Raw genomic sequence first — 57671 nt, forward strand, 5'->3', positions numbered from 1 at the left:
GCGGATAAGCGAAGCGCATCCGCCACAGGCCACAACGGCGGATGCGCTTCGCTTATCCGCCCTACAGTGTTCACCTTGTTTTGGACGCGTTCCTTATTGGCCAGGCGGTCCGTTCGATCAGCGCGTCCCAAGCGATGCGAAGATCGCCACAAAGAGAGGGTGCATGCCGGCGCGACGTTTGACTGATGGTCGAACGTCGCCCCGGCATTGCGAAGGGCCTGTCGGGGCCAGGTGACCTGGCCTGTGAGGTTGCCCGTCGTGTCTTGCAGGGACCATCGGGCTTGTTATGTGTTGTGCACTGTCATTCGGCCTGGGCGTGCCAGAAATCAGTGTCGTCTGGGCGCTGGTTGTTTCAGATCTGTGTCTGTCGATTGTCGTTCTGTTCCCGTGGCCTGTATGCAGATCGGCTTTGCCGGTGGGCTGCCGTGATGCTGCAGTTCGGTGCCCAGTCCCGTGTGCAGTCTTGTGCACCAAGGGCGTAGTCTGGGCCACGGGTTGCGCCTGTCCTCTCTCGCCTCCTCACCGGCCTGTCCGAACCCCGCGCAGAAGCAGCACGAAAGGTTCTGGCCAATCTGGACTGCAGCTTAGCCTTGCAGGTGCATTCGATCCATATAGCTGATCGAATAGAGGTGATTCGAAATTGGAATATTTGCAGCCATCATCCGAGGGCTGAACACAAAACCACCGGAATTTCGTAGGTAACGGCTCTGGAATCCCGCATGCTAACGCCCGATGTTCGTCTACTGAAGGTCTTCGATGAGGTGTACAAGACGCGCAGCGTGAGCCGGGCGGCGGAGAATCTGTCCCTTGGACAGCCGGCGGTAAGCATCGCGCTGGGCAAGCTGCGGGAGCATTTCGGTGATCCGCTGTTCGTGCGCACCTCTTCGGGCATGGAGCCGACGCCGTTCGGCCAGACGCTGATCAAGCCCATGCGCGCGGCCATTGAGGCCATCGATGTCGCCCTGGGGCAGCACTCTGCCTTCGATCCGGCGCTGTCGCGTCGCGTCTTCACCGTGGCCATGACCGACACCAGCCAGATGGCGCTGTTGCCGGATCTGCTGCATCGCATCCGCGAGGTGGCGCCGAACGTGCAGATCCGGGTGGTGTCGCTGTCGACTGCCACCGGTCGGCGACTGGAGGCGGGCGAGGTGGATCTGGCCATCGGTTTCATGCCGGAGCTGGACGCGGGCTTCTATCAACAGACGCTGTTTCGGCAGCACTACGTCTGCCTGGTGTCCGCGGGGCACCCGCGGGTGCGCGAGCAGCTTGATCTGGCAGCGTTCGAGCGCGAGGAGCACGCCGTGGTGCGCACCTCAGGCAGCGGCCATCAGATCATCGAGCGGGAGATTGCACGGCAGAACATCAAGCGCCGCGTGGCCGTTACCATTCCGGACTTCGTCGGCGCCGCCTTCGTTGCCGAGGCCACGGACCTGGTGGCGACCATTCCGGGCCGCCTGAGCGAGGCCCTGGCCCGGCGCGGCCGGTTCAGGATCTTTCCGGTGCCCTTTCCGATGCCGGAGTACGCCATCAAGCAGCACTGGCACGAGCGTTATCACTACGATCTGGGCAGCCAATGGCTGCGCGGACTCATCCGCGACCTGCTGGGGGGAATGAATGATCCGGTTCGACAATACCTATGTGCGCCTGCCGGCGGTGCTGCACGCACCGGTGACACCGACGCCGGTGCGTGCGCCGCGGCTGATCCGGCTCAACCATGAGTTGGCAACGGAGCTGGGGCTGGATGCGGATGAGTGGGCGTCGTCGGCCGGGGCCGCCGTGCTGGGGGGCAACCGCTTGCCGCCGGGGGCGGAACCCCTGGCCATGGCCTATGCCGGTCACCAGTTCGGCCAGTTCGTGCCGTCGCTGGGCGACGGTCGGGCGGTGCTGCTGGGGGAGCTGGTGGATGTCGCCGGCCAGCGTCGGGATCTGCACCTGAAGGGTGCGGGCCGCACGCCGTTTTCCCGCGGGGGTGACGGTCGGGCGGCGCTTGGGCCGGTGGTGCGTGAATATGTCCTCGGCGAGGCGATGGCGGGTCTGGGAATCCCGACGACCCGGGCGCTGGCGATGGTGGCCACCGGTGAGGCGGTCTATCGGGACCGGCCGGAGCCGGGCGCGGTCCTGGCCCGTGTTGCCGCCGGTCATGTGCGGGTGGGGACCTTCCAGTATGTCGCCAATCTGGGCGATCTGGATGCGGTGCGAGCGCTGGCGGACTATGTGATCGACCGGCATTATCCGGACTGTGCAGCGGCGGGTCAGCGCTATCGGGCGCTGTTCGAGGCGGTGGCACAGGCGCAGGCGGCGTTGATCGCGCGCTGGATGCTGGTGGGTTTCATCCATGGGGTGATGAATACCGACAACATGGCCATCTCCGGCGAGACCATCGACTATGGTCCCTGCGCCTTCATGGACCGGTACCATCCGGCGACGAAGTTCAGTTCCATCGATCACGGCGGGCGCTATGCCTATGACCGCCAGCCGGGCATCGGTTACTGGAATCTGGCGCAGCTGGCCAATTGTCTGTTGCCGCTGCTGGCTGACGATGAGGCGGACGGCGAGGCGGCGCGGCAGTGGGCCCTGGGGGCGCTGGACCGATATGGTGAGGCGGTGGATGCGGCTTATGTTGATGGCTTGTGTGCCAAGATCGGGTTGCAGCGGCCGCGGGCTGGCGATCGGGAGCTGGCGCTGGATCTGCTCGCCCGGATGGCGGAGCAGGGGGCGGATTTCACCAATACCTTCAGGTTGTTGAGCGATCTGTCGGCGGAGGCGTCGGAGCGGGATGCGCCGTTGCGGGCGTTGTTTGATCAGCCGGCGGTGCTGGATGACTGGGTCGGGCGCTGGCGGCGGCGTCTGGCGCAGGAGGAGCGCCCGGATGCGGCGCGTCAGGCGGCGATGCGGTTGGTGAATCCGGCGTTCATTCCGCGCAATCATCTGGTGCAGCGGGTGATCGAGGCGGCGACCGGTGAGACGATGGATCTGGGGCCGCTGGATGCGTTGTTGCGGGTGGTTGCGCGTCCGTACGATGAGGATGCGGGTTCGGCGGAGTATCGGCGTCCGCCGCGGCCGGAGGAGGAGGTTCAGCGGACCTTTTGCGGGACTTGACGGGCGTGCTTTGGGTTTGTGTTCTGTGTCTTGCTCCGTTTCATTTGGTGTTTTTTAGCTGTTGTGTTTGTTTCAGTCCGTCTGCCGTGTTTGGGTTAGCTGGCGTGTTGCGGCGTTCTTTGGTGCCGTGAGCAGGTCGGGTATCGGCGCTCTGGGGACGCCGTGAATACGTCCGTGTAGGCTTCACGATCGCATCCCTGTTCAGATCAAGGGCGATCGAGACCCCAGAGCGCCGACACCCGGCCTGCTCACTCTGTCTGCCACCGTGCTTGCGCCACCTCCCGGCCTGCGCGCCTCGCCGTCATTCCGGCAGGATGCCGGAATCCATTGCCAGGGATGGCAAGCGTTGCTGTCGACCACCGTGCTTGCGCCACCTCCCGGCCTGCGCGCGTCACGCCGGAGCCGCGCTCGGCTTATACTGCGGTTCTGTCATGTCACTGTGGATCCATGCCATGTCTGTTGTCTCTCCGGCGCGCGGCCTCGGGCTTGTTCTGCTTTGCGCGCTGGTCGTGACGGGCTGCGGGCGCATCAAGCAGGACCGCATGGCGGAGTCGCTGTATGCGGCGACCAAGGGCTATGCGGAGTCCGTGCGCTGGGGCTACTTCGAGTCGGCGGTGGGGTTTGTGCATCCGGATGTGCGGGCGGATGTGGATTTCTCGGTGCTGGACAATGTGCGGGTCACGGGTTACGAGGTGGTCCAGCCGGCGCTCATCGGCGCCCAGCAGCAGGCGGTGCAGGTGGTCCGCATCGAGTATGTGCTGGAGGATCGGCAGCGGCTGAAGCAGTTGACCCAGCGGGAGGACTGGCGCTGGGATGATGCGCAATCCACCTGGTGGCTGCACACGCCTTTGCCGGCGTTTGCGGCCACACCCTGAATCTGGCATCCCCAGGGAAACGCTGATTGATTCAGCATTTCCCGTGCGGGGCAGTAGGCCTCGCCATTTTTGGCGGCGCAAGCCGCTGAAAATGAAGCGATTCGGAAACCGCATTTTCGAATCTCGTGCTGGTGTTTGGCCAGGATGGCCAATAAATCAGCGTCTTCCTAGAGTATCGAGCGCGTTATGGAGACACAGGAAGAACCCTTGCTGACGGTGGAGGCGGGTGGTGCGCAGGTCACGCTGCTGGGCACGGCCCATGTGTCGCGCAGCAGCGCGGCCAAGGTGCAGGAACTGTTGCAGCAGGAGGGCGGCGGTTTCGATGCGGTGGCGGTGGAGCTGTGTCCCAGCCGTTATAACGCCATTGTCAATCCGGACAGTCTGAGTCGCATGGATCTGTTCGCGGTGATCCGCGAGGGTCGCGTCTACATGGTGGCGGCCAGTCTGGCGCTGTCGGCTTATCAGCAGCGGCTGGCGGAGCAGTTCGACATCGAGCCGGGTGCGGAGCAGCGGATGGCGATCGAGCAGGCGCGGCAGCATGGGCTGCCGGTGTTGCTGATCGACCGCGAGCTGGGCATCACGCTGAAGCGGGCGGCCCGGAATCTGGGTTGGTGGAGGCGGCTGAATCTGTTCTCGGGCCTGCTGGCGGGCTTGCTGTCGCGCGAGCAGGTGAGCGAGGAGGAGATCGAGCGGCTGAAGCAGGGCGATGTGTTGGAGACGACCTTTGCGGAGTTTGCACAGGATCGGGCGGATCTGTACCGGCCGCTGATCGCGGAGCGTGATCGCTATATGGCGCTGCGTCTGCAGCAGTCGCTCGGCGAGCAGCCGCTGGCGCGGGTGCTGGCGGTGGTGGGCGCAGGTCACATGAAGGGGTTGGCGGAGCAGTTGGTGCGCCCGTCGGCCGCACCGGAGACGGAGATTGCGGCGCTGGAGCAGGTGCCTCCGACTTCGCGGCTGTGGCGTCTGCTGCCTTGGGTGGTGGTGGCGGTGATCCTGGGTGTGTTCGTCTATGGCTTTACCCGAAGCCCGGCGCTGGGCTGGAACCTGGTGCTGGATTGGGTGCTGATCAACGGCTCGCTCTCGGCGCTGGGCACGATCCTGGCGGCGGCGCATCCGCTGACGGTGGTCGGTGCCTTTTTTGCGGCACCGCTGACGTCGCTGAATCCGACCATCGGTGCGGGCATGGTGGCGGGGGGCATCGAGCTGAGCCTGCGCCGCCCCAGTGTCGGTGATTTCGGCCGTCTGCGCAGCGATCTCTCGGGTCTGCGCGGTTGGTGGCGCAATCGTGTGTCGCGGGTGTTGCTGGTCTTCATCTTCAGCAGCCTCGGCTCTGCGCTGGGCACCTATGTGGCGGGCTTCCGGATCGTCGGCCGGCTGGTAGGTGCCTGACGGGGTTCAGGATGCGGCGCCGGATTCAGGGTCGCTGCCGGACAGGGCTGCGCGGATCAAGCGGATGGCGTCGTCCATGTGCTGGAAGGCGTGGTCACCGCCGGGATAGATGTGCACCCGGGCGCAGCGGCGATAGAGCGTGGCGGCGATCTGGTGGTCGATGAGTTCGTCGCCGGCGTCCAGCAGCAGCGTCGTGGGTATGCCGTCGTCGTCACCGTCGCAGGGGCTGTCGACGGCATAGGCGCGGGTGGCTTCGATGAGGTCGGGCGTGAGCAGGTAGTGTTCCCCGGCCGCGGTGGTCATGGGGGTGTCGGCCAGGGTGGGGAGCAGTCGCCAGGGCTGCAGTGCCGGGTTGATCATGAACAGGTGCGTGATCGGAAAGCGCCGGGCGAGGGCCTGTCCGTAGAAGCCGCCCATGGAGCTGCCGACGATGATGGGCGCAGATCCCGTGCCGGCGACTCCCGTGCGGGCGAGTCGTGCGCCGATGGTTTGTGTATCAAAGGCTTGCGTGCTAGTCAGTTGCTCGCCAGTGAGATGTTCGCCAGTGAGCTGGCTGAGCAGCGCCGTCAGCTGTGCCATCGCCTGATGCGGGCGGTGGGCGGGATAGTCCGGGGCCACGACCTCTGCCGGGGTCAAGGCCTCGCGCAGCAACCGCGCCTTCAGTGACTGACCCGAGCTGTTCAGTCCGTGCAGATAGAGGATCATGCGACTATTACGGTGACGGTGTATTGATCTAGTCTGGAATGCTGAGCTTAGGGAAATGCTGATTTATTCGGCATTTCCCGTGCGGGGCAGGAGGCCCCGCCATTTTTAGCGGCGCAAGCCGCTGAAAATGAAGCGATTCGGAAACCGCGTTTTCGAATCGCGTGCTGATTTTTGGCCAGGAGGCCAATAAATCAGCGTCTCCTTAGTGTATCGACCCGCTTAACAAAGGGGCAGTATTCATCAACAGGGATGTCCTGGGTTGGTATATGGATCGATCGCTACGCGAGCTTGGGTTCACGGGTTGGGTGTCGGCGCTCTGAGGACGCCGTGAATACATCCCTGTAGGCTTCACGATCGCATCCCTGCGATCGAGACCCCAGAGCGCCTACACCCAACCCGCTTATGAAGTGACTGGCGATGGTCCAGCACAACACTGGGACCTGTGGACATGGGACAGCGTATAACTTAAATACGGGGACAGTAATTAAAGCCAGGGATGTTCCGGGTTGGTATATGGATCGATCGCTACGCGAGCTTGGGTTCGCGGGTTGGGTGTCGGCGCTGGCCGGCAAGCCGCCGGGGCCGAAGCATGGGCCTCTGGCGTATACTGTGGGCTTTGCAATGCCGACGCTGAGGAGCAAACCGATGGAGGCCGATGTGCAGACGCCGATGGAGCGAGTCGAGCGGCTCTATGCCGACCTGGTGCTCCACTATGGCGAGGGCGACCAGCGCGAGATCCGCGCCGCTGCGAAGATCCTGCTGGTGGCGCTGGCCAAGTTCCGCGAGCATGGCGGTCCGCAGTGGGAATCGCTGCTGGATGAGTATGTGAATGCGCTGAAGCAGGATCCGGCGCGGTTCGAGCGCATGCTGGAGAGCAACCGGGCCACGGCCTCCGATCAGTTGCTGGCCTGAATTGGCGAAAGGTGAATCGGGGAAAGGCTGGATACGTCAGCGTCTTCGGAACTCGGACCACAGGAGCCATCATGGACATCGACCAGGCCAACGAAGAATTCGGCATTCCGGGGAGCGTGCAGATCTGTGCCGGACGCGGCGACCTGCCGCTGATCATCGTCGACAACGCGTTTGCGCGTGCCGAGATCAGTGCCTATGCAGGGCAGGTGCTGTCGTACTGCCCGGAGGACGCCGAGGCGGACCTGCTGTTCGTCAGCCGCGAGGCCCGGTTCCAGCGCGGTCAGGCCATCAAGGGTGGTATCCCGGTCTGCTGGCCCTGGTTCGGACCCGATCCGGAGGTCCTTGGCCGGCCGGACCACGGCTTTGTCCGCACCCGGCAGTGGACGCTGCTGCTCACCGAGGTGATGGCGGACGGCGCGGTCCGGATCCGGCTCGGCATCACTGACGATGCCGCATCGCGAGCGCTATGGCCGCATGCGTTTGCGCTGGAACTCGAGGTCACCATCGGACGCACCCTTGAGGTGGCCCTGGTCAGTCGCAACCCGGGCGATGCGCCGGTGACGCTGACCCAGGCGCTGCATGCCTACTTCCGCATCGGCAACATCCGCCAGGCACAGGTGCTGGGGCTCGCCGGCCACGAGTACATCGACAAGGTTGGTGAAGCGGTGCGCCGTCGGCAGTCCGGTCCGGTGAATTTCGACGGGCCGGTGAACCGTATCTATGTCGACACCCTGGATGGCCTGATCATCGATGATCCGGCGCTGGGGCGGCGCATCCACATCGAGCGCGAGGGCAGCCGCTCGGTGGTGGTCTGGAATCCGTGGATCGGGCAGGCCCAAGCCATGGCGGACTTTGGCGATGACGAATATTCCGCCATGCTCTGCGTGGAGTCCGCCAATGCCGGGGACGACGAGGTGACGTTGGCGCCGGGGGCGAGCCATCGGCTGGCCACGCGCTATGCGATCCGCAGCGATTGAGCCCACGAGCATGCAGGAACACAGCGCCCAGACCCTCGAACACCACTGGCAGGACTGGCTCGACTGGGCCGCCGCCAACGCCGTTGCCGTGCCGGCGGATGCCGATTTCAGCGCCGCCCGGGCCCGGGTCTGGGCGGCGAGCGAATTTGCCGCGCTGACCAGCGCTCGCAGTCCGCAGACCCTGGCGGACCTGATCGCCGAGGGCATCCTGGGGCGCCCGCTGGTGGCCGGCGAAATGGCGGCGGAACTGGTACGGCAGTTGCGCGGGGTCGGCGACGAGGCTGCGCTGCAGCGTGCGCTGCGGCTGTTCCGTCGCCGTCACATGCTGCGCATCGTCTGGCGCGACCTGGCCGGCTTGGCCCCGCTGGACGAGACCCTGGAGGACCTGACCGAACTGGCCGATTGCTGCATCCGCCAGGCGCTGGCGTTGCTGCGCGGCTGGACCGAGGCCGAGATCGGCGTGCCGCAGGATGCCGAGGGGCAGTCGCAGCCGCTGATCGTGCTGGGCATGGGCAAGCTCGGCGCCCGGGAACTGAACTTGTCGTCGGACATCGACCTGATCTTCGCCTTCCCCAGCAGCGGCGAGGTCAGCGGCGGCCCGCGGCCGCTGCGCAACGAGCAGTTCTTCACCCGCCTGTGCCAGCGTCTGGTCAGTGCGCTGGATACGCAGACAGTGGATGGCTTCGTGTTCCGGGTCGATACCCGTCTGCGGCCCTTCGGCAGTGCCGGCCCCCTGGCCATGAGCTTCGACGCCATGGAGGGGTATTACCACTCCCAGGCGCGCGAGTGGGAGCGCTACGCCATGACCAAGGCGCGGGTGGTTGCCGGCGATGCCGAGGCCGCCGCTGAACTGATGGCCATGCTGCGGCCGTTCGTCTACCGGCGCTACCTGGACTTCGGCGCCATCGAGTCGCTGCGTTCGCTCAAGGCCTCCATCAGCCGCGAATTGCGACGCAAGGGCATGGAAGAGAACATCAAGCTCGGTCCCGGCGGTATCCGCGAGATCGAGTTCATCGGCCAGGCGTTCCAGCTGATCCGCGGCGGGCGCGATCCGGATCTGCAGATCCGCCCCATCCAGACGGTGCTGGGGCTGCTGCGCGACAAGGGTCTGCTCGGCGCCGACGTGGTCGAGGGGCTGCTGGCGGCCTATCGCTTCCTGCGCCTGACGGAAAACCGCGTCCAGGCCTGGCAGGACCGCCAGACGCATCTGCTGCCGGCCACGCCCGAGGGCCAGCGGCGCCTGGCGCGCAGCATGGGGTTCGACGACTGGCCGACGTTCAAGCAGGCGCTGGACGGCTACCGGCGCCAGGTGCAGGCCTGTTTCGACGCCGTCTTCGCCGATCCCGGCGGCGATCGCGAGCACGGCCTGGCCGCGCTCTGGGCCCGCCAGCCGGATGCGGCGGAGTGCGAGCGGGTGCTGGCGGAGCATGGCTTTGCCGACGGCGCCGGCGCACGCGCACGCATCGACGACTTTCGCGACACCATCGCGCGGCGTGGCCTGAGCACCCGGGCGGCGGAGCATCTGGAGCTGGTCATGCCGGCGCTGCTGCAGGCGGTGGCGGACAGCGATGCCCCGGATCTGGCGCTGCCGCGGGTGCTTACAGTGCTGGAATCGGTCATCGGGCGTACCGCCTATCTGGCCCTGCTGTCCGAGCATCCGGGCGCCCTGCGCCAGCTGGTGCGGCTCAGCGCCAAGAGCCCCTGGTTTGCCGAGCGCACGGCGCGGCAGCCGCTGCTGCTGGACGAGTTGCTGGACCCGCGCCGCCTGTTCGAGCCCCTGCGCCGCGCCGACCTGGAGCAGGAGCTGGACGCGCTGCTGGCGGGTGTCGAGGCGGACGACCTGGAGCAGCAGATGGAGCGGTTGCGCCAATTCGCCCAGGGCAACATGCTGCGCACCGCAGCCGCGGACATCACCGGCGTGATCCCGCTGATGGTGGTCAGCGACTATCTGACCGAGATCGCCGAGGTGGCCTGTGCCCGGAGCCTGGCCATCGCCTTTCGCGATCTGGCCGTGCGCCATGGCTGCCCGCCGGGCACCGACGTCCTGCAGCCGGGCTTCATCGTGCTGGGCTACGGCAAGCTCGGCGGCATCGAGCTGGGCTACCGCTCAGACCTGGATCTGGTGTTCCTGTACGACGATGCCCTGGCCGGTGCCATGACCGACGGCGAGCGCCCCATCAGCACGGAGCAATTCTACGTGCGACTGGGGCAGCGGCTGATCCACGTGATGACCACGCCCACCTATTCCGGCGTGCTCTACGAGGCCGACATGCGCCTGCGTCCGGACGGCGACACGGGCATGATCGCGCGATCGCTGAAGTCGTTTGCCGACTACCAGGCCAGCGACGCCTGGACCTGGGAGCACCAGGCCCTGGTGCGTGCCCGGCCGGTGGCCGGTGACGGCCGACTGTTCGAGCCGTTTGCGGCGGTGCGCCGGCAGATCCTGTGCCGCGAACGCGAGCCTGAGCAGTTGCGCACCGACGTGCGCGACATGCGTGAAAAGATGCGGACCAACCTGGACAAGACCGGCGCCGGGCTTTTCGATCTCAAGCAGGGTCGCGGTGGTATTGCCGATATCGAGTTTATGGTTCAATACCTGGTCCTGCGCTGGGCGGCGGCCCACCCCGAGCTGGCCGCCTGGACCGACAATGTGCGCCTGCTCGAGACGCTGCAGCGGCTGCAGCTGTTGCCGGGCAGTGGCGCCGATGACCTGACCGCCGCCTACAAGGCCCTGCGGGCGGCCTACCACCGCAATGCGCTGGAGGATACGCCGGGTCTGGTGCCGGACGATCATCTGCAGACCGAGCGCGACCGCGTGGCCGCGTTGTGGGTGGCGCTGATGGAGCCGGCGACCCCGTGACCGCAGGCCCATGCCCTGCGGCTGGGGCGTGGAGAATTGACACGATTTCATCGGCCCTCGGCCTCAGGCCCTCGGCCCTTCCGTTTTCAGGAGCATCAAACATGAGCATGGCGGACCGTGAAGGCCTGATCTGGCACAACAGTCAGATCGTGCAGTGGCGCAATGCACAGACCCATGTGCTGACCCACACCCTGCACTATGGCATGGGGGTGTTCGAGGGGGTTCGCGCCTACAAGACCGAACGCGGGCCGGCCATCTTCCGCCTGCGCGAGCATACCGACCGGCTGTTCAACTCCGCGCACATCCTGGGCATGAAGGTGCCCTACGACCGCGATACCATCGACGAGGCGCAGCGCATCGCCGTTCGCGAGAACCGGCTCGACTCCGCCTACATCCGGCCGATGTTCTACTTCGGCCCGGAGGGCATGGGGCTGCGCGCCGACAACCTGGACGTGCACTGCATCGTCGCCGCCTGGGAATGGGGCTCCTACCTCGGCGAGGAGAACATGAAGAACGGCATCCGCGTGCGGGTGTCGTCGTTCACGCGGCATCATGTCAACGTCACCATGTGTCGGGCCAAGGCCAACGGCAACTACATGAACTCCATGATGGCGCTGCAGGAGGCCATGCGCGACGGTTACGACGAGGCCCTGATGCTCGACGCCCAGGGCTACGTGATGGAAGGCACCGGCGAGAACGTCTTCCTGGTCCGCGGCGGTGTGCTCTACACCCCGGATCTGACATCGGCGCTGGACGGCATCACCCGCAAGACCATCATGACGCTGGCCCGGGAGCTCGGTATCGATGTGGTGGAGAAGCGCATCACCCGCGACGAGGTCTACATCGCCGACGAGGCCTTCTTCACCGGCACCGCCGCCGAGGTGACGCCCATCCGCGAGGTGGACGGGCGTGCCATCGGCAGCGGCACCCGCGGCCCCATCACCGAGCGGCTGCAGCAACTATACTTCGACGTGGTGCACGGCCGCAGCGAGGCGCACCTGGAGTGGCTGACGCTGGTGTGACGGCGACGGCAGTAGCAACAACCACCCGCAAAAACCGACATCTCGTTTGCAGCAGGTTTAACCCCAGGGAGCGACGACGTGACACAAGCAACCACCGACCCCGCACTGGACTTCAGCCAGGTGCAGCCGCCGCCGCATCTGCAGCAGGTGCGCAGTGTCAGCCACAAGGACCTGCCGTTGTGCTGTCCGCTGCCAGAGGATGAGGTCTGGAACATGCATCCGCGCGTGTACCTGCCGATCGAGGACGATCCCGGCGGCGAGGCCACCTGCCCCTATTGCGGTGCCCGGTACCGGCTCGAGGACTAGCCCGTGTCCGATCCCGAAGCGACCGGCGGCTTCGACCATCTGGACCTGACGGAACCGCTGTTGCGCGGTCTGGCCAGGGCCGGCCTCGAGACACCGACGCCGGTGCAGCAGCAGGTGGTGCCGGCCGCCCTGGTCGGGGCGGACCTGCTGGTGTCGGCGGTGACCGGCTCGGGCAAGACCCTGGCCTTCCTGTTGCCGATGCTGCAGCGCCTGATGCAGGAGCCCGGCTCGGCCACCGCCGTACGGGGGCTGATCCTGACCCCGACCCGCGAACTGGCGCGCCAGGTGCATGCGCATTTCATGCGCGTAGGCAGCTACACCCGGCTGACCGCGACGGTGATCATCGGCGGCGAGAAGCGCGCTCTGCAGACGGCGCTGCTGCGGCGCAATCCGGACATCCTGATCGCCACGCCCGGGCGGCTGCTGGAACACCTCGACAGCGGCGAGGCGGATCTGGGCGAGCTGCAATGCCTGGTGCTGGACGAGGCGGACCGCATGCTCGACATGGGCTTTGCCGACGAGGTGGTGTCCATCCTCGCCCGCTGCCCGGCGGAGCGCCAGTCCATGCTGTTCTCGGCCACGCTGCAGCAGCCCGGCCTGGATACCCTGGCGCGGCAGTTGTTGCGCGATCCGCAGACCCTCTGCGTCGACCCCGGCCGCGAGCCACACCCGGACATCCACCACCAGTTGCTGTTCAGCGACGAGCCCGAGCACAAGCGCCGCCAGCTGCAATGGCTGCTGGATAACGAGCCAGCCGACAAGACCCTGGTGTTCGTCAACACCCGTGAGCGGGCCGAACAGATCGGCGACTGGCTGTCGGGACAGGGAGAGCGCTGCGCGGTGCTGCACGGGGATCTGGATCAGCGCGAACGTAACCGGGTCATGGGGCTGTTTCTGCACGGCACCGTCGGCGTGCTGGTGGCCACGGATGTGGCGGCCCGCGGGCTGGACGTGCCCGGTGTCGGGCGCGTGATCAACCTGGACGTGCCGCGCTGCGGCGATGACTACCTGCATCGTACCGGTCGAACCGGGCGAGCCGGCCAGGCGGGCCTGGCCGTGACCCTGGTCAGTGGCCCGGAATGGAACCGCATGCAGGGCATCCAGCGCTTTCTGCGCCTGTCGGTGCAGCCACGCCGCATCCCCGGGCTGGAGGCCAGTTTCAACGGCGCCGCGAAACGGCCCTCCAGGTCCGGCGCCGCGGCCAAGGCCCGGCGGCAGAAGGCGCCATCGAAACCGGCCGGCACAAAGCCGCCAAAGACCAAGGATCGCCTGCGGGACCGCAAGAACATCGGCAAGCGACGCAAGCCGTCGAGCGAAGCCGGCCTGGCACCCCCCAGGCGCAAGGGCTAGGGCATGCTGTACCCACGCAACGCAGGTTGCTTCAGCCACCGGTAAACGCGTCTTCACCTTCCTCACCGGAGACCCCTCATCGATCGCGCCATCCTCGCTTCCGTCCTGGAGATCACCGATCTCTATCTGCTCACTGACGCCGAGGGCGTGATCCTGGACCAGCGCGCCGGGTCGGGGGCGAAATCGTCCCTGCCGCCCGGCCGGACGCTGCATCAGCGGATCGAAGACGCCTTCCCGCCCGGGGTCGGTGTCGGCTTCGGCGAGGCCGTTGCCGCGGCCCTGGAGACCGGGCGGCCGCAGCGCTTCGACTACGATCTCGAGACCGCCGACGGCCGGCGCGACTTCGAGGCGCGGGTCAATGTCCTGCAGGACCGCCGGCACTGCGTCATCATCGTGCGCGACATCACCGCCCGGCGCCAGGCGGAGCGTGCGCTGGAGCAGGAGCGCTTTCTGCTGGGCGAGCGGGTCAAGGAACAGCAGTGCCTGTATGACATCTTCCACCTGACCGACGACCCGACAGCGCCCATCGAGGACATCCTGCTGGCGGTGGTCAACCGGATCCCGGCCGGCCTGCGCTATCCGGAACTGGCCTCCGCGCTGGTGACCTGGGACGAGGCGGTCTACGCCAGCCCCGGCTTTAGCGTCAGCGACTGCGTGCTGAGCGTGGATGACTCCACCGGGCGCGGCGAGATGGTGCGCCTGACCTTCGCCTACGGCGAGATCCCGCCGTCCTGCGAGGGTGGCCCCTTTCTGCCGGAGGAGACCTTTCTGGCCCAGGCCATCGTGCACCGACTCACCGAGATCCTGGATCGTCGCGCAACGGAACAGGCCCTGCTGGAGCAGAAACGGTTGCTGGATGCCTTGCTGAGCCGGACCGGTGACTGATGCGTGGCGGATGGCGTCGCCGGTTGCCGCGACCGTCGCTGGAGGCGCTGCACCTGCGCCTATCGCGGCCGGACACGCTGTTTTGGCCGGCCCTGTTGGGCCTGCTGACCGGGCTCGCCGCCGGCGCCGTGATCGTCGGCTTCCGGCTGGTGGTGGAGGGGGCCCAGGCGTTGATGCTGCCGGGCCACGGGGAGAACTATGAGGCCCTGTCCGCCTGGGTACGACTGCTGTTGCCCATCGGCGGGGCGCTGCTGATCGGCCTGCTGTTCTGGCGCCTTGCCAGGGACAGTCCGGTGCTCGGGGTGGCCCGCGTCCTGGAGCGCATGGAATACCACCAGGGGCACATGCACGCCCGCGGGCTGGTGCTGCAGTTTATCGGTGCCGCCCTGGCCATTGTCAGTGGCCACTCGGTGGGGCGCGAGGGGCCGAACATCCACCTCGGCGCCGCCAGCGGCAGCCTGATCGGCCAGCGCCTGTCGCTGCCCAACAGCAGTATCCGCAACATGGTCGCCTGCGGCACGGCCGCCGGCATCTCCGCCTCCTTCAACACCCCGCTGGCGGGGGTGATCTTCGCGCTCGAGGTGCTGGCGCTGGAATACCGTCCGGCCAGTTTCATCCCCATCATCCTGGCCGCGGTCAGCGCCAATGCCGTCTCGGTGGCGGTGTTCGGCAGTGCGCCCACCCTGCAGATCCCGCCGCTGGCATTGTCGTCCCTGGGGGCACTGGCGCCGGTATTGCTACTCGGCCTGTTCGTCGGCGCCCTGTCCGCGGCCTACATCCTGCTGGTGGAGCGCATCGCCGCCCTGGGCAAGGGCGTGGGGCTGTTGCGGCGCATCCTCATCGCCGGCGCCCTGGCCGGGCTGGCGGGTGCCCTGGTGCCGGAGGTGATGGGGCTGGGCTACGATACCCTGCAGCAACTGCTGCGGCAGCCCCTGGCGTGGGGGTTCCTGGCGGTGTTGCTGCTGGCGAAGCTGCTGGCCACCTCGGTGGGCGTCGGGCTCGGCATTCCCGGCGGCAGCATTGGGCCGGCGCTGTTCATGGGGGCGGTGGCCGGCAACCTGGTGGCGGTGTCCACCGTGGCGGTGACCGGAGCCGAGGGTGTCGATGCGGGCTTCTACGCGCTGCTCGGCATGGGCGCCATGATGGGCGCAAGCCTGCAGGCGCCGCTGGCCGCGCTGACGGCCATCGTGGAACTGACCCACAGCCCGGGGCTGGTCATGCCGGCGATGCTGGCCATCATCCTTGCGGGCCTGACCTGCAAGGAGCTGTTCGGCAAGGACTCGCTGTTTCTGACCGCGCTGCGGGCCAACGGGCTCGACTACCGGGCCCATCCGGTGGTGGATCTGTTGCGTCGCAGCAGTGTCGGCGGCGTGATGAATACCCGCTTCGTGCGCAGCGGACCGCGGCTGAGCCGCGGCGAGGCGGAGCGGCTGCTGGCGGACGAGCCCGAGTGGGTGATCGTGGAGCGGGATGGCGTGCCCGGCGCGCTGATGCCCGGCAAGGCCGTTGCCAGCCATCTGGCCCGCACGCCGGAGGCCGAGCAGCTGGATCTGCTGGAGATCCCCGCCGAGCGCCTTGAACTGGCGCCGGTGCATCTGCAGGCCACCTTGCAGGAGGCCATGGACCGCCTGCAGCAGCAGGGCGCCGAGGCGCTGTATGTGCAGCGCATGACCGCGCCGGGCATCCAGCGCATCTACGGGGTCCTGACCCGGGAGCGCATCGAGTCCGCCTACCGCTACACTGGGCGACGCGGCTAGGCCGACGCGGCTAGGCCGACGCGGCTAGGTTTCGGCGCGTGGCGGAGGCGGCGACTGCCGCTGCGGCAGCGGCTCGATCCGTGCCAGCAGCCGGGCGATGCCGTCGCGCAGGGTCCGCAGCAGCGCCTGCTTGCCGCTGAGGCCGAACTGCTCCGCAACACCGTTCCAGTCGCGCTGCTGCAGGATGCAGGCCAGCAGCAGGTCGGTCTGCTCGGGTGCGGTTCGATCCGCCCCGGAGGCAAGGGGCAATGTCCGGGGCAGCTTGGCGAGGAGCAGTCGGTGCAGTGTCGGCAGGGCCGCGTCGAAGCCCCGCGAGGCATAGGCGAAGGCGTCCAGTTCCCGTTGCTCGTCCGCGCTGGGCGACCAGCGCCGGGTTGGTGCGCCGCGCAGCAGCGCCGTCACCACGGCAGGCTCGACGTCGCGCAGCGGACCCGCCAGCCGCACGCCGAGGTGCGGCACCAGTCGCGCCCGGGCCGATGTGTACAGCGCCCGGCCGTCGGCGCTCAGCGGATGCAACAGCACCGCGGCATGGGCCCCGCTGGCGGCATTGCGGTGGCTGCCCAGGTGCACCGGTGCCAGGCCGCAGCGCTGCCAGAACTGCAGCAGGTCCGACGTTGCGCCGAAGCTGGCGCCGAGCAGATCCTGCCCCTGTCGGCGCGACCGGGCGATCAGCCCTTGCACAAGCTGTCTGCCGAACCCGCGGCGGCGGGCGCGGGGGTGCACGGCGATGCGTACGATGCGGGTGTAGCCCAGCCGCGGGGCGTCGAACAGCCCGGCATGGGCCGACAGGGTCTGCGGCAGCAGATGCCCGCGGGGGCGGCGTTGCCCGTCGAAGATCGGGGCCAGCAAGGGCTGTGGAAGCCGGCCCTCTTCAGCGCTCAGGGCCGTGGCCAGCACCCTGTCCCCCTGGTGCAGCACCGCCACCGCCATGTGCGGGCCGTCCAGCATGTGCAGCAGGTCCGTTGGGCGTGTCTGGTAGTGCCCCAGCACCAGCAGGCCGAAGATCTGGCGCAGCAGCCCCTCGTCCGCCGCCAGCCGGTCGCGGTCGACGGATTCGAACCGCGGGGGCGGGGCCCCGGGGGCGCAGGCGGCGTCGACCTGGTCATCTGCTGCCGGCTCGGCATCGAGCAGCAGGGCGCGGTGGATGAACCGCTCCAGCGGGTCGTCCACGGCCCAGCGGATGGGTGTGCGCAGCCGCAGCAGGCGCCAGTGCGGCGTGACCCGCTCCAGGACAGCGCGAAACCGGATCTCGAAGCCGCGGCCGGTGCCTTCGTAGCCGTGCACGGTGCTGGCGAAGACGATACGGCGATAGCGGCTGAGCATGGCTTCGAGCATCGGGGCCGGGATGCCGGCGGCCTCGTCCACCAGCAGCAGGTCCGCGTCCGGACGGCTGCGCAGCAGCACGTCGGGTGCCAGGAAGTGCAGGTGGTCCGCCGCTGCCGGATGACCCGCCCGGGCATGGGCAAAGACCGCCTCGGCGGCGGCGCGGCGGGGCGCGGTGACCAGTATCCGCGGCGAGCCGTCGGACAACAGCCGGGCGACGGCGATGCCGAGGGCGGCGGACTTGCCGCGACCGCGGTCCGAACTGAGCACCAACGGACGGTTGGCGCGGCCAAGGGCCACCTTGCAGATGGCCTCCACCGCCTGTTGCTGATCCGAGGTGGCGGGAGTCGATGCCGGCGCTGGCATTGGCCCTGTCTTTGGCGCTGCCAGTGCTGCAGGCGCCGGCGCGACCGGCCTTGGTGTCGGGTTGTCGGGCCCGTCGCTATCGTCGGAGCCAGCGGCGCCGCTGCCCGCCGCCGGATGCACGAACCGGACGTACGCCTGTGGCTGGGTGTCGCCGGCGGGCAACGGACAGCGCACCACCGCCGGGGAGCTGAGCAACAACCGGCCAAGCCGGCGAACGAAGCGCCCGGAGACCGCCGCGGACCCCGCCGGGTCGCGTCCCCAGCGGGCCAGCGGCGGGGTCAGCAACAGCAGCAGGCCGCCCCCGCGCAGGGTCCCGGCAGCGGCTCCCAGGGCGTCCGGGTCCAGGCCGTGGTGGGTGTCGATGATCAGCAGGTCACATTCGCCGCCCAGCAGTCGGGCGGCTTGGGCCGAGGACAGGGCATCCGGGTGGGTGTCTCCGCCGATGCGGTGCACGCGCTGGGGCGGCGCGATTTTGGCCGATGTCTGGACCGGGGGCAGGGCCAGCGCCTGCACCAGCGCCTCCGCGGCGGCGCGGCCGGCCTCGGCCGGGCCGTCGAGCAAAACCAGCCGGCGTTGGTTGAGGTCGATGAGCTCCTGTCGGAGCCGATCCAGATCCATAGTTAACGCCGATGAGCGGGATGCAAACAATCGATTTATTTTTCTAAACGAGGATCACTATCATTTACTAAACGTCAAATGCAGCGCACTCGGAGGGGTTCACATGACCAAGACCATCAGCTTCGCAATCATGCATTTCACCGTCGCCTTCGGTGTGACCTATGCGCTCACCGGCGATCTGGTGATCGGTGGCCTCGTGGCCATGGTGGAACCGGCGGTGAATACGGTGGCCTACCATTTCCACGAGCAGATCTGGGAGCGGTTGCGCCGGCGGCCATCGGCGGGCGGACCGGATGCGGCCGCGGATCACCTCATGAATGACCAGGCCGCAATGCCGGCCTGATCGTTCATCCTGCAGACGGGCCGCTGCCCTCCCTAAGGAGACGCTGATTTATTGGCCTCCTGGCCAAAAATCAGCACGCGATTCGAAAACGCGGTTTCCGAATCGCTTCATTTTCAGCGGCTTGCGCCGCTAAAAATGGCGGGGCCTCCTGCCCCGCACGGGAAATGCCGAATAAATCAGCATTTCCCTAACGATGCAGGAAACCCATGAACTCGGCGCGGGTGCGCTGATCGACCTCGAAGGTACCGCGCATGGCGCTGGAGACGGTGGTGCTGTTCTGTTTCTGCACGCCGCGCATCATCATGCAGGTGTGACTGGCCTCCATGACCACGGCCACGCCATGGGCACCCAGATGCTGCATCAGTGCATCCGCCACCTGATTTGTCAGGCGCTCCTGCACCTGTAGCCGGCGGGCGAACACGTCAACCACACGCGCGACCTTGCTCAGGCCCACTACCTTGCCGTTGGGCAGGTAGCCGACGTGGGCATGGCCGAAGAACGGCAGCATGTGGTGTTCGCACATGGAGTAGAACTCGATGTCGCGAACCACGACCATCTCTTTGACGTCTTCCTCGAAGATCGCCTTGCGGATCACCTCTTCGGCGGAGAGTTGGTAACCGCTGGTGAGGAAATCCATGGCCTTGGCCACGCGCAGCGGCGTGCGGCGCAGACCCTCGCGCTGGGGGTCCTCGCCGATCTCGCTTAGCATGCGCCGCACCAGATCTTCCTTGACGGGGTCGTAGATTTCGTCTTCGTGCTCGGGCTCGAAGCTGTCGGCGTAGTGTCCGTCCGAGACGACGCGGGAAAGCTTGGGTTTGCTGGGCATGCTGTTCCTTCAGTTCGCGCTCTTGGTTCGCGACCTAGCTGAGGTAGGGATGATGACGGGAATTTTACAGCCATTGCACCAGGCCTGCGCGTTCCCGTATTGTGAGCTTTTCGTATCCCGCCTGGCAGCGTTGTGTCGCATTGGTTAGACTAGGGTGCGTAGGCAGCCGGGGTTGTGCACCGCGGGGTGCCGCTCCGGGCGCCATTGGTGACGCGACGACCTGGATGCCGATGCGCAGCGCCCCCTGTTCGTGCACCCGATCGGTCCGTGCACCATGGCGGTGCGCAATCGGGGTGCAGGGTGCCTGCGTTGGAACCGCGACCGGCGTGCCAGGTGGCCATCGCGACTAGTCGGCACAAATCCTGCGTCGGAACCCTGCAGGCCCCTGCGGCCCGCTGCAAACTCCCAGCTCGAGGAACCCGTGATGTGTGGATTCTGCGGTGAGATCCGCTTCGACGACCGTCCCATCGACCTCGGCGCCGTCGGCGCCATCAACCAGGCCCTGCGGCCCCGCGGTCCGGACGGCGACGGCCTCTTCCAGCAGGGTCATGTAGCGCTGGCGCACCGCCGACTGAGCATCATCGATCTCAGCAGTCATGCCAGTCAGCCGATGGTGGACAGCGAGCTGGGGCTGAGCATCGCCTTCAACGGCTGCATCTACAACTACAAGGACCTGCGGACCGAACTGCAGGGCATGGGCTACCGGTTCTTCTCCCACGGCGACACCGAGGTGGTGCTGAAGGCCTTCCACGCCTGGGGGCGCGACTGCGTGCAGCGCTTCCATGGCATGTTCGCGTTCGCCATCGCCGAGCGCGACAGTGGCCGGCTGACGCTGGTACGCGACCGGCTCGGCATCAAGCCCTTCTACTACGCCGAGCGGCCCGGCGGCCTGCGCTTTGCCTCCACCCTGCCGGCGCTGCTGGCCGGCGGCGGCATCGACACCGACCTGGACCCGGTGGCGCTGCATCACTACATGCACTTCCACGCCGTGGTGCCGGCGCCCTTCACCATCCTGCGCGGTGTGCGCAAGCTGCCGCCGGCCACCATCCGCGTGGTGGAGCGCGACGGCCGGCAGCAGGAGTTCAGCTACTGGGCACCCCGCTTCGAGACCCGGCCCGAGGAGCAGGCGCTGGGCTTCGAGGACTGGCAGGACCGGGTGCTCGCTGCCCTGCGCACCGCCGTCGATCGCCGGCTGGTGGCCGATGTAGACGTCGGCGTGCTGCTGTCCGGCGGGCTGGACTCCAGCCTCATCGTCGGCCTGCTGGCGGAACAGGGGCAGCGTGGCCTGAATACCTTCTCCGTGGGCTTCGAGAGCGTCGGCGACGAGGCCGGCGACGAGTTCCAGTACTCCGACATCATCGCCCGGCACTACGACACCGCCCATCACAAGATCCGTGTCGACTCCCGGGCGAACCTGCTGCCGAACCTGCCCGGTTGCATTCGCGCCATGGCCGAGCCCATGGTCAGCCACGACGTGATCGGGTTCTACCTGCTGTCGCAGGAGGTGGCCAAGCACGTCAAGGTGGTGCAGAGCGGGCAGGGGGCCGACGAGGTGTTCGGCGGCTACCACTGGTACCCGCCCATGGCCGACAGCCAGGACCCGGCGGCGGATTACGCCCGGGTCTTCTGCGACCGCGGGCATGACGAGTACCTGCGCGCCGTGCATCCGCGCCTGCATGGCGCCGACCACAGCCGCGACTTCATCCGTGCGCATTTCGCCGCGCCCGGTGCCGAGGCGGCGGTGGACAAGGCGCTGCGCATCGATCAGCTGATCATGCTGGTGGACGATCCGGTCAAGCGCGTGGACAACATGACCATGGCCTGGGGGCTGGAGGCCAGGGTGCCCTTCCTCGACCACGAGCTGGTCGAACTGGCGGCGCGCATCCCCGCGCAATACAAGCTGTGCGACGAGGGCAAGTGCGTGCTGAAGGCGGCGGGTCGGCGACTGATCCCGACCGAGGTCATCGACCGGCCAAAGGGCTACTTCCCGGTGCCGGCGCTGAAGTATCCCCGCGGCGAGGTGCTGGACATGATGCGCGACGCGGTGACCTCGCGGCGCGCCCGCGAGCGCGAGCTGTTCCAGCGCGATTACGTCGACGAACTGCTGGCTGCGCCTGAGACGCACATCACGCCCTTGCGCGGCTCTAAGCTCTGGCAGGTGGCACTGCTTGAGCTGTGGCTGGCGGAGCACGGGCTCTGACCGCGGCATGTCCGGAATCATGGCGTTCCCCGACCACCGACTGCCATCCGGCGACAACCGAACCCGCGTTCGCAACGGGCACAGCAACTAGGCATGAAAGACAAAATCCGTCACCGACTCGAGCGCCGGCGGGCCCCCTCGGTGAGCAGCTGGGACAGCAAGCCTCGTCATGAGGGCGAGATCTGGTCCGAGACCGTGGTCGACTGCGGCTGGGGTCGGCTGATCTTCGGCCAGACCTTCGACGACCTGGAATGCCTGGCCCGGTGCCTGCAACAGGAGCGCGCCGGTACCCGCGACGTGGCCATGTACCTGCGCGATCCGCACGTGGTGCTGTCCCATGCGCCGCTGGATCTGTTCCTTGACCCATCGCACACCTTTCGGCTCTGGCTGGATCGCTACCAGTACTCGCACCGGCGGCCCAAGGGCTTCATCGTGCGCATGCTCAACAGCCGCAGCGATGCCGAGGCGGTGCACCGGCTCTACAGCGCCCGGCGCATGGTGCCGCCGAGTCCGGAGTTCGTCTGGCAGCATCGGGCCTCCAGGGTGCTGCAGTACTGGGTGGCCGAGGACGAGCAGGACGGTAGTGTGCTGGGTGCCGTCAACGGCGTGGATCACGTGGAGGCCTTTGGTGATACCGAGGGCGGCGCCAGCCTGTGGGCGCTGGCGGTGGACTCCCAAGCGCCGTACCCGGGGGTCGGCGAGGCGCTGGTGCGACAGGTGGCGGAGTTCTATCAGGCGCGGGGGCGGTCGTTTCTGGACTTGTCGGTGATGCACGACAACCGCAGCGCGATCCGTCTTTATGAAAAGCTCGGCTTCGAACGCGTGCCGGTGTTCGCGCTGAAGAACAAGAACGCCTTCAACGAGCCACTGTTCATCGGCCGTCAGCCGGAGAGCCGGCTCAACCCCTACGCCACCATCATCGTCAACGAGGCGCGCCGCCGCGGCATCGGCATCGAGGTCATCGACGCCGACGCGGGCTACTTCGCCCTCAGCCTCGGCGGTCGGCGCATCGTCTGCCGCGAATCCCTGAGCGAACTCACCACGGCGGTGGCCATGAGCCTGTGCGACGACAAGGCCCTGACCCAGCGGCTGCTGCACCGGGCCGGGCTGCGGGTGCCGGACCAGGCGCGCTTTGATGCCCTGGACCAGGCGGAGGCCTTCCTGACCAAGCACCAGCGCGTCGTGGTGAAGCCAGCCCGCGGCGAGCAGGGGGCCGGCATCAGCGTCGACATCCGCGATCCGAAGGACCTGGAGCGGGCGATCAAGACCGCTCGGCGTATCTGCGAGACGGTGATCCTCGAGGAATTCTGCGCCGGCGACGATCTGCGCATCATCGTCATCGACTTCCAGGTGGTCGCCGCCGCCATCCGCCGGCCGGCGCAGGTCATCGGCACCGGCCTGCACTCGGTCGGCGACCTGATCCAGATCCAGAGCCGCCGCCGACGGGCCGCAACCGGTGGCGAGTCGTCGATCCCGGTGGACGAGGAGACCGAACGCTGCGTGCGTCAGGCCGGCTACGCCATGACCGACGTGCCGCCGGAAGGCGAGGTGCTGGTGGTGCGCAAGACCGCCAACCTGCACACCGGCGGCACCATCCACGACGTCACCGCGGAGCTCAGCCCGGTGCTGGCCAAGGCCGCGGAGCAGGCCGCCCGGGCGCTGGACATCCCGGTGACCGGCCTGGACTTTCTGGTGCCGGACTGCAGCGGCAGCGAGTATGTGATCATCGAGGCCAACGAGCGACCAGGACTGGCCAACCACGAACCGCAGCCCACGGCCGAGCGTTTCGTCGACCTGTTGTTCCCACAGACCGCCAATCACCGGGGGTACCGGCAGTGAAAGCGATCCCGATCGATACCCGATACCTGCTCGACGTGCTGTTCCGGCTGCTGTTCACGCCGAGCCCGTCCGGCTACACCGACCGCGTGGTGCACCTGGTGTGCGAGGAACTTGAGCGCATGGGCGTGCCCTTCGAGCTGACCCGGCGCGGCGCCATCCGCGCCACGCTCAAGGGCGAGGCGCGCCGGCCCAACAAGGCCGTGGTTGCCCACATCGACACCCTGGGCGCCATGGTCAAGTCATTGAAGCCGAACGGGCGGCTGCAACTGGTGCCGGTGGGGCACTGGAACGCGCGCTTCGCCGAAGGGGCCCGCTGCACCCTGTTCACCGACATCGGCCAGCATCGCGGCACCATCCTGCCGCTGAAGGCCTCCGGCCACACCTTCGGGCCCGAGATCGACAACCAGCCCGGCGGCTGGGAGTACGTGGAATTCCGTATCGACGAGCGCGTCTCCGACCTGGGCGGACTGCTGCGCCTGGGGGTGCACGTGGGTGATTTCGTCGCCATCGACACCGCGCCCGAGGTCACCGGCACCGGCTTCATCAACGCCCGCCACCTGGACGACAAGGCCGGCGCGGCACTGCTGCTGGCGGCGACCAAGGCGGTCACGGAGCACGAGGTCGCGCTGCCGGTGGATTGCCATCCGCTGTTCACCATCTCCGAGGAGGTGGGGTCCGGCGCCTCCGCCGCGCTGCACCAGGATGTGGCCGAGATGCTGACCATCGACAACGGCACCACTGCGCCGGGGCAGAACTCCAGCGAGTTCGGCGTCACCATCTGCATGGCCGACATGGGCGGTCCGTTCGACTATCACCTGACGCGTCGCGTCATCCAGCTGTGCCAGGAATTCCAGATCCCGCACCAGCGCGACATCTTCAAGTACTACCGCTCCGACAGCGCCGCCGCGCTGGAGGCCGGCAACGACGTCCGCACGGCGCTGGTCACCTTCGGCGTCGATGCCTCCCATGGCTACGAGCGCATCCACCAGGAGTCGCTGGAATCCATCGCCGAGCTGGTGGCCGTCTACATGCAGTCGCCGCCACTCTATGCCCGCGATCGCTACGAGATGGGCCCCCGCGCCGGCTTCCCCACCATGCCCGGGTAGTGCGGCCAGTTTCGGCCGCGGCCCCAGGCCTGATTGCACTGGATCTGTACACCCAACCGGTATCCCTTCCGGGTACAGTCTGCTGTCACCTGAACAGGCCGTCACCGTAATAGGTCTGTACACCCCGCAAAGGATTCCTTCCAGGCTGAGTATACTGTCCCCGCAATAGCGTCACCGCAGTATTGGGTACACCTCGTTTTGGCGCCCCCCGCGTTGTCGGTGACTTGTCCTGGACCGTTGCCCGTCACTTCAAGAGCGGGTTGGGTGTCGGCGCTCTGGGGTCTCGATCGCAGGGATGCGATCGTGAAGCCTCCACGGACGGATTCACGGCGCCCCCAGAGCGCCGGCACCAACCCGCGAACCCAAGCTCTCGTTGGGATGGATCTCTACGCCGCCCAAGACGCTTCCCTGGTTAAATACACTGTCTCCTTATTAGGCGGAAGCGCATCCGCCGTTGTGGCCTGTGGCGGATGCGCTTCGCTTATCCGCCCTACCGTGCATCCGTGTAGGTTATTTCTGAATCGTGCCTTATTGGGGGATTGCGGTTTTGGGTGTTCGTAGCCAGACGATGGCGAGACCCGCCAGCACGATGCAGGCGCCGCCGGTCAGTTCGGTCGGGCTCAGGGTCTCGCCCGCCAGGAGTGCCGCCGAAACGGCGCCGACGATCAGTTCGAACAGCAGCAGCACCGACGAGCGCTGCAGCGGCATGTGGCTGACACCATGCTGGGTGGCCGCAACCATGGTGCTCAGCCAGAGCGCCCCCACCGCCAGTGCCACCGCCAACGCCGTTGCCAATGCCGTCATCGCCGTCGCCACCTCCGCCGTCGTCGTCATCGCCGTAGCCCCAAAGGAAGCCGCCGGCGGGGCGGTATCGACGGCAAGTGCCGCGAGCAGGGCCAGCGGGGGCACCAGCACCACCGCGGACAGGTTCTTCAGCGTCGCCGGCATCTGGTGCGCGGCGCGCACCTGGACATTGGTCAGCGCAAAGCCCAGGCCCGCCAGCAAGCCCAGCAGATCCGCGGTGCCGAAGGCCGGGAGCAGGCCGGCATCGACGCCCTGCAGGTCCGAGAACAGCATCAGCCCGGCGCCGAACAGCGCCAGCGCCAGGGCAGGGATGGTCACCGCCAGCAGGCGCTCGCCCAGCAGCAGCCGACCGAGGACCACGGTCCAGACCGGCGACAGGTAGAACAGGATCAGCACCCGCGCCACATCGCCCTCGATCATGCCGATGCCGAAGGCGATGTTCGACACCGCCGCCGAGAGCCCGATGCCCAGCAGTCGCCAGGGCATCCGCAGGGCCGTGCGCCAGTGACGACGGGCCAAGGGGCCCAGCGTCAGCGCCGCACCCAGATAGATCACCGTCAGGGTCCAGAATCCCCCCAGGCCCGCCTGCTCGAGCCCGCGCAGCGGCAGCCAGAACAGGCCCCACAGGGCGGAGCCCAGCAACAGGGTGATGACGACCACCATGGGCCGCAGGGCGAAACCGGTCGGCTGGGTCTGTGCCACGGTCAGCGGCGTGTTCCGACAGCGGCCTGTTCGGACGGTTCGGCTCGGGTGACTGCCTTGCCCTGGGTCAGGCCGAGGAAACCGCGGGTGATGACCTGTTCCGCCGGGGCCAGGCCGGTCAGGATCTCGATGTCGTCGGCAATGCGCAGGCCGCTCTGCACCGGGCGCTTCACCGCCGTGCCGTCGTCGCCGATGATCCAGACGAACTGACCGTCGCGGTCCTGGCGCAGGGCGCGAAACGGGACCAGCAGCCGGGGCACGGCGGCGGTGGTCAGTTCGGCGCGGATGAACTGGCCGGCGCGGGCGCCGTCGGGGATCCGCTCGAAGCGCACCTCCACCGGCGCCTGGCGGCTGGTCTCGGACAGCGTGGGGTGGATGCGCAGGATGGTGCCGGCGAGGGGCTGGCCGCCCAGGGCGTCGATGCGCAGCCGCACCGGATCGCCTAGGGCGACCTGGGGCAGCACCAGTTCGGACACATAGACCTCCGCGATCAGCGAGGCCGGGTCCGCCAGGGTCAGCAGGTGGGTCTTCTTGGTGACGAAATCGCCGGGCTCCACCAGGCGCTCGGTGATGACGCCGGCGAAGGGCGCCTCGACGCGCGTGTAGTCCAGCCGGGTCTGCAGCAGCCGGACCTCCGCCTCGGCCACCGCCAGCGCGGTGCGCGCCTGGGCCAGCTCGTCCTCCGAGGCGGCCTTGCGCCGCGTCAGGTCCGCCAGGCGCTCCACGTCCAGGGCCTCCTGGGCGCGGGTGGCGCGGGCCTTGTCCAGCTCGGCGCGCAGCAGGTCGTCCTCGATCCGGGCCAGCACCTGCCCCTGTCGCACCGCATCGCCCTCGAACACGTCGAGTGCGGTGATGCGGCCCTCTTCCTGGCTGTACAGTCGCACCAGCCGACGCAGCCGCAGGGTGCCGGGGCGCTCGTGTTGCGCCGAGACCGGCGCGCGCTGGGTGGTGATGGCGGTGACCAGATGCCCGCTGCCGGGCCGCTGCGAGGGGGGGCTGGCCGGAGAGGCGGCGCCGTCGCGGTCGCGCCCGTCACCCTGCTGGCTGCAGCCCATGAGCGCCAGCGTCAGGGTGGCGAGCAGGGCGAGACGCGCGCCCATGTCAGGCGCGGCCGGTGATGTCGACGGCGTTGCCCGGCAGCGGGGTGGCGCTGGCCAGGGCGCCGGCGTCATCGTAGTCGTAGTGCTTGATCTGGCGTCGGATGTTGCGCTGGATGACGATGCCCAGGACCTTCCATTCCAGCCCCGTCAGCTCGATCTGCGGAAAGTCGGGATTCAGCGCCATCAGCCACTCGCGGCCCTGCCCGTCGCGGTGGAACTGGCGAAACCAGCGCACGCCCTCCACCTCGGCGAAGACGTACATGCCGCTGCGGCAGTATTCGGTGGGTTCGACGATGACGATGCACCGGTCCGGGAATTCCGGCTCCATGTCCGGCCCCAGCACCTGCAGGGCGAAGGGTTCGTGCAACGCACAGCCGGTGCCTTCGAGCATGGGTTCTGTCATGATGGTCCTCATTTGCTAAGGAGACACTGATTTATTGGCCTGCCTGATCCGATCCTGGCCAAAAATCAGCAAGGGGGCGTCCTGCCCCGCGCGGGCGCCGGCCCGTCCGTTTCGTTTGCTTCAGCTTGGGTCCAACCGCTCCACAGTCAACGACAGGCCATGATACGGATCAACGCCACAGAGCGCATTCACAACGACCGACGCGACTGGCACAACCTGCGCGGCATGCTGCCGTTCCTGTGGGAGTTCCGCGGCCGGGCGCTGTTCGCGCTGGCCTGCCTGGTGCTGGCCAAGCTGGCCAGCGTGGGCGTGCCGCTGGTGCTCAAGGACATCATCGACGCCTTCGAGGGCGGCCAGACCGAGCCGGCCCGGCAGGCCCTGGCGCTGCCGGTGGGGCTGCTGATGGCGTACGGCGCGCTCAAGCTGTCGGGATCGCTGTTCAACGAGCTGCGCGACGTGGTCTTTGCCCGGGTGCGCTTCCGCGCCATGCGCCGGCTCTCCACCCGGGTGCTGGCGCATCTGCACCGGCTCTCGCTGCGCTACCACCTGGAGCGGCAGAGCGGCGCCATCAGCCGCGACCTGGAGCGCGGCACGCGCTCGGTGTCGACCATCCTGAACTACATGGTGTTCAGCGTGATCCCGGTGTTCGTGGAGTTTACGCTGGTGGCGGTGGTGCTGCTGGCGAAATACGAGCTGGTGTTCACGCTGGTGACCTTCGGCACCGTGCTGGTGTATGTCGCCTTCACCTTCGCCATCACCGAGTGGCGCATGGACTACCGCCGGCGCATGAACGTGCTCGACAGCCAGGCCAACAGCCAGGCCTTCGACAGCCTGCTGAACTACGAGACGGTGAAGTACTTCGGCAACGAGCGCATGGAACTCGAGCGCTACGACAACACCCTGACGGAATGGGAAGACGTTGCGGTCAAGAGCCAGAGCTCCATGTCGCTGCTGAACTTCGGCCAGGGCAGCATCATCGCCGTGGGTGTCACCGCCATCATGTTCTTCGCCGCCCAGGGCGTGGTGGCCGGGCGCATGAGCATCGGCGATCTGGTGCTGGTGAACGCCTTCATGCTGCAGCTGTTCATCCCGCTGGGCTTTCTCGGCATCGTCTACCGCCAGATCAAGTACGCGCTGGCAGACATGGATCTGGTGTTCAAGCTGCTGGAGCGAGAACCCGAGATCCAGGACGCGCCCGGCGCGCCGGCGCTGATCCTGCGGCAGGGCCGCCTGCGTTTCGACGGGGTGAGCTTTCACTACCAGCCCGAGCGGCCGATCCTGCGCGATGTGGACTTCCGCATCGAGCCCGGCGAGAAGGTGGCCGTGGTCGGCCACAGCGGCGCCGGCAAGTCGACCCTGGCACGGCTGCTGTTCCGCTCCTACGAGGTCAATGCAGGCCGCATCCTGATCGACGACCAGGACATCCGTGACGTGACCCAGCAGAGCCTGCGCGGCGCCATCGGCATCGTGCCCCAGGACACGGTGCTGTTCAACGACAGCATCTACTACAACCTGGCCTATGGCCGCCCGGACGCCAGCCGCGAAGAGGTGGAGCGTGCCGCCGAGCTGGCGCACATCCGTGCCTTCGTGGAGTCGCTGCCGGACGGCTGGGACACGGTTGTCGGCGAGCGCGGGCTCAAGCTCTCCGGCGGCGAGAAGCAGCGCGTCGCCATCGCCCGGGCCATCCTCAAGCGGCCGCGCATCATGCTGTTCGACGAGGCGACATCTTCGCTGGACAGCAAGACCGAGCAGGCCATACAGCAGACCCTGGCCGAGGTGGCCGAGGACCACACCACGCTGGTCATCGCCCATAGGCTGTCGACGGTGGTGGATGCGCAGCGCATCCTGGTGATGGAGTCCGGCCGGATCATCGAGCAGGGCGAGCATCGTCGCCTGCTGGCCGACGGCGGGGTCTATGCGGCCATGTGGGAACTGCAGCAGCGCGAGCGGGAACAGGTGCCGTCGGCGTCCTGACCCCGTTGCGGGACACCCCGGCAGCGCCAACCGTCCACCAGACCACCATGACACAGCCCCTCGCAACCCCCGCCCGCCAGGGCGACCGCCGCATCCTGCACATCCTGCGCGCAGCACGGCTTCTGACGCCGCTGGCGGTGTTCGGCCTGAGCCTGCTGGCGGCGGTGACGCTGTTGCTGCTGACGCCGGCCGGCCATGCGCCGAGCAGCGCCACGCCGGCCGGTCTGGCCTGGATCATGGGCTGGGCCAAGCCGGTCGCGCTGGCGGCCCTGCTGGTGGGCGTGCTGGCGGCCCTGCTGCTGGCCGCACGGCTGAAGACGCAGTTGCTGCAGCCGCTGGTGAGCCTGGAGGATTCGGTCACCCGGGTCTGCGAGGGCGAGCCTGGGGCCAGCCGGCTGCTGCACAAGGCCGGCGTGCTGCAGACCATGGCCCAGGGCATCGGCTCGCTGAACAGGGAACTGACCGACCTGTACGAGGACATGGACAGCCGGGTGGCGCGCCAGACCACGCGTCTGGCGCAGAAGACCGCCTCGCTGAAGATCCTCTACGACGTGGCCGCCGAGATCACCCGCGCCGACACCCTGGAGGACATCCTGCTGCACTTCCTGCGGGTGCTGAAGGAGATGGTCAACGGCCGCGCGGCCACCGTCCGCCTGGTCACTGCCGACGGCGCGCCGCGGCTGATCGGCTCCATTGGCCTGGACGACGACCTGGTGCGCGAACAGGACATGCCCCCGGTGGACCTGTGCCTGTGCGGCACCGTGCTCTGCCCGGGCGAGATCGTCTGCGACAACGACCTGCGCTATTGCTCGCGGGTCTACGGCCGGCGCATGTTCGGCAGTGATGTGCTGGAGGTGGTGACGGTACCGGTGAAGCATCACGATGAACTGCTGGGCACCTATTCCATCTTCGTCGACCGTCCGGGCATCCGCCTGCGCGAGGACATCCAGGACCTGCTGTCCACCATCGGTCAGCACATCGGCGTGGCCGTGGCCAAGTACCGCTCCGACAACGAGGCGCGGCGGCTGTCGATCATCGAGGAGCGCGCGTCGCTGGCCCATGAGCTGCACGACTCCCTGGCGCAGACCCTGGCCAGCCTGCGGTTGCAGGCCCGCATGTTGCAGGATTCGCTGCAGGGCGCCACCATCTCGGACGAGGCGCGGGCGGATCTGAGCCGTATCCGCAACGGCATCGACGAGGCCCACGGCGAGGTGCGCGAACTCATGGCCAGTTTCCGCGCGCCCATGCAGCGCCGCGGTCTGGTGCCGACCTTGCAGGAGCTGACTCGGGCCTTCGGCAAGCAGACCGGCGTGCATTGTGTGTTTCAGCTCAATTGTCGGCCCTTCGAGGTCTCTGCAGTGGAGGAGATGCAACTGGTGCGAATCGTGCAGGAGACCCTTGCCAACGTGCGCAAGCACGCCCGGGCGCAGACGGTGCGGGTATTGTTGACGCGTGAGCCGGACGGCACCTATGTGCTGCTGGTGGAGGACGACGGCGTCGGCTTTCGCGCGCCGGAGCCGCGTGTGGGTGGCGGCCGGCGCAGCGGCAATCCGGGCGAGCATATCGGGCTGTCGATCCTGCAGGAGCGGGCCCGGCGCATCGGTGCACGGCTGGAGGTGGAGAGCGAGCCCGGCGAGGGTACCCGGGTGGAGGTCAGCTTCGAACCCGCCCGTGGCACGCGGGCGTCCGGCACGGACCTGGCGGCCTGATGCGCGTCCTGCTGATCGATGATCATGCCCTGTTCCGCGTGGGGCTGCTGGAGCTGCTGGAGCGTCGCGGCATCGAGGTGGTGGACGCCGTCGGCGACTGCGAGGTGGGCCTGAATCTGGCCCGCGACTGCGCCCCGGATGTGGTGCTGCTGGATCTGCGCATGCCCTGCAGCAGCGGCATCGAGGTGCTGAAGCGCATCCGTGCCGAGGGCCTGGACCGGCGCGTGGCGATGCTGACCACCAGCACCGAGGAGCCGGACGTGATCACGGCCTTGCAGGCCGGCGCCAATGGGTATCTGCTCAAGGACATGGAGCCCGACGAGCTGGTGGCGTCGCTGAACGACATCGTCGCCGGCAAGACCGTGGTGGCGAGCGAGCTGACCGGCATCCTGGCGCGGGCCGTCAGTCAGGACCGGGCCGAGCCCGAGGAGCGGGAGCCGGCCTTTTCCGACCTGACCCGCCGCGAGATGGAGATCCTCTGCCATCTGGCCGCCGGGCAGAGCAACAAGGTCATCGCCCGGGAACTCGGCATCACCGACGGCACCGTCAAGCTTCACGTCAAGGCCATCCTGCGCAAGCTCAACGTCCACTCCCGGGTCGAGGCCGCCGTCATCGCCGTCGAACGCGGCCTCTGCACCCGAACCTGATTCACATACAGGGGCAGTCTTCACCCGGGATGCGGGCTGGGTTGATGATCTTCGTGGTGTCGGCCACATTTCCCAGTGTATACGTTGGACTTGGTGCTGAATGACGAGGAACAAGGTGTAACCCGATGCAGAATTTTCTGGAACTGATCCGCGACTGTCTCACCGATGTGCGGGAGATCATGCCGTGGGACCTGGAGGAGCGGATGGCGGAGAACGCGGATCTGCTGATCATCGACGTGCGCGAGCCGAGCGAGTTCGAGGCCATGCATATCGCGGGCTCGCTGAACGTGCCCCGGGGGATCCTGGAATCTGCCTGCGAATGGGAGTACGAGGAGACGGTGCCGGAGCTGGTGCAGGCGCGCGATCGGGAGCTGGTGGTGGTGTGCCGGTCGGGCTATCGCAGCGTCTTGGCGGCCCATTCGCTGCAGGTGCTGGGCTACCGCAACGTCGCTTCGCTGCAGACCGGGCTACGGGGCTGGAAGGATTATGAGCAGCCGTTGCAGGACGGCGCGGGGCGTGACGTGGATCTGGACGATGCCGATGTCTACTTCACGCCCCGGTTGCGCCCCGAGCAGATGCGGCCGGCCGAGGCCCCCGGCGGGACCCCGGACGTGGCCTAACCGCAGGGGGCGTCAGGGATTGTTCAGGTAGGCCAGTGTCTGCTGGTCGAAGGGCCGTGGCGTCAGGCCCAGGCGCGCGAAGCCGTCGTCGGCGCAGGTGTTGCCGGCCAGCAGCATGATCAGCTGGTCGCGGGTGATCGGGAACCAGCTGAAACGGTCCATGAGTCCGGCCACCGGGGCGATGAGGCTGGCCGGGGCCGGCAGCATGCGCTTGCGCTTGCCGCTGGCAGCGGCGATGGTCTGCAGGATCGCCTTCCAGCTCAGCGCGTGCGGACCGCACAGGTCGTAGGACTGGTGGATGCTGTCAGGGCGCTGCAAGGCGGTGGCAAAGGCGGCGGCGACGTCTTCGACGTGGACCGGCCCCAGTTCGAATGCGCCGGCATTGACGGGCAGCAGTCCCTGGTAGAACAGCGGGGCGGGCACCGGGCTGTCGATCAGTTCGGCCTTCAGTTGGGTGCAGAATTCCATGCGGCCGCGCGGATCGCCGAAGATCACCGACGGCCGGAAGATGGTCCAGTCGAGGCCCGAGGCCTTAAGCGTCTCTTCGGCTGCCAGCTTGGTGGTCTGGTAGGGGGTCGCGGCGGCGTCGATGCCGTTGGCGCTCATCAGCAGGAAGCGTTTCACGCCAAGGGCCTCGGCAACGGCCATCATGCGCTCCGCGCCACGACGCTGCAGGGCGTCGAAGGTGATGCCGGATGCCGGGAATTCACGCAGGATGCCGATGAGGTAGATCGCGGCGTCGCAGCCCTGCAGCAGTGTGTCGACGGCCGCTTCATCGCCGACATCGCCGGCGATGGTGCTCACCCCGGGGTGAGCGGGTAGCCGGTCTTCGCTGCCGGGGCGTACCAGCAGCCGCACTTCGTGTCCGTCTGCGCAGAGCCTGTCTACCACATGGCTGCCGACGAAGCCGGTGCCACCGATGATGCCGATCTTCATGACGCGTGATCTCCCGTTGTCAGTGTGCCGTCCGGCGCCGGGAAGCGGTGCCTGGCACGGTGCTCCAATGCCTCAGATTTCCGGTCGCGGTGCCGTTCTGACAAGGGTGTGAGGTGCGATTCTTGTGGTCGGTCCGGGCGGGATGCGACGCTGCAGGTGGTGGTATCGGCGTGATTCGATTCCGCCCGGTTCGGCCGCCGTGCCGGGGGGTGCCGCCGCTCAGGTGCCGGTGGCATGGAGCATGGTCTGCTTCAGCTGCTTGCCCAGGTCGCGGGTGCGCAGGCGGCGCAGCTTGGTCTTGAGGCCGGCGAAGGCGGCGTCGATGGCCTCTTCGGCCTGCTTGCGCGCCTCGCGGACGATGACCTGTTGTCGCTCCTGGGCGACGGTGAGCAACTCGCAACGCACGCGGTGTCCGTGCAGCTGGTCGAATTCTTCGCTGATCCGGGCCTGGATCTCCAGTGGCTGGTTGGGAAAGCGCGCTTCCAGCGCGGCGGCTAGCTGGTTAATCCTTTTCTTTATCTTGCGATCCAACGCAAGCATGTCTCCGCTGATGCGTACGCTCATTCACGACCTCGTCAGAGCAGTTCCGGCACGCATTGCCGGTCAACGTGTTACGCGGCCTGCGCCGAGACGGCGCGGGTGTCCTGGGGGGTACATTGGCGAGCCTGATCTCGATTGGCGCCGGCAAACGTCCTTGCGGGCGATTCGGGCGTGTCGTCTTCAGGTGGCTGGGTCGGGCGGATGCTTCCGGCAGGCGGGGCATGTCTTTTCAACCCGATGCCCGTGACTTTACCACATTCTCTTCAGGAATGTGTCAAATCGGCACGCCTGTCGTGTGGCGTCCGATCGGGGGCTGTTTTCGCCGGTGGAGACTTCCCCGTAAAAGTGCACGGTTTTCCGGTCCGGCCGGCGGCGAACTTTCCGTCCGCCGTCATTTCAAAACGCCTGAGCTTCCGTGAAGCTCTCTGACTCCTTGTCGTGTTCCCCGCCTCTGGCGGGGTTTTTTTGTGCCGATCTCAGGGTGACAGCGACCGGCGCCGTGCTAGTCTGGGCATCGGTCTGGTAGCAAACGCAACAACGGAGGACGGGGTGCCGGAGGGCGATACCATACACAAACTGGCAGTGTATCTCGATGCCGAGCTGAACGGCAAGGAGGTCACCGGCGTGCGCCTGCAGCCGCGCTTCGGGCCGTCCTGCGGACCGCGCCGGGTCAGTGGCGTGGGGAGCGAGGGCAAGCACCTGTTCGTCACCTTCGACGACGGTGTCGAACTGCGCAGCCACCTCGGCATGTATGGCTCCTGGCACCGTTATCGTCCGAGTCAGCCATGGAAGCGACCGGCGCGGCAGGCGTCGATCGTCATCCGGACGGGGCAGGCGGACTATGTGTGCTTCAATGCCAAGGAGGTTCAGTGGCTGCGCCGACAGGGGTTCGAGCGCGCTGACCTCGGCAACCGGCTGGGTCCCGACCTGATCCGCGACCCTTTCGATCCGGATGCGCTGGCATCCCGCATCGCGGCCTTGCTGTCGCCGGATGCGGCCATTGTGGATGTGCTGCTGGATCAGCGCATCGCCGCTGGCATTGGAAACGTGTACAAGTCGGAGGTGCTGTTCCTGCAGGGCCACTCGCCGCACCTGCGGCTAAAGGAGCTGACCGCGGAACAGGTAACCGCGCTGTACCGCTGTGCGGCAGAGCATCTGGGCAACAACCTGGGCGGTGGACCGAGAACCACCCGCCGCACCCTCGACGGCCGGGGCCGACTCTGGGTCTACGGGCGTTTCGACCGGCCTTGCCTGCGCTGCGGAACTCCCATTCGGCGCGCGTACCTCGGCACCCATCGCCGCTCCACCTACTGGTGCCCGGGTTGCCAGAGCGCTAGCGCGATGCGCTGAAAGTCCGCCGCCGGCGGTGCAGAGAGCGTGAGCGGCTGACCGTTGTGCGGGTGCGCGCAGTGTAGCGCGGTTGCGGCCAGCAGCAGACGCTGGTTGCCGAGGCGTTCGCGGAACAGCCGGTTGTGGGCGCCGTCGCCGTAGGTGGTGTCGCCGACGATGGGGTGGAAGATGTGTTTCATGTGGCGCCGGAGCTGATGCCGGCGGCCGGTTTCTGGATACAGTTCCAGCAGCGTGTAGCGCGCGCTGGCGTAACGGCCGACGGCCCAGGGCCGTTCCACGATGGCAAGGCGCCGGTAGCGCGTGATGGCGCTCTGGGGTCCCTTGTCGGGGTCCGCCAGGGGCTCGGCGATCCGGTCGGGACGCTCGCGCAGGGCATGGTCGATCACGCCGGATTCGTCCGTGTATCCACGCACGATGGCGCGATAGGTCTTGCGTACCTGACCAGCGGTGAACTGGTCCGTCAGCTGTCGCGCCGTGGCCGGGTCGAGGGCGAACAGCAGGACGCCGGAGGTGGGCTTGTCCAGACGATGCACCGGGTAGACCCGTTGGCCGATCTGGTCCCGCACCAACTGCAGCGCAAAGCGGGTTTCGTGCCTGTCAACCAGGCTGCGGTGTACCAGCAGGCCGGTAGGCTTGTGTACCGCGATCAGCCAGCGATCCCGATACAACACCGGTAGCTGCGACGGCGGGGGGCTAGCCGCCAGCATCCACGGCCACCTGCATGGTGCCGAAGTCGAGCCGCAGGCGACCGTTGCCAATAAACCCGTCCCCCAGCAGGCCGCCGATGCGGAAGCCGAATTGCCGCTCCAGCCGGAACTGCCGCAGCAGCATGCCGCCGATGCGCTGCCGTCGAGCGCCGGCGGCGGCGACGGAATCGCAGACGAACGGCAGCGCGCTCAGCCGGTTCTGAATGCCGAACCCGACCCCCTCGGCGTCGACCAGCACATCGACGTCCGCGGCCCCGGCAGTGGACAGCGGCAATGCCAGTCCGGTGCCTGACAACCCGGTGTCCAGGAACAGCAGGGTGTTGATGCGGTCATTGAGCCGGCCTTCGAGCAGGGGATACTGGTTCGCCGCCAGGTAGAGCGGGCTGCCGTCGGTCACCGCGCGGCCCCCCAGTTGCAGCTGCCGCTTGCCGTAGTCCAGGGTAGTGGGCAACTGGCTCAGCAGGCCGCAGCCGATGACGCCATCCACCGGGAAGGGCAGCAGTCGTGCCAGGGAGCTACGAGTATCGTATACCTGCACCGGCACGTTGCCGATGTCCAGCGTCCCCAGCGACAGGTGCCGCAGCAGGCCGTGCTGGACGCGACCGGCCGGGCCGGCGGGAAAGTGGATGCCTTCGTCGCCGAAGGTCGTGACCCCTGCCGGCCCGGCCACTGCCGGATCCAGCAGGGTCTCGCCGACCCCGGTGTCGATGGCCAGGCGGACGCTGAGCGACTGTTGCGGCCCGGACAGCCGTGCCTCGATCACCGGCACCGGTGATTCCCCGATCCAGGGCAGGGCGATTTCCGGAGTTCGCTCCGAACCGCGTTCCGCAGCAGGTGGATGCAGCCGGTATTCGCCGGCTTGGGCGGCCTGAAGCTTTGCCGCCAGCGCCGTGCGCCCCAGTGCGCGGTAGAGCGCGGCGGCCGCCTCCGGCCTGTGCGCCCGCCGATGGCAGTCTGCCAGCAGCGCCCGCAGGCGTACCGAGCCTGGCACCGAGTCAGACTCGGCCCTAAGGGCCGTTTCAAGGTGTTCGCGGGCCGTTTCGAGGCGATTCTGCAGCAGGTGCAGTTCGCCTAGCAGCGCATGCAGCCGGATGTCGTGCAGCCCTTCCTCGCGCAAGGCCTCACCAAGGGGCGCGCTATCGGCGAAGCGTCCGCCGTGGAAGAGTTCCAGGGCGGTCTTCAGGCGCCGTTCGGGGCTGGACCTGTCGGGGCTGGCCACGCTGACGACCCGGTGCGGCGGTCAGTCGAACAGGTCGCGAAAGGCCTTGGCAAAGCGCTTGTAGGCGTCCCAGCCGTCCTTGTCCATCACCTGGTCGATGACCCAGCGGTTCTCGTCCTGGTCGCCCATCAGGGTCTGGATCTCGTGGCCCAGGTGGCGCAGGAAGGGATAGGTCGGGCCATCGTCGTCCAGCCGAAACTCGGCGTACTCGGTGGAGCGCTCGTTGAGCCGGGCGATGAACGGGCTGCCGTAATCCCCCGGACCCAGCAGGTCCTGGCTGTTGTCCTGTACATGTTCGACGCACTTCCTCGCAAACTGGGTGATCAGCTCCCGGCGTTGCTCATCATCGAGCTGAATGTGCGCCATGCGGTCGGCGATCTGGATCAGGAACAGCAGATACTCCTGGACCACCAGCAACCGCTGGGCATCGTCGCGGTAGACGAACCGCTCGCAATGCAGGCTGATGGCCTTGTCGACGGCGATGCGCCAACCGATGAAGGCCAGCGCGCTGCTGATCTCGGCCAGAGACCGCTCGTTTTCGTCGTTCCACCAGTGGCTCTTGATACGCAATGCCATGCCGATTGCTACTCCCGTGGCTGTGGCAATTTGTCCTTATGAGACGCTGATTTATTGGTCTCCCTGATCGGGGCCAGGGCAAAAATCAGCATTTTCCTGATCCCTTCATATTCTGCTTCGGGCGGGTCAGTACAACCTTCCTGAAGCTGTTCGTTGTTCTGCACGCGCCAATGGGGTGGCCCGGCAGCTAAGGAGACGCTGCCTTATTGGCCATCCTGGCCAAAAATCAGCACGCGATTCGAAAACGCGGTTTCCGCATCGCTTCATTTTCAGCGGCGTGCGCCGCTAAAAATGGCGGGGCCTCCTGCCCCGCACGGGAAATGCTGAATAAATCAGCGTTTCCCTAAGGGGAGGGGCTGGTTGACGCGACTGCTGGGGCGCTGGACAATTCGGGGTCAGTTGCACCCCGCTCCGGTTATCCGCATGACCCACACCCCGTTCGATCGCCCCGTCGCGCCCCTGGAAAGCCTGCGCGAGCTGCGCCCCGGCAGCTTCATCTTCGAGCGGGAGCAGGCCTTGCCGCCGAGCTTCTGCGACGAGGTGGTGGCACGCTTCGAGGCCAACCCCGAACAGCAGGTCGCCGGGCGCGTCGGCCAGTTGCGGGAGCAGGATACGAGCGTCAAGCGAACCACCGATCTGGTGGTCAGCAACAAGGACGACTGGAAGGACGTGGACCAGCTGTTCTTCCGCTCCCTGGCCGCCGCCATGCGGGAGCTGCGCGAGACCTTTCCCTACTTCAAGGGGCCGTTCAAGGACCTGGGCTACCAGGTGCAGCGTTACCTGCCCGGCGAGTACTACCACTGGCACATCGATGGCGGCAGCCACGAGCTGAGTCAGCGGCAACTGGTGGCCCTGTGGTACCTGAACGATGTGCCCGGCCCCGGTGGCGAGACGCAGTTCCTGTACCAGGGCCTTAGCGTGCGCCCGCAGCGCGGCAAGCTGGTACTGTTCCCGCCGTTCTGGACCCACGAACACCGGGCCGCGCGCCTGGATGCCGGGGTGAAGTACATCGCCACCACCTGGGTGGTCTTTGCCTGAGGCCCGCAGGCGCATGGATGACTCCCGCGCCGCCGCGCCACGCCTGCTCGGCATCGTCGAGCTCGGTGGTTATCCGAACTTTCTGCCCCTGTATCGCCGGCTCGGCTTCGACGCCGAACTGGTGCCCTCCCAGCGCAAGGCGCAGGCGGTGCTGAAGCGGCGGCTGCCGGATGTCGTTGTCGCGGAGTACAACTTCCAGTCCGACTTCCGCGACCGGACCAGCAACCTCGAGACCCTGATGGCGCGTCTGCAGCGTCACCCCCAGGTGCGGGTCATCTGCATCTACCAACCGGAGTTCCGGCACAAGCTGGACGGCATGCTGGCGCGTTTTCCGGTGTTTGCGGCGTTGCCGCTGCCGGTGAGCGAGGATGACATGGCCGGGGTGTTGTCGCAGCTCTGAACCGGTGTCCGTATCCGAGCCGGACTTCAGCGCCCTTCCAGCACGGCCTGGCAGCTGGCCGGCAGGGCCGGTCGGTCCGCGGGGCGTGTCGCTGAACCTGCGGGGCGGCGTGCCTCGGCACTGAACCACCAGTCCAGTTCCGCGCCGCAGCCGCTGCCGGGCGCGATGGCGGGCTGCTGTCGGCAGTCCGGGCTGTCCGGCGGGCATTTCAGACGGACATGGACATGGGCGTCGTGCCCCCACCACGGACGCAGCTTGCGCAGCCAGGGTGCATCGCCGTCACGTCGGCAGAGCGCCTGCTTGAGGGCGGGATTGACGATGACCCGGTCCACCGCGGGGTGCATCGCCGCCGTGCGGATCAGAAACTGCTGGTCGTCGCCCCAATGCCCATTCGGCGTGCGACCATCGGCATCCAGCATGCCGGGCGGGTCGTGCGCTTCCGGGGTGGAGCGCCAGGCCTGTGCCGGAGAGTCGGCCAGGGTCAGCCAGATGTCCACGTCCAGTCCGTTCTGATGGCTGACATGGGACGAGGCCATGGGCCCGCCCCGTGGCTGTGACAGGTCGCCGACCATGATCAGCCTGCCGTTCCTGCGGTGCATGGCATCGGCCAGATGGCGGACCAGGCGCAGGGTGTCGGGGTGAGCATGGTGTCGGTTGCGATGGCGGCGGATGCGGACGAACCCGCGCCCGGTCTCCGGCAGCGCCGAAGTGCCCCGGATGCAGCCGTTGGAGGGGCCGCCGATGACGCTCGGCGAGCCCGCGGCGACGCTGGTGATCTGCGGCCAGGGGTTTTCCGCAGCCGCGGCCACGCCCCAAGGCATGACCGCGCCCGCGATTGCAGCGAGGGCCGCTGAGAGGACCGGCTTGATGGCCGAATTGATGAGCGGGATCCTCAGCTGGTCCTCAGCCCTTGCGCTTCTGCTCCGACGCCCGCTTGCTCATGATGGCGCCGCGCAGGAACAGCAGCACGAACAGGCTGGCAACGAAGCCGGAGCCCGCGGCGATGGTGGTCATCAGCACCGGCTTGTTCTGCGCATCGGCGATGCCCATGAGCTCGCCCAGCCCGACCAGCGTCGGGTTGTTGGCGGGCACCGCAATCAGGTAGGCGCAGAAGACCATGAAGATGGCGAAGAAGAACAGCTTGAAGTCCACATGCATGGCCGCCAGCAGGCTGGCGAATGCCAGCAGGTACAGGATCACTGCGGTGTACTGCTGATCGCTCATCAGCGCACGGATGCCCTGGGAGTTGAGGATGTAGAGCAGGCCGATCAGTGCGCCCCAGTGGACGATCTGCTTGATCAGGTACCAGAGCCGCGAATTGCCGCCTACATAGGCCTGGCCCCAACCCGAGAACAGCGAGACGACGGCGACGACGGGGACGAAGATCTCCCAGTAGCGGAAGGTCGCGCCGATGTTCTTGTGGCTCAGCCAGAACAGGACGAAGGCGGCGGCGAACAGGATGAACAGGGGCACTGAGCCGCCAAACAGCGAATGCTGGCCGTTTTTGTTCTTGTCGATGGACGCTGGGGTTGCTGCTGCTTCAGACACGGCAATTCCTCCAATCTGGAGCGGTGAGTGAGGCCGGCGGTGCGGTCACCTTGGCAAGACACTGGTTTATTGGTCTCCTGGCCAAAAATCAGCATCTCCCTGGACGCGCGGACCGCACAGTCAACGGCCGGGACGGGACATGCCCGGGTGAGATCGTCGGCGAAGACGATCCTTGTCAAGTCTAAACCTTTTTTTTCGTGTGTGTAGCTTGATTGACACTAAAATTTTCAATTTTGTGTCAATTTTTGTTTACACCGGCCGAAACGGCCAGATCAACGGCGCCAGAAGAACGGTCAGCATGCCCACCAGCAGCGTCAGCGGGATGCCGATGCGCAGGAAATCGCCGAAGCGGTAGCCGCCGACGTTGTAGACCATCAGGTTCGTCTGGTACCCCACCGGAGTGGCGAAACTGGCGGAGGCGGCGACCATCAGCGTGATGACGAACGGCAGCGGGCTCACCGCCATCAACCGCGCCGCGTCCAGGGCGATGGGAAACACCAGCAATGCCGCGACATTGTTGGTCGCCAGGGCGGTGAGCAGCGCCGTGGTGGCGAACACCAGCCCCAGCGACATCCAGGGTTGCCCCTGGGCCAGGCCGATGAGCGAGCCCGCCACCAGTGCCGCGGCGCCGGTCTTCTCCAGCGCCGCGCCGATGGCGAAGGAGGTGGCGATGACCACCAGCACCTGCCAGTCCGGCGCCCGCCGCGCGACCCGCCCGGCGGTGCAGCGGGTCAGCACCATGGCCCCGGCCGCCAGCAGGGCGGCCTCCAGCATGCTCAGCAGGCCGGTGGCGACGCTCAGCACCATGGCCATGACGATGGCCACGGCGACCGGGGCGCGGGCATGGTTCGGCGGATGGGTGTCGCCCAGCTGGCTCACCACCAGGAAGTCGCGGGAATTACGCTGCTGCAGCACGAATTCCGGGCGCGTCTCCAGCAGCAGGGTGTCGCCGGGGGCGAGTTCGATGTCGCCGATCTTGCGCTGCACGCGCTCGCCCTGCCGCGACAGGGCGATGATCACGGCGTTGTAGCGGGCGCGGAAACGCCCCTCGCGCACGCTGCGTCCGATCAGCGGGCAGCGATTGGAGAGCACCGCCTCGACGAAGCAGCGGTCCTGCCGCGGGCCGCCAAGCTTGAACACCTGGGTGGTGGCTGGCACCAGGCCGCGAATCCGGTGCAGGTCGATCACCGAATCGACGATGCCGGCAAAGATCAGCCGGTCGCCGGCGCGCAGCACCTCCTGCGACGAGACCGCCGGCATGATCTGCCCGTCGCGCTCGATCTCCACCAGGAACAGCCCGGGTAGCTGGCGCAGCCCGGCGGCCTCGATGCTCTTGCCGTGCAGCGGGCTGTCGGCGGCCACCAGCATCTCGGTGGTGTAGCGGCGCACGTCCTCGAACGTGCTGGCAGCCGCGGTGCGCGCCGGCAGCAGCCGGGGGCCGGCCAGCAGCACGAACAGGAGCACCACCACCACCACCGGCAGGCCGATCCAGGCCAGCTCGAACAGGGCCAACCCCTCGGCACCGGTGCGCTGGGTGTAGAGGCCATCGACGATCAGGTTGGTGCTGGTGCCGATGAGGGTGCAGGTGCCGCCGGCGATGCTGGCATAGCTGAGTGGGATCAGCAGCCGCGACAGTGCCAGGCGATGACGCCGGGCCCAGTCCTGCACCGCGGGAATGAACACCGCCACCACCGGGGTGTTGTTGAGAAAGGCGCTCAGCGCCGCGACCGGCAGCATCAGGCGCAGGCGGGCCGCGGTCTCGGTCCGCGGCCGACCGAGCAGGGACTGTCCGATCCAGCCCACGGCGCCGGTCTCGGTGAGCCCGGTGACCACTACATACAGCACCGCGACGGTGATCATGCCCGGATTGGCAAACCCCGCCAGGGCCTCTGTCGGCGTCAGCACGCCGGTCACCAGCAGCACCGTCATGGCGCCGGAGGTGACGATGTCCGGCGCGATGCGGGTGCGTGCGAACAGCAGGAAACAGCCCGCCACCAGGCCCAGGCTCAGCCAGCCCTCCCAGCCCAGTGTCGTGATGGTCAGGTGCGAGGGCGCCATGCGCGTGCGGTCCTTGTGCGTGCCAACGTTCTGTCAGGCACCCGCGGGCGCCACGCAGAGTATATACCAGCCGTCTGCAAGCTTGGGCGGGCACGAAAAAGGCACGACCACCCACGGGCGGCTCGTGTTACATCCGATCGGGGCGCGGACGGTGCTTGTGCGTGCGTGTCACCCATCCCGCGGAGTCGCTTGTCCGTCGGGCCGTCTTCCCGTCTTGCGCACCCATGGCTGAGGTAACCAGGCCCGTGATCTCCAGATGATCTCTAGACGTGCTCGGCTACATCCTGTTTATGGGCGCGCTGATCACAATCCTGGTGCAATGGCTCGATGCCACCATGACCCGCCTGGAACTGGGGCTGACGCCGGTGGCCATGGACGCCCACATGGTGGTGCTGGGCTGGACCACCCGCACGCCCACCATCCTGGAGGAGATCAGATTATAAATTTGCCCGCTTGACTTGGCGCGATTAACCGCAAAGACGCAGAGAACACGGAGACAAGCCAGAGTTTCCGTGCGATTCTCTGCGTGTTCTTTGCGTTCTCCGCGCCTCTGCGGTTTGAATTTGGAATTGCTGGGGCCATCGCCATCGGCATTCGACGCCAGTCCTGTCGCGGCGCGGTGGACGGCGGCGTCGAGCTCAACCCGGGTCGTGACCGGATGTTGGAACTGGAAGCGCGCGATGAGCTGATCGTCGTGTCGCTGTAGGCGCCGGGGGCGCCTCGGACCACCGAGGGCTCAGGCGCCGGACTCCCGCACCAGGGCCAGCATGTCCTCGTAGCTGAGCTTGCCGCCGTCTTCGGTGCCGATCAGCAGGCCGTCGGCCAGGTCGCGCTTGCTGCCGTGCAGTTTCAGGATGCGCTCCTCGATGGTGTTCTTCGCCACCAGCCGGTAGACCGTCACCGGCCGCTGCTGACCGATGCGGTGGGCGCGGTCGGAGGCCTGGTCCTCCACGGCGGGATTCCACCAGGGGTCCATGTGGATCACATAGTCCGCGGCGGTGAGGTTGAGCCCGGCACCGCCGGCCCGCAGGCTGATCAGGAACAGGTCACCCTCGCCGGCCTGGAAGGCATCCACGGCGGCGCGGCGTTTCGGCTCTGGCGTGGAGCCGTCGAAGTACTGGTAGCGGATGTCGCGCTGGTCCAGGTAGTCGCGGATCAGGGCCAGGTGATCGACGAACTGGCTGAACACCAGCGCCTTGTGCCGGTTGTCCAGCAGCTCGTCGACGATCTCGCCGAAGGCCTCCAGCTTGGTTGCCGGCAGGTCGCTGTCCGGTAGCGCCAGCCGCGGATGGCAGCAGGCGCGGCGCAGCCGCATGATCTCTGCCAGCAGCTGCAGCCGCTTGTGTCCCGGCGAGGCGCCGTCGGCCTTCTCGTCCAGTTGCTCGATGGCCTGCTGGCGCATGGCCTCGTACAGCGCCATCTCGCCCTGGCTGAGCTCCAGCTGCAGGGTGATCTCGGTACGCGGCGGCAGTTCGGCCAGGACCTCGCTCTTCAGCCGCCGCAGGATGAAGGGCTTGAGCAACTGCCGCAGCCGCTGACGGGCGCCCTGGTCCTTGTCCTGTTCGATGGGAACAGCGAAGCGGCGGTTGAAGCGATCCAGCGACCCCAGCAGCCCGGGGTTGATGAACCGAAACAGGTTCCACAGCTCGCCCAGATGATTCTCGATGGGTGTGCCGGTGGTGATCATGCGGAAGTTGCCCTGCAGTTGCATGATCGCCTTCGAGCGTTTGGTCAGCGCGTTCTTGAAGGCCTGGGCCTCGTCCGCGATGATGGTCTCCCAGTGCACCTCGGTGAGCCGTTCCGCCTCGCTCTGCAGCAGGCCGTAGCTGGCGACGATCAGGTCGAACGGGCCGGCCTGCTGCAGCATGGCGGCACGGTCGCCGGGGCCGAAGCGCATCGGTCGCAGGGTCGGTGCGAAGCGCTGCGCCTCTTCCAGCCAGTTGCCGCAGACGGAGGTGGGCGCCAGCACCAGCGTGGGGCCCTGGGGCGCCCGCGACAGGATCAGCGCCAGCGACTGCACCGTCTTGCCCAGGCCCATGTCGTCCGCCAGACAGGCGCCGGCGCCCCAGTGCGCCAGCCGCGCCAGCCAGCGGTAGCCCTCCAGCTGGTATTCGCGCAGGTCCGCCTGCAGCGTCGACGGCACCTCCGGCTGCAGTTCCTGGATGGCCTCCAGGCGCTGCAGCAGCGCCTCCCAGGGGCGGCTGGTCTCCAGCGCCATGCCGTCGATCAGCTCGGCGATGGCCGGTGCCGCCAGGGGGTGGAAACGGCCGCCCTCGGTGAGCCTGTGCAGTCCGTCCAGGCGCCGGCGCAGGGCGTTGCTGAGCACCAGGTAGTCGTTGTCGCCAAGCCGCACGAAGCGCCCCCGGGCGGCCGCCGCCAGTTCCAGCAGCTCGCGCATGGCCAGCACGCGGCCGTCGTCCAGGGTCAGGCCGCCGCTGACATCCAGCCAGTCCTGCCGCTGCTTGACCGTGACCTGCATGCGACCCACCTGCATCTCGTCGCTGAGGGAGATGCGCCGACCATGGGGCCAGTCCAGCACTACCCGGTCCCCCTGGGCGTGCAGCTGTTCCAGCGCGCTCAGGGCCAGTTCCGGTTCATCCAGCATCCAGGACCAGCCGTCGTTGCCGGCCAGGGCCGGGCACTGCGCGATGACGTCGTCGGCCGTGGTCCGCTCCAGATCCAGCGCGCGTGTGCAGCGCACCGCGCGGCCGGCCAGCTCGGTGAACAGGGTGGCGCGTCCCTCGCCGGGCCGCAGCTGCGGACCGCCGTCGCCGAAGGGGTGGACGTACAGCTCCAGCGCCAGTCCGTCCTCCAGCGGGCTCAGGTGCACGTGTGGCTGCGGGTCGGCGGGCACGGTCTCCGCGTGCTGGTCGCCGCCGCCGATGTCCGAGTGCACCGTGAGCATGGGCGCCACCGCGGCCAGGCCCTGCAGCAGGCGTGCCTCCGCCCCCTGGGGCACGCTCAGTCCTTCCGGACCGAGGATGCGCGCGATCTCCCGATGGCCGGCCTCGAAGCGGATCACCCGCAGCCGCTGGGTGGTCTCCTCCTGCAGCATCATCGAGCGACCCTCCAGTGGGTAGGGTTCGAGACTGACCAGCATGTCCTTGCTGCGGCGAATGACCGACAGGGTCGGTTTGCCGTGGGTGAGTTCCACCGTCGCCTCCGGCGCGGCGCCGGGGCGCAGGATCAGCGGATGGCCGACGGCGGCCGGTAGCGCGCGCTCCGGGTCCAGGTGGTAGCTGACCCGGCCATAGCTGCCGTACCAGCCGGCATTCTGCTCGCGCACGATGCAGGCACAGAGGGCGCGGTCCTGGGGCGTCAGGTACGGGAAACGCTCCGGTTCCTCGGCCAGCTTCTGCAGCGACACGGCGCGGCCGGCCGTCCAGCCGCCGCGTTTGGTCCGTTTCTGTTCGCGCGGCTCCAGCGTGGCGTAGCCGTGATCCCGGGTGTCGCCGAGGCCGGTCAGCAGCCAGGCCAGGCGGCGGTCGGCGTCGCCGGCGGCCGCGGGCGCGCTGCCGGCCGCTGCCTGGCCGCCGAGCCCCTGCAGGGCCTCCAGTGCCAGCTCCCAGGCGGGCTTCGGCGCCAGCAGGCCGGTCATCAGCACCAGCTGATCCGGCACCGGGCCGAGGGCGGGGAGCGGGCCCTCGTAGTCGCACTGTTGCAGCAGCGAAACGGCCTCGAAGGCGTACCAGTGCAGACCGGCCGCCGCCGCGCGCTCGGCGGCGGCGGCCAGGGCCGACAGGGCTTCCGCCGACGGGCGCTTGCCGAGCCAGTGCAGTGCCAGCGCCTGGAACAACAGCGGCAGTTCGCCGCGCACCGCCAGGCTGTGCAGCAGCCAGGCGCTCTCCGCCAGCCGACGCTGGCCGGACAGCACCGCCGCCAGGTCGCCGATCAATCGGTAGACAGGTTCGACCAGATCGGTGATGCTGGCACGCAGGCAGATCTCCACCTGCTGCTGCACCTGCAGGTAGTCCCCCCGTTCGCCGCGGTGCAGCAGCGCCAGCAGATGCAGCACACCGGGCAGACCGGGTACATAGAGGTTGCGTTTGCGGGTGAGCTTGCGCGTGGCCTTCAGGGAGGCGTCGAACTGCTCCAGCGCGGCGCCGTAATCCCCCCGCAGAACGCTCAGCCAGCCGCTCAACTGCAGTGCATCGGGGTCGTCGCGCCCCTGCAGCAGCGCCGGCACCTGGTCCAGCCGGGCGCGCAGCAGCCGTTGCTCGGCCAGGGCCTCGGCGGCGTCCGCATGCGAGTCGGCCAGCGGTGTCAGCAGATGCTCCATGAGCTGGTAGGAGGCTGGCTTGCCTTGCAGGTCCAGCGCCGCCTCGCGCAGCATCGGTGCCAGCGACAGGATCTTCAGCCGGGCGGGCAGGCGCTCCATCCAGGCCGGATCGGCGGAACGGGTGCAGATGCGCACCAGCGGCTCGATCTCTCGGTAACGCACCTGCGACGGCTTGCCGGCGGCACCGACGCCGAGCATCTCCAGCACCTTGTCCTCGCGCCCGGAATACAGGGCGATGCGCAGCAGCCGGAAGCGGCGCTCTTCCGTCGGCCGGTCCCAAGCGTTGCGCATGGGGGTGGGCACCACCTGCTCGGCGGCGGCAACGATGGCCTCGAAGCTGCCGTCGGCCACGGTCTCGCGGGTCAGGGGTTCGAGCAGGTCCGGGTGACAGACCAGGTTGTTGCGGCTCTGGCGGATGACACCGCTGTCCAGCAGCCGCTCGCGCTGGGCCTTGTCCAGTGTCTGGCTCAATGGCGCGCCGGCCTTGGTTCGCCAGCCGAGCTGGTCCAGCAGCAGTTTCAATGTGGTCTGGCTGACGGGCTCGCAGACCACCGAGAGCACGCGCAGCACGCGGCGCGCGTCCTCGTCGAGGGCCCGGTAACGGCTGCGGATGTCAGGCACGGGGAGCCTCCGGCAGCAGGACCCCGGTCAGTGCCGACGCGAGCTTGGCGACGATCAGCGGTGCGAGGGACTGTTGTAGCTTCATGCGCAAATTGTCGAGGTGCGGCAAGCAGGGCCGGGAACCCTGTGCGGCACGAGGTTCCCCGGGGCGACTGACCCGCTATCTTCGCATCCCCGGCCCCGGCGAGCATACCCCGGCTTGCGTGGACCTGATGAGACGCAGATTTGTTGGCCATCCTGGCCAGAAATCAGCACGCAATTCGAAAATGCGGTTTCCGCATCGCTGCATTTTCAGCGGCGTGCGCCGCCAACAAGGGCGGGGCCTCCTGCCCCGCACGGGAAATGCTGGATAAATCAGCGTTTTCCTAGCCTCCCGCGACGGGCCGAGCCTGGCAAAAATTCATGTATACCGGTAAAAACCGGAGCGGGGGTTGCGCTGACCCAGTATTACCCTCAGGATAAGGTTGAATCCGAGGAGGACCCGCCCGCAGGGCGGATGCCGCGCTCCCGATCAGTCCAGCACAACCATAACCCAAGGACGTCGAGCCGCAGCCCAGCATGACCCCAGCAGACCTGAATCCCGTTCGCGAGCACATTGCGTCGCGCATCATCGGCCAGCAGAAATTCGTCGACAGCATGCTGGTGTGCCTGCTCAGCGACGGCCACCTGCTGGTGGAAGGCATGCCGGGCCTGGCCAAGACCACGGCGGTGAAGTCGCTGGCCGAGGCGGTCGAAGGCGACTTTCACCGCATCCAGTTCACCCCCGACCTGCTGCCGTCTGACCTGATCGGCACCGACATCTACCGCCACGAGAAGGGCGAGTTCGAGTTCCGCCAGGGGCCGCTGTTCCACAACGTGCTGCTGGCCGACGAGGTCAACCGCGCACCGGCCAAGGTGCAGTCCGCGCTGCTGGAGGCCATGGCGGAGCACCAGATCACGGTCGGCCAGCGCACCTATCCGCTGCCGAAGTTGTTCATGGTGCTGGCCACGCAGAATCCGGTGGAGCAGGAGGGCACCTACCACCTGCCCGAGGCGCAGCTGGATCGCTTCCTGATGCAGGCGGTGGTGACCTATCCCACCCGCGACGAGGAGCTGAAGATCCTGGAACTGGACGGCCAGCAGCAACAGCAGAGCTATGCCCCGCCGGCCAAGCCGCTGACCCAGGCGGAGCTGTTCGCCATGCGCCGGGCGGTGTCCAATCTGTACCTGGATCCCAAGCTGCACAGCTACATCGTCGACCTGGTGCAGGCCACTCGCAACCCCAAGCTGTACGATCCGGACCTGGCCCGCTGGTGCCGCTTCGGCGCCTCGCCACGCGCCAGTATCGCGCTGGCGCGCTGCGCCCGGGCCCGCGCCTGGCTGGACGGGGACGAATTCGTGGCGCCGCATCACATCCAGCTGGTGGCGCCGGAGATCCTGCGGCACCGCCTGCTGCTCACCTTCGAGGCCGAGGCCGAAGGCATCACCACCGACGAGTTCGTCAACCGGCTGCTCAACCTCGTCGCGATTCCGTGAGCGGAGGCTCGGCTTGAGTCTCTATCCCCGCCTCGACGACCTGCTGGAGCTGCGGCACCAGGCCCACACCCTGGGCATGCCGTCGCACCACCTGGTCAACAGCACCTTCGCCGGGCTCTATGCCTCGGTGTTCCGCGGTGCCGGCGTCAACTTCGAGGAGGTGCGCGAGTACCGCGAGGGCGACGACATCCGCTACATGGACTGGAAGGTCACCGCGCGCACCAACGAGCCGCACCTGAAGGTGTTCCGCGAGGAGCGCGAGCGCAGCGTGGTGCTGTGCGTGGACCGCGGGCCGCACATGGTGTTCGGCACCCGCGGCACCTTCAAGACGGTGCAGGCGGCCCGCGCCGCGGCGCTGATCGGCTGGGCCGCAAGCCGGCTCAACGACCGCGTCGGCGGCATGGCCTTTGGGGATCCGCTGGCGGGCCTGAAACACTTCCGCCCGGCCCGTGGCCGGCGCGCCCTGTGGCAGTTGCTGCGCACCCTGACCGAGCCCGCATCGGAGCGCATGGCCTCGGTGGACTGCCTGGCCGGGGCGTTGCAGCGGGCCACCCGCGGGCTGCCGACCGGCTCGCTGGTGTTCGTCATCGCTGACCTGAACCGCGAGGTGCGCGATCTGGAGCGCATCCTGGGCAACCTGATGCAACGCAATTCGGTGGTGCTGATGCCGGTGGACGATCCGGCGGACTGGGAGATTCCGGCCATGGGCAGCATGAGCTTTTCCGCCGGCGACGGCGAGCTGATCGAGATCGACACCGACGACGTCGGTGCCCAGCGCGCCTACCGCGATGCCTGGCAGCGGCGGCGCGACACGCTCAAGGCGGTGGCGCACCGGCTGAACATCATCCTGATGCCGATCCGTACCGATCAGGAGATCCACCTCAGCCTGATCCACAGCCTGGAGCAGCGCGCCCGCTCGCGAGCAGTGTACGTCTGAGCGCATGTTTTCCGTCGAGCCCCAAGCGCTGCGCGACATCCATGCCGTCATGGGCAATCCCTGGTGGCCCCTGGCGCCGGGCTGGTGGTTGCTGTTCGCCGCGCTGTTGCTGCTGGCACTGGTGCTCTGGCGCGTCGACGGCGCCTGGCGGGTGCGGTTTCCGCTGCCGGTGCTGACGCTTGGCAGCTGGCGCCAGGAGGCCGCCCGGGTGCTGCGCCGCTTGCGGCGCGAGGCGAATCACGCCGCGCCCAAGGCGACAGCGTCTGAGCTGTCCGAGCTGTTGCGGCGCATCGCCATGGCCCGCCATGGTCGCGCCGCCTGCGCCGGCCTGCACGGCGCCGACTGGTTACGATGGCTGTCGGCGCATGATCCCCGGGGCTTCGACTGGGTGGCCGAGGGCGACCTGCTGCTGCACGCCCCCTATGCGCCGCCCGCCGATGTCGCGGCGGAGCGTGCGGCGCTGCGCCGGCTGATCGACGCGGCGATGGCGTGGGTGGGCACGGCAGACAGGGCACCGACGGGATCGGAGTCCTCTGCATGACCCTGTTCGAGTTCCATTGGCCCTGGTTCGGCCTGTTGCTGCCGTTGCCGCTGGTGCTGCCGTTGCTGTGGCGCGAGCGGGCCGGTGGGGGGCGCGACGCGGACAGCGATCTGGAGGGGCAGCGCGTGACCCTGCGACATCCGCACCTGGAGGAGCTGCGCCAGGCCTATCAGGCGCGTCGGCCCCGCCGCCAGCTCGCCGGCTGGCTGCACCGGCTGCTGCTTGTTCTGCTCTGGATCGGGCTGATCCTGGCGCTGATGCGCCCGCAGTGGCTGGTGCCTCACACCGAGGTCTCCAGCCCGGGTTACGACCTGATGATCGCCATGGACGCCTCCCACTCCATGGAGGCGCTGGACTTCACCGTGGAGGGCCGGCAGGTGAGCCGCATGCAGGTGGTGAAGGGCGTCATGGGGCGCTTCATCGACACGCGCGCCGGCGACCGCATCGGTCTGACCGTGTTCGGCAGCGGCGCCTTCGTGCTGTCGCCGCTGACGGTGGACCGCAATGCGGTGCACCAGCTGCTCGACGGCGTGGAGCCCAGCATCGCCGGCAGCAGCACCGCGCTCGGTGACGGCATCGCGCTGGGCGTGAAGCGGCTGCGGCAGCGGCCGCCGGGTTCGCGGGTGATGATCCTGATTGCCGACGGCGACAACACCGCCGGCAGCTTCCAGCCCCTGGAGGCCGCCTCCCTGGCGCGCATGGCCGGGGTGCGCATCTATGTCATCGGCGTCGGCAGCAAGCAGGCGCGCATCCCCATCCTGCACGAGGGCCGCATCGAGTACTGGGACGACCTGACCATGGACGAAGACACCCTGGAGCAGATCGCAGACATGACCGGCGGCGCCTACTTCCGCGCGACCGACACCCGGGCGCTGGAGGAGATCTCGCGGCGCATCGGTGAGCTGGAAAAGACCGAGACCGAGACCCGCACCGCCTTCCTGCCGGAACCGCTGTACCGCTGGCCGCTGGGGCTGGCGCTGCTGTCGCTGCTGGCGCTGGGCCTGTTCCCGGAGGGGCGGCGACGCTTCATCAGGAGTGCGTCGCGTGCCTGAGACCGGATTCCACTTTGCCCAGCCGCATTGGTTCTGGGGCCTGCTGCTGGTGTTGCCGGTGGCCTGGTGGCTGCGGCGCACCGCCGCGCGGGCGGCGAAGGGGCCGGTGCACCGTTATGCCGACCCGCACCTGCTGCCGCACCTGACCGGCAGCCGGGCGCTGAAGGCCTCGGAGCGCTGGGGCCGTTTCCTGGCCTGGGCCGGGCTCTGGCTGCTGTTGCTCACCGCCATGGCGGGGCCGCGCTGGGACTACGAAGACGTGCGGCTGTTCCACCCCGGCGACAATCTGCTGATCCTGCTGGATGTGTCCCGCTCCATGGAGGTCAACGACGTGGCGCCGAGCCGGCTTGGCCGCGCCCGTCAGGAGATCCAGGACCTGGTCGCCCTCAACCGGCGGCTGCGGCTGGGGCTGATCGCCTTTGCCTCGGTGCCGCACGTGATCTCGCCGGTGACCGAGGACACGCGCACCATCATGCTGGCGCTGCCGGCGCTGTCGTCGGACCTGGCCCGGCTGCAGGGCAGCCGGCTGCACGAGGCCCTGGACCGCGCCGAGATCCTGCTCGATGCCTTGCCGGCGGAGAGCACTCGCTCGCTGCTGCTGATCAGCGACGGCGACTTCGACGAGCCGGAACTGCTGGAGCGCGTCCGCCTGTTGGCGGAGCGGGGTGTGCGGCTGCATGTGCTCGGGGTCGGCACCGCCGGGGGCGGCGAAGTGCCCGGACCCCGCGGCAGCGCGCTGGTGGACGCCGGCGGGCAGCCCGTGCGCTCCGCCCTGGACGCGGACCAGCTGAGCCGCCTGGCGGAGGCCGGGGGCGGGCTCTATCGCCGTGCCGACTACCGCGATGACGACACCGCCGACATCCTGGCGGCGGCCTCCATCAGCCGCTCGCCGGCCCAGGCCGGGGACGAGCGCACGCGCATCTGGAACGACCGCTTCTATCTGCCGGTGCTGCTGGCAGTGCTGTTGCTGCTGCCGCGTTTCCGCGGACGTGCCCGCTCCGCCGCCAGGGCCGGCGCGCCGCCGTCGACGGCCAGCTCGGCCAGCCCAGTGACCGGCCGAGTGACCGGCGGGGTGAGCGGCCGATGAGGGCCGCTGTCATCGCCACCGTCGGCCTGGCCGTGTGCATCGCCGCCACCGCCGATGCCGCCTGGTTTCGCAATGACGAGCAGCAGGCCATGGAGGCGTTCGAGGCCGGCGATTTCGCCGCGGCGGCGGATGGATTCGCCGATCCGTTCCGACGCGGCGTGGCCCTGTATCGGGCGGAGCGCTATGACGAGGCCGAGCGCGCCTTCAATCAGGTGGAGCGCGAGTCGGTGCGCGTCACAGCGCTATACAACCTGGGTAACGCCCGCTTCAAGCAGGGCGATTTCCCCGGTGCCATCGATGCCTACGAGCAGGTCCTGAGCGCGGCACCGGAGCACGACGACGCCCACCACAACCTGGCGCTGGCCCGGGGGTTGCTGGCCAGGCTGGAGCAGGAGGCCTTCGCCCAGGAAGAGCAGGCGGACGAGCAGCGCCCGGACGACGCGTCCGAGCCGGATCAGCCGGATTCAGAGCAGGATCAGGCGCAGGACAGCGAGCAACAGCAACAGGCGTCGTCGCAGGAACAGGGTGAGGAGCAACAGGAAAGCGAGCAGCAAGAAGGCGACCAGCAACAGCAGGGCGAGGAGTCACAGCCGAGCGAACAGCAGCAAGGCGAGCAACAGGAGCAGGGCGACCAGTCGCAGGAGAGCGAGCAGCAGGGCGACCAAGGCCAGCAAGAACAGGATAATAGCCAGCAACAGCAGGGCGACCAGCAGGAGCAGTCGCAACAGTCCGGCAGCGAGGGCGAGCAGTCCGAGGACGGACAGGGGGCCGAGGGTCAGCAAGGCGATGGCGGCGAGCCGCAGGACGCCGCCACCGGCGGCGAGCAGGACAGCGACAGCGACGGCAGCACCGGCCAGGCGGAGGACGGCGAGCGCGGCGGGCAACGGGCGCCGGATCAGGCCACGGTCGGCGACGCGGACGCGGAGCAGACCGACGATGGCGCAACACCCCGCGAGACCGAGCCGGCGCGCGACTCCGACGCCGGTGGCGAAGAGGATGCCTCCCGTCAGGATGCCACCGGTGGCGAGCGTGAGCAGCAGACGGCAGAGGACGGCGAAGTCGACCAGTCTCCGCAAGAGGACGGCGCTCGCGATGGTCGGGAGTCTGAGCCGGACGTCGGACCCGATGGCGAGAGCGCGCCGGAACAGGGGCGCGATCAGCCGGCCGCCGGCGGCGATGAGCCGCGGGATGATCGGGCGGGCGAGTTGGAGGACGATTCGGGGCGCGAACCAGAGCCGGAAGCGGAACAGCCGGGCAGCGGATTATCGGAATCGGACCGGGAACCGGAGCAGGATCGGGAGCAGGAACGGGATCAGGCCGGGGCGGAGCCGGAGCGGCGCCGGACCGGCGGTGGTTCCACCCCTGAGCGTGATCTGGCGGACCTGCGCGATGCCAGGGGCCAGTCGGATGCGGTGGAACGGTTCGACCAGCTCGGCGACCAGCCCTGGCTGGGGGCCGAGCCCATGGCAGGCGGCGAACGGCCGGCGCTGGGTGGCGAGCAGGTGCTGGGGCCGGGAATGGCCATCATGGAGCAGCGACTGCAGCAGGTGGAGGGGGATCCGTCCATGTTGATGCGCAATCAGTTCATGCTCGAGGAGATGCGCCAGATGCGTGACGCCGGCGGTCAGCTGCAGGAGAGTCGCCCATGGTAGGTGCGGGGCGGAGCAGGCCGGGCCGCCGGCGGCTGGTTCTCGCCGGGCTTCGCGGGCTCATGGTGCTGGGTCTGCTGTACGCTGCGGTCGCCTCGGCACAGTACCCCTTTCAGCCCTGGCAGTTCCGGCCGATGGAGCCGCACAACGCCCGCGGCGTGCCGCCGCAGCCGGCGCCGACCCAAATCCTGCCCCAGGCGCCGGGCCAGGCACCGGCCCAGTTTGCCGTTCAGCCGTCCGGTCAGTTGCCCGGCCAGCCATCGGCCCCCTGGCCGCCCCAACTGCCCCGGGGGCAATACATGCCGCCGTATCCTGGCCCGGCCGCCGGCCCATATTCCGGCGTGCCGATGCCTTACGCCCCCCAGTCGGTTCAGCCTTATGGCACCCGTCCGGCAGCCCGCAGCAGCGCGCCGCGGCTGGAGGTGGATCTGTCGGATGACCGGCCGTACGTGCAGGAGAACGTGTTGCTGCGTCTGCGGGTGGTCAGCGACGGCAACCTGGCGACGGCGTCGCCGGATCTGGCGGCCATCGACGAGGTGCTGTTCGAGAAACTGGACGGTCCGACGGTGCGCACCCGCGGCTCCGGCAACGAGCGCGAGATCGTGAACGAGTTCGTCATGATCATGACGCCGCTGCGCGACGGCACCCTGGAGGTGGGACCACTGAAGGTCAGCGGCACCCTCGCCGGCGGCGCTTCGTACGAGGCGGTGTCGGATCAGCCCCTGCAACTGCGGGTGCGTCCGGCGGTGGCGGCGGTACGACCCTGGCTGCCGCTGCAGGGGCTGCGCATCCGCGCCGACGTGACCGACAGCGGCATCGTGGAAGAGGGGCGGCCGGTAACCCTCAGCGTTGAACTGGAGGCGGAAGGCGGCACCGGCAGTCAGTTGCCGTCGCTCGAGCCGATGCTGCGCTCGGATGAATTCCGCGTCTATCGCGAGCAGACCGTCACCGATACCCGGCTGTCGTCCGACGGCCGGACCCTGCTGGGCAAGCGCATCGAGTACTACACCCTGGTGCCGCATTCCCGCGGGCGCATCCACCTGCCGGAACTCCGGCTCGGCTGGTGGAACGTCGTCTCCGCCACGGCCGAGGCCTCGTCGGTGCCCGTGCGCAGTCTGGCCGTCGGTGGTGATTCCACGGGCTTCGGCTTCGGGCGTTCGCCCGTGCGCAGTGAAGGCGCCAGCTGGGCCCTGTTCTGGTTGCCGCTGGCGGCGATCCTGCTTCTGCTCATCGGTTACTGGGGCGGGGTCTGGTGGCGCGGCCGCAGCCTGGGCGGTCAGCCGGACGGGGTGCGCGGGGCCGGTTCCGCTGGCGGCCAGAGCGGCTCACGGGTCGGACTGCGCCAGCGACTGGCGCGCGGTCTGTCGGCGCTGGGTGCCTGGATGACGGGGTGGCTGCGGCGGCTGAATCCGCAACCCCTGCTGGGCTGGCTACGGCGGACGGGGGCGCGCCTGGTGCCGGGCAGCATGCGTGTATATCAGTGTGCGAAGGCGGCCAATGCCTGCGATGATCCGGCCGCCTGGTGCCTGGCGTTCCAGGCCCAGGCCTGCAGGCATCTGCGCGCACGTGGCCGGGAGCCGTTGCCGCGGATCGCCGATCGCATCATCAGCCTGCGACCGGGCGCCGATCAGGCCCGGGTGTCGCAATTGATGCAGCAGCTGGATTTCGCGCTCTACAATCGCGGCGACATCGACTTCGCGCGCTGGAAACAGGAGTTTCGCCGCGCCCTGCGCCCGGGCACCGGCGCCATCGTCAGTCTGGTGGCCAGCCGAGTGCGTCCGGCACGGCTGCCGGCGCTGAACCCCCGTTCCGCGGAATCCTGAATTTCTGCGCCGCTGAATCCTGCAACAGGCCCTGCGGGCTGACGGATGCGCCCGGGCGAACCAGTTTGCCGGAACAGTCGCCCGAATCTTGACGGCCGAATCTTGGCGGCCGAATCAGCCACCCGAGTCAGTTCAGGGCGGCGTGGTAGTCGCTGCGGGAGCCGGTCAGATCCCAGGCAAAGGTGCAGTCCAGGTGGGACAGCACCGAGATCAGGCCGCTCTCGCCGTCCTCCACCATCACTGCAATGGGCGCGCGCCGCCCGAACTTCTTGTTGCCGCGCTTGACCCAGAGGTCGCGCATCTCAGGGTTGCGCGGGAAATAGGTGGCCAGGGCCTCCTCGATGCGCAGCAGATAGGTCATGCGGCGGTTCACCTCGGCGTGATCCGGAAAGGCGTCTTCGTCGCGAAAGCGGGTGATGTTGCGCGCCTTGACGCTCGGCGGCAGTTGCATCAGCGCGATCATGTCCCGGGCGCTCAGGTTCCAGCCCTCCATCAGGGCCATGATGCGGCGGGTCAGCAGCGCGCGTTCTTCCGGGGAAAATTCATGCATCTCGGTAACCCATTCGTTTGGTGCCATCGCCGGGATGGCCTCACGTTGAAGTTTCTAGAATGTAGGCAATGTCCTAGTATGCAACCCGGAAATGGGCATCCGGTAACGGGTCCCCTGCGTAGCGATGGCTGCGGACGAGCCCATGGCCCCGCTCGCTGGCCCAGTGGGCGAGGCGGGCGGGGCCTTCGAAGGAGGCATGTTGCAGGCAATGGACGCGGATGCTTGGTCGGGTAGCCGTGTTTCGGTGGTGGGTCAGGCGGCAGCCAGCGCCTGATCCAGATCGGCGATGATGTCGTCGATGTGCTCGATGCCGATGGACAGCCGCACCAGATCCTCGGACACACCGGCGCTGGCCAGCTCCTCGGGCGAGAGCTGGCGATGGGTGGTGGTGGCCGGATGGCAGGCCAGGGTCTTGGCGTCGCCGATGTTGACCAGGCGCACCGTGAGCTTCAGCGCGTCGATGAACTGGGCGCCGGCCGCGCGACCGCCCTTGATGCCGAAGGACAGGATGGAACTGGCCTTGCCGCC

Annotated in this window: 49 protein-coding genes (1 of these 49 running past the window's edge); 32 read left to right on the forward strand and 17 right to left on the reverse strand. The window is 67.9% G+C overall.

What is annotated here, in order from left to right; translation table 11 throughout:
• Positions 1–719 precede the first annotated feature (719 nt).
• The 4 genes from F2Q65_RS12605 (at position 720) to F2Q65_RS12620 (ending at position 5363) form a co-directional block, all read left to right on the forward strand.
• Positions 720–1718 carry a LysR family transcriptional regulator gene (locus F2Q65_RS12605; RefSeq protein ID WP_150093774.1) on the forward strand — a complete coding sequence of 333 codons (999 nt, stop codon included), beginning with the start codon at positions 720–722 and terminating at the stop codon, positions 1716–1718.
• Complete coding sequence (locus tag F2Q65_RS12610; RefSeq protein ID WP_150093775.1) at positions 1615–3099, forward strand: protein adenylyltransferase SelO; 1485 nt, start codon at positions 1615–1617, stop codon at positions 3097–3099. The genes F2Q65_RS12605 and F2Q65_RS12610 overlap by 104 nt, the downstream gene beginning before the upstream one ends.
• 452 nt (positions 3100–3551) lie before the next feature.
• A complete protein-coding gene (locus tag F2Q65_RS12615; protein WP_150093776.1) occupies positions 3552–3974 on the forward strand; it encodes a hypothetical protein in 423 nt (140 codons plus the stop codon).
• Between the two features lie 186 nt (positions 3975–4160).
• The gene (locus F2Q65_RS12620; protein WP_150093777.1) at positions 4161–5363 is read left to right on the forward strand and encodes a TraB/GumN family protein; all 1203 of its coding nucleotides are present in this window, start codon (positions 4161–4163) and stop codon (positions 5361–5363) included.
• Between the two features lie 6 nt (positions 5364–5369).
• On the opposite strand, the gene F2Q65_RS12625 is transcribed toward F2Q65_RS12620, so the two are convergent.
• Complete coding sequence (locus tag F2Q65_RS12625; RefSeq protein ID WP_150093778.1) at positions 5370–6068, reverse strand: YqiA/YcfP family alpha/beta fold hydrolase; 699 nt, start codon at positions 6066–6068, stop codon at positions 5370–5372.
• Between the two features lie 645 nt (positions 6069–6713).
• Between F2Q65_RS12625 and F2Q65_RS12630 the strand changes: the two genes are divergently transcribed.
• The 8 genes from F2Q65_RS12630 (at position 6714) to F2Q65_RS12665 (ending at position 16137) form a co-directional block, all read left to right on the forward strand.
• Entirely contained in the window at positions 6714–6980 is a 267-nt protein-coding gene (locus tag F2Q65_RS12630) for a hypothetical protein (protein ID WP_150093779.1), read from the forward strand.
• A gap of 71 nt (positions 6981–7051) precedes the next feature.
• Positions 7052–7957, forward strand: coding sequence for a D-hexose-6-phosphate mutarotase (locus F2Q65_RS12635; RefSeq protein WP_150093780.1), 906 nt, complete (start codon positions 7052–7054; stop codon positions 7955–7957).
• 10 nt (positions 7958–7967) lie between these two features.
• On the forward strand, positions 7968–10817 hold the full coding sequence (glnE, locus tag F2Q65_RS12640; protein ID WP_150093781.1) for a bifunctional [glutamate--ammonia ligase]-adenylyl-L-tyrosine phosphorylase/[glutamate--ammonia-ligase] adenylyltransferase: 2850 nt from the start codon (positions 7968–7970) through the stop codon (positions 10815–10817).
• Positions 10818–10918: 101 nt separating this feature from the next.
• A complete protein-coding gene (locus F2Q65_RS12645; protein ID WP_150093782.1) occupies positions 10919–11839 on the forward strand; it encodes a branched-chain amino acid transaminase in 921 nt (306 codons plus the stop codon).
• A 120-nt stretch (positions 11840–11959) separates the two neighbouring features.
• A complete protein-coding gene (locus tag F2Q65_RS12650) occupies positions 11960–12145 on the forward strand; it encodes a zinc-finger domain-containing protein (protein ID WP_150093820.1) in 186 nt (61 codons plus the stop codon).
• Positions 12146–12148: 3 nt separating this feature from the next.
• A complete protein-coding gene (locus F2Q65_RS12655) occupies positions 12149–13495 on the forward strand; it encodes a DEAD/DEAH box helicase (protein ID WP_246156194.1) in 1347 nt (448 codons plus the stop codon).
• Between the two features lie 126 nt (positions 13496–13621).
• Positions 13622–14380 (forward strand): PAS domain-containing protein, encoded by a 759-nt coding sequence (locus F2Q65_RS12660; protein WP_281291038.1) that lies wholly within the window; start codon positions 13622–13624, stop codon positions 14378–14380.
• Positions 14380–16137 carry a chloride channel protein gene (locus tag F2Q65_RS12665; protein ID WP_150093784.1) on the forward strand — a complete coding sequence of 586 codons (1758 nt, stop codon included), beginning with the start codon at positions 14380–14382 and terminating at the stop codon, positions 16135–16137. Before F2Q65_RS12660 ends, F2Q65_RS12665 begins: the two co-directional genes overlap by 1 nt.
• Positions 16138–16161: 24 nt before the next feature.
• Here F2Q65_RS12665 and F2Q65_RS12670 read toward each other — a convergent pair whose 3' ends face one another.
• Complete coding sequence (locus tag F2Q65_RS12670; RefSeq protein WP_150093785.1) at positions 16162–18444, reverse strand: tRNA(Met) cytidine acetyltransferase TmcA; 2283 nt, start codon at positions 18442–18444, stop codon at positions 16162–16164.
• 103 nt (positions 18445–18547) lie between these two features.
• Here F2Q65_RS12670 and F2Q65_RS12675 point away from each other — a divergent pair, with 103 nt between their 5' ends.
• Positions 18548–18787: a DUF2061 domain-containing protein gene (locus F2Q65_RS12675; protein ID WP_150093786.1), complete on the forward strand. Its 240-nt coding sequence runs from the start codon at positions 18548–18550 to the stop codon at positions 18785–18787.
• A gap of 187 nt (positions 18788–18974) precedes the next feature.
• On the opposite strand, the gene folE is transcribed toward F2Q65_RS12675, so the two are convergent.
• Positions 18975–19613 carry a GTP cyclohydrolase I FolE gene (gene folE / locus F2Q65_RS12680; RefSeq protein WP_150093787.1) on the reverse strand — a complete coding sequence of 213 codons (639 nt, stop codon included), beginning with the start codon at positions 19611–19613 and terminating at the stop codon, positions 18975–18977.
• A 424-nt stretch (positions 19614–20037) separates the two neighbouring features.
• Between folE and F2Q65_RS12685 the strand changes: the two genes are divergently transcribed.
• The 3 genes from F2Q65_RS12685 (at position 20038) to F2Q65_RS12695 (ending at position 24758) form a co-directional block, all read left to right on the forward strand.
• Positions 20038–21813, forward strand: coding sequence for an N-acetylglutaminylglutamine amidotransferase (locus F2Q65_RS12685; protein WP_150093788.1), 1776 nt, complete (start codon positions 20038–20040; stop codon positions 21811–21813).
• Between the two features lie 93 nt (positions 21814–21906).
• On the forward strand, positions 21907–23652 hold the full coding sequence (ngg, locus tag F2Q65_RS12690) for an N-acetylglutaminylglutamine synthetase (protein WP_150093789.1): 1746 nt from the start codon (positions 21907–21909) through the stop codon (positions 23650–23652).
• Positions 23649–24758, forward strand: coding sequence for an osmoprotectant NAGGN system M42 family peptidase (locus tag F2Q65_RS12695; protein WP_150093790.1), 1110 nt, complete (start codon positions 23649–23651; stop codon positions 24756–24758). Before ngg ends, F2Q65_RS12695 begins: the two co-directional genes overlap by 4 nt.
• A 528-nt stretch (positions 24759–25286) precedes the next feature.
• Here the strand turns inward: F2Q65_RS12695 and F2Q65_RS12700 are convergent.
• From F2Q65_RS12700 to F2Q65_RS12710, 3 genes are read right to left on the reverse strand one after another with little or no spacing between them, the layout of a single operon-like run.
• Positions 25287–26264: an EamA family transporter gene (locus tag F2Q65_RS12700; protein WP_150093791.1), complete on the reverse strand. Its 978-nt coding sequence runs from the start codon at positions 26262–26264 to the stop codon at positions 25287–25289.
• Between the two features lie 2 nt (positions 26265–26266).
• Complete coding sequence (locus F2Q65_RS12705; protein WP_246156196.1) at positions 26267–27364, reverse strand: efflux RND transporter periplasmic adaptor subunit; 1098 nt, start codon at positions 27362–27364, stop codon at positions 26267–26269.
• 1 nt (position 27365) lies between these two features.
• Positions 27366–27767 carry a S24 family peptidase gene (locus F2Q65_RS12710; protein ID WP_150093792.1) on the reverse strand — a complete coding sequence of 134 codons (402 nt, stop codon included), beginning with the start codon at positions 27765–27767 and terminating at the stop codon, positions 27366–27368.
• A 159-nt stretch (positions 27768–27926) separates the two neighbouring features.
• On the opposite strand from F2Q65_RS12710, the gene F2Q65_RS12715 reads away from it, so the two are divergent.
• The 4 genes from F2Q65_RS12715 (at position 27927) to F2Q65_RS12730 (ending at position 32717) form a co-directional block, all read left to right on the forward strand.
• Positions 27927–29741 (forward strand): ABCB family ABC transporter ATP-binding protein/permease, encoded by a 1815-nt coding sequence (locus tag F2Q65_RS12715; RefSeq protein WP_150093793.1) that lies wholly within the window; start codon positions 27927–27929, stop codon positions 29739–29741.
• A 47-nt stretch (positions 29742–29788) separates the two neighbouring features.
• Complete coding sequence (locus F2Q65_RS12720) at positions 29789–31450, forward strand: ATP-binding protein (RefSeq protein ID WP_150093794.1); 1662 nt, start codon at positions 29789–29791, stop codon at positions 31448–31450.
• A complete protein-coding gene (locus F2Q65_RS12725) occupies positions 31450–32097 on the forward strand; it encodes a response regulator (protein WP_150093795.1) in 648 nt (215 codons plus the stop codon). The genes F2Q65_RS12720 and F2Q65_RS12725 overlap by 1 nt, the downstream gene beginning before the upstream one ends.
• A 125-nt stretch (positions 32098–32222) precedes the next feature.
• Positions 32223–32717, forward strand: coding sequence for a rhodanese-like domain-containing protein (locus F2Q65_RS12730; RefSeq protein ID WP_150093796.1), 495 nt, complete (start codon positions 32223–32225; stop codon positions 32715–32717).
• A gap of 12 nt (positions 32718–32729) precedes the next feature.
• On the opposite strand, the gene F2Q65_RS12735 is transcribed toward F2Q65_RS12730, so the two are convergent.
• Together F2Q65_RS12735 and F2Q65_RS12740 are read right to left on the reverse strand one after the other, a co-directional pair.
• On the reverse strand, positions 32730–33653 hold the full coding sequence (locus F2Q65_RS12735) for an NAD(P)H-binding protein (RefSeq protein WP_150093797.1): 924 nt from the start codon (positions 33651–33653) through the stop codon (positions 32730–32732).
• Positions 33654–33872: 219 nt separating this feature from the next.
• A complete protein-coding gene (locus F2Q65_RS12740) occupies positions 33873–34217 on the reverse strand; it encodes an HPF/RaiA family ribosome-associated protein (protein ID WP_150093798.1) in 345 nt (114 codons plus the stop codon).
• A gap of 525 nt (positions 34218–34742) precedes the next feature.
• Between F2Q65_RS12740 and F2Q65_RS12745 the strand changes: the two genes are divergently transcribed.
• Positions 34743–35543 carry a DNA-formamidopyrimidine glycosylase family protein gene (locus F2Q65_RS12745; protein WP_150093799.1) on the forward strand — a complete coding sequence of 267 codons (801 nt, stop codon included), beginning with the start codon at positions 34743–34745 and terminating at the stop codon, positions 35541–35543.
• Here the strand turns inward: F2Q65_RS12745 and F2Q65_RS12750 are convergent.
• From F2Q65_RS12750 to F2Q65_RS12760, 3 genes are read right to left on the reverse strand one after another with little or no spacing between them, the layout of a single operon-like run.
• Positions 35501–36250 (reverse strand): pseudouridine synthase, encoded by a 750-nt coding sequence (locus F2Q65_RS12750; protein WP_150093800.1) that lies wholly within the window; start codon positions 36248–36250, stop codon positions 35501–35503. The two genes, F2Q65_RS12745 and F2Q65_RS12750, sit on opposite strands and share 43 nt — an antisense overlap.
• Positions 36237–37469, reverse strand: a complete 1233-nt coding sequence (locus F2Q65_RS12755; protein ID WP_150093801.1) for a tetratricopeptide repeat protein — start codon at positions 37467–37469, stop codon at positions 36237–36239. Before F2Q65_RS12755 ends, F2Q65_RS12750 begins: the two co-directional genes overlap by 14 nt.
• A gap of 21 nt (positions 37470–37490) precedes the next feature.
• Positions 37491–38045 carry a hypothetical protein gene (locus F2Q65_RS12760; RefSeq protein WP_150093802.1) on the reverse strand — a complete coding sequence of 185 codons (555 nt, stop codon included), beginning with the start codon at positions 38043–38045 and terminating at the stop codon, positions 37491–37493.
• 423 nt (positions 38046–38468) lie between these two features.
• Between F2Q65_RS12760 and F2Q65_RS12765 the strand changes: the two genes are divergently transcribed.
• Together F2Q65_RS12765 and F2Q65_RS12770 are read left to right on the forward strand one after the other, a co-directional pair.
• Complete coding sequence (locus F2Q65_RS12765) at positions 38469–39083, forward strand: 2OG-Fe(II) oxygenase (protein ID WP_150093803.1); 615 nt, start codon at positions 38469–38471, stop codon at positions 39081–39083.
• Between the two features lie 13 nt (positions 39084–39096).
• Positions 39097–39483 carry a hypothetical protein gene (locus tag F2Q65_RS12770; protein WP_150093804.1) on the forward strand — a complete coding sequence of 129 codons (387 nt, stop codon included), beginning with the start codon at positions 39097–39099 and terminating at the stop codon, positions 39481–39483.
• A 26-nt stretch (positions 39484–39509) separates the two neighbouring features.
• Here F2Q65_RS12770 and mepA read toward each other — a convergent pair whose 3' ends face one another.
• The 3 genes from mepA to F2Q65_RS12785 form a co-directional block, all read right to left on the reverse strand.
• On the reverse strand, positions 39510–40304 hold the full coding sequence (gene mepA / locus F2Q65_RS12775) for a penicillin-insensitive murein endopeptidase (RefSeq protein WP_150093805.1): 795 nt from the start codon (positions 40302–40304) through the stop codon (positions 39510–39512).
• A gap of 82 nt (positions 40305–40386) precedes the next feature.
• Entirely contained in the window at positions 40387–41031 is a 645-nt protein-coding gene (locus F2Q65_RS12780) for a hypothetical protein (RefSeq protein WP_246156197.1), read from the reverse strand.
• A gap of 249 nt (positions 41032–41280) precedes the next feature.
• Complete coding sequence (locus F2Q65_RS12785; RefSeq protein WP_150093806.1) at positions 41281–43089, reverse strand: SLC13 family permease; 1809 nt, start codon at positions 43087–43089, stop codon at positions 41281–41283.
• 269 nt (positions 43090–43358) lie between these two features.
• On the opposite strand from F2Q65_RS12785, the gene F2Q65_RS19500 reads away from it, so the two are divergent.
• Both F2Q65_RS19500 and F2Q65_RS12790 read left to right on the forward strand, forming a co-directional pair.
• On the forward strand, positions 43359–43532 hold the full coding sequence (locus tag F2Q65_RS19500; protein ID WP_170265690.1) for a hypothetical protein: 174 nt from the start codon (positions 43359–43361) through the stop codon (positions 43530–43532).
• An 83-nt stretch (positions 43533–43615) separates the two neighbouring features.
• Entirely contained in the window at positions 43616–43795 is a 180-nt protein-coding gene (locus F2Q65_RS12790; protein WP_150093807.1) for a hypothetical protein, read from the forward strand.
• A 30-nt stretch (positions 43796–43825) separates the two neighbouring features.
• Here F2Q65_RS12790 and F2Q65_RS12795 read toward each other — a convergent pair whose 3' ends face one another.
• Entirely contained in the window at positions 43826–47989 is a 4164-nt protein-coding gene (locus tag F2Q65_RS12795) for a DEAD/DEAH box helicase (RefSeq protein WP_150093808.1), read from the reverse strand.
• Between the two features lie 558 nt (positions 47990–48547).
• Here F2Q65_RS12795 and F2Q65_RS12800 point away from each other — a divergent pair.
• Genes F2Q65_RS12800 through F2Q65_RS12830 form a run of 7 tightly spaced genes read left to right on the forward strand, consistent with a single transcriptional unit; the run spans position 48548 to position 56593 of the window.
• Positions 48548–49504, forward strand: a complete 957-nt coding sequence (locus F2Q65_RS12800) for an AAA family ATPase (RefSeq protein ID WP_150093809.1) — start codon at positions 48548–48550, stop codon at positions 49502–49504.
• Between the two features lie 13 nt (positions 49505–49517).
• Entirely contained in the window at positions 49518–50441 is a 924-nt protein-coding gene (locus F2Q65_RS12805; protein ID WP_150093810.1) for a DUF58 domain-containing protein, read from the forward strand.
• Positions 50442–50445: 4 nt separating this feature from the next.
• Positions 50446–50982 carry a DUF4381 domain-containing protein gene (locus tag F2Q65_RS12810; RefSeq protein WP_150093811.1) on the forward strand — a complete coding sequence of 179 codons (537 nt, stop codon included), beginning with the start codon at positions 50446–50448 and terminating at the stop codon, positions 50980–50982.
• Between the two features lie 2 nt (positions 50983–50984).
• On the forward strand, positions 50985–52034 hold the full coding sequence (locus tag F2Q65_RS12815; RefSeq protein WP_150093823.1) for a VWA domain-containing protein: 1050 nt from the start codon (positions 50985–50987) through the stop codon (positions 52032–52034).
• A complete protein-coding gene (locus F2Q65_RS12820) occupies positions 52027–53121 on the forward strand; it encodes a vWA domain-containing protein (protein ID WP_150093812.1) in 1095 nt (364 codons plus the stop codon). Before F2Q65_RS12815 ends, F2Q65_RS12820 begins: the two co-directional genes overlap by 8 nt.
• Positions 53118–54773, forward strand: coding sequence for a tetratricopeptide repeat protein (locus tag F2Q65_RS12825; protein WP_150093813.1), 1656 nt, complete (start codon positions 53118–53120; stop codon positions 54771–54773). The genes F2Q65_RS12820 and F2Q65_RS12825 overlap by 4 nt, the downstream gene beginning before the upstream one ends.
• Positions 54767–56593, forward strand: a complete 1827-nt coding sequence (locus F2Q65_RS12830) for a BatD family protein (RefSeq protein WP_150093814.1) — start codon at positions 54767–54769, stop codon at positions 56591–56593. The genes F2Q65_RS12825 and F2Q65_RS12830 overlap by 7 nt, the downstream gene beginning before the upstream one ends.
• 127 nt (positions 56594–56720) lie before the next feature.
• Here F2Q65_RS12830 and F2Q65_RS12835 read toward each other — a convergent pair whose 3' ends face one another.
• A complete protein-coding gene (locus F2Q65_RS12835; RefSeq protein WP_150093815.1) occupies positions 56721–57143 on the reverse strand; it encodes a DUF2384 domain-containing protein in 423 nt (140 codons plus the stop codon).
• A gap of 252 nt (positions 57144–57395) precedes the next feature.
• Positions 57396–57671, reverse strand: the 3' end of a protein-coding gene (locus F2Q65_RS12840; RefSeq protein ID WP_150093816.1) for an O-acetylhomoserine aminocarboxypropyltransferase/cysteine synthase family protein. Its footprint extends 999 nt past the window's final position; 276 of the gene's 1275 nt are visible here — the last part of the coding sequence; the start codon falls outside the window, past its right edge; its stop codon occupies positions 57396–57398.

Origin of the sequence: Thiohalocapsa marina, from assembly GCF_008632335.1 — a bacterium.
Classification (GTDB): domain Bacteria; phylum Pseudomonadota; class Gammaproteobacteria; order Chromatiales; family Chromatiaceae; genus Thiohalocapsa; species Thiohalocapsa marina.

Excerpts from the sequence above, each read along its gene's own strand:
- F2Q65_RS12605 (WP_150093774.1), top strand. The coding sequence starts at position 720 with ATGCTAACGCCCGATGTTCGTCTACTGAAGGTCTTCGATGAGGTGTAC.
- F2Q65_RS12610 (WP_150093775.1), top strand. The coding sequence starts at position 1,615 with ATGATCCGGTTCGACAATACCTATGTGCGCCTGCCGGCGGTGCTGCAC.
- F2Q65_RS12615 (WP_150093776.1), top strand. The coding sequence starts at position 3,552 with ATGTCTGTTGTCTCTCCGGCGCGCGGCCTCGGGCTTGTTCTGCTTTGC.
- F2Q65_RS12620 (WP_150093777.1), top strand. The coding sequence starts at position 4,161 with ATGGAGACACAGGAAGAACCCTTGCTGACGGTGGAGGCGGGTGGTGCG.
- F2Q65_RS12625 (WP_150093778.1), bottom strand. The coding sequence starts at position 6,068 with ATGATCCTCTATCTGCACGGACTGAACAGCTCGGGTCAGTCACTGAAG.
- F2Q65_RS12630 (WP_150093779.1), top strand. The coding sequence starts at position 6,714 with ATGGAGGCCGATGTGCAGACGCCGATGGAGCGAGTCGAGCGGCTCTAT.
- F2Q65_RS12635 (WP_150093780.1), top strand. The coding sequence starts at position 7,052 with ATGGACATCGACCAGGCCAACGAAGAATTCGGCATTCCGGGGAGCGTG.
- glnE (WP_150093781.1), top strand. The coding sequence starts at position 7,968 with ATGCAGGAACACAGCGCCCAGACCCTCGAACACCACTGGCAGGACTGG.
- F2Q65_RS12645 (WP_150093782.1), top strand. The coding sequence starts at position 10,919 with ATGAGCATGGCGGACCGTGAAGGCCTGATCTGGCACAACAGTCAGATC.
- F2Q65_RS12665 (WP_150093784.1), top strand. The coding sequence starts at position 14,380 with ATGCGTGGCGGATGGCGTCGCCGGTTGCCGCGACCGTCGCTGGAGGCG.
- F2Q65_RS12670 (WP_150093785.1), bottom strand. The coding sequence starts at position 18,444 with ATGGATCTGGATCGGCTCCGACAGGAGCTCATCGACCTCAACCAACGC.
- F2Q65_RS12675 (WP_150093786.1), top strand. The coding sequence starts at position 18,548 with ATGACCAAGACCATCAGCTTCGCAATCATGCATTTCACCGTCGCCTTC.
- folE (WP_150093787.1), bottom strand. The coding sequence starts at position 19,613 with ATGCCCAGCAAACCCAAGCTTTCCCGCGTCGTCTCGGACGGACACTAC.
- F2Q65_RS12685 (WP_150093788.1), top strand. The coding sequence starts at position 20,038 with ATGTGTGGATTCTGCGGTGAGATCCGCTTCGACGACCGTCCCATCGAC.
- ngg (WP_150093789.1), top strand. The coding sequence starts at position 21,907 with ATGAAAGACAAAATCCGTCACCGACTCGAGCGCCGGCGGGCCCCCTCG.
- F2Q65_RS12705 (WP_246156196.1), bottom strand. The coding sequence starts at position 27,364 with ATGGGCGCGCGTCTCGCCCTGCTCGCCACCCTGACGCTGGCGCTCATG.
- F2Q65_RS12710 (WP_150093792.1), bottom strand. The coding sequence starts at position 27,767 with ATGACAGAACCCATGCTCGAAGGCACCGGCTGTGCGTTGCACGAACCC.
- F2Q65_RS12715 (WP_150093793.1), top strand. The coding sequence starts at position 27,927 with ATGATACGGATCAACGCCACAGAGCGCATTCACAACGACCGACGCGAC.
- F2Q65_RS12720 (WP_150093794.1), top strand. The coding sequence starts at position 29,789 with ATGACACAGCCCCTCGCAACCCCCGCCCGCCAGGGCGACCGCCGCATC.
- F2Q65_RS12725 (WP_150093795.1), top strand. The coding sequence starts at position 31,450 with ATGCGCGTCCTGCTGATCGATGATCATGCCCTGTTCCGCGTGGGGCTG.
- F2Q65_RS12730 (WP_150093796.1), top strand. The coding sequence starts at position 32,223 with ATGCAGAATTTTCTGGAACTGATCCGCGACTGTCTCACCGATGTGCGG.
- F2Q65_RS12735 (WP_150093797.1), bottom strand. The coding sequence starts at position 33,653 with ATGAAGATCGGCATCATCGGTGGCACCGGCTTCGTCGGCAGCCATGTG.
- F2Q65_RS12740 (WP_150093798.1), bottom strand. The coding sequence starts at position 34,217 with ATGAGCGTACGCATCAGCGGAGACATGCTTGCGTTGGATCGCAAGATA.
- F2Q65_RS12750 (WP_150093800.1), bottom strand. The coding sequence starts at position 36,250 with ATGCTGGCGGCTAGCCCCCCGCCGTCGCAGCTACCGGTGTTGTATCGG.
- F2Q65_RS12760 (WP_150093802.1), bottom strand. The coding sequence starts at position 38,045 with ATGGCATTGCGTATCAAGAGCCACTGGTGGAACGACGAAAACGAGCGG.
- F2Q65_RS12765 (WP_150093803.1), top strand. The coding sequence starts at position 38,469 with ATGACCCACACCCCGTTCGATCGCCCCGTCGCGCCCCTGGAAAGCCTG.
- F2Q65_RS12770 (WP_150093804.1), top strand. The coding sequence starts at position 39,097 with ATGGATGACTCCCGCGCCGCCGCGCCACGCCTGCTCGGCATCGTCGAG.
- mepA (WP_150093805.1), bottom strand. The coding sequence starts at position 40,304 with ATGCCTTGGGGCGTGGCCGCGGCTGCGGAAAACCCCTGGCCGCAGATC.
- F2Q65_RS12785 (WP_150093806.1), bottom strand. The coding sequence starts at position 43,089 with ATGGCGCCCTCGCACCTGACCATCACGACACTGGGCTGGGAGGGCTGG.
- F2Q65_RS12800 (WP_150093809.1), top strand. The coding sequence starts at position 48,548 with ATGACCCCAGCAGACCTGAATCCCGTTCGCGAGCACATTGCGTCGCGC.
- F2Q65_RS12810 (WP_150093811.1), top strand. The coding sequence starts at position 50,446 with ATGTTTTCCGTCGAGCCCCAAGCGCTGCGCGACATCCATGCCGTCATG.
- F2Q65_RS12825 (WP_150093813.1), top strand. The coding sequence starts at position 53,118 with ATGAGGGCCGCTGTCATCGCCACCGTCGGCCTGGCCGTGTGCATCGCC.
- F2Q65_RS12830 (WP_150093814.1), top strand. The coding sequence starts at position 54,767 with ATGGTAGGTGCGGGGCGGAGCAGGCCGGGCCGCCGGCGGCTGGTTCTC.
- F2Q65_RS12835 (WP_150093815.1), bottom strand. The coding sequence starts at position 57,143 with ATGCATGAATTTTCCCCGGAAGAACGCGCGCTGCTGACCCGCCGCATC.